General features: G+C 60.0%; 52 protein-coding genes. 4 read left to right on the top strand and 48 right to left on the bottom strand.

Going from position 1 to position 51,241, the window contains the following annotated elements:
* The 23 genes from OXU50_02010 to OXU50_01900 form a co-directional block, all read right to left on the bottom strand.
* Positions 1-1,160, bottom strand: a 1,160-nt coding sequence (locus OXU50_02010; GenBank protein MDD9868658.1) for a hypothetical protein, incomplete at its 3' end; no start/stop codon positions are given.
* Between the two features lie 20 nt (positions 1,161-1,180).
* A complete protein-coding gene (locus OXU50_02005; protein ID MDD9868657.1) occupies positions 1,181-2,083 on the bottom strand; it encodes a hypothetical protein in 903 nt (300 codons plus the stop codon).
* A 110-nt stretch (positions 2,084-2,193) separates the two neighbouring features.
* On the bottom strand, positions 2,194-3,066 hold the full coding sequence (locus OXU50_02000) for a hypothetical protein (GenBank protein ID MDD9868656.1): 873 nt from the start codon (positions 3,064-3,066) through the stop codon (positions 2,194-2,196).
* A gap of 13 nt (positions 3,067-3,079) precedes the next feature.
* Positions 3,080-3,946: a hypothetical protein gene (locus OXU50_01995; GenBank protein ID MDD9868655.1), complete on the bottom strand. Its 867-nt coding sequence runs from the start codon at positions 3,944-3,946 to the stop codon at positions 3,080-3,082.
* A 381-nt stretch (positions 3,947-4,327) separates the two neighbouring features.
* Positions 4,328-4,912 (bottom strand): hypothetical protein, encoded by a 585-nt coding sequence (locus OXU50_01990; protein ID MDD9868654.1) that lies wholly within the window; start codon positions 4,910-4,912, stop codon positions 4,328-4,330.
* Between the two features lie 181 nt (positions 4,913-5,093).
* Positions 5,094-5,435 (bottom strand): hypothetical protein, encoded by a 342-nt coding sequence (locus tag OXU50_01985; protein MDD9868653.1) that lies wholly within the window; start codon positions 5,433-5,435, stop codon positions 5,094-5,096.
* Positions 5,436-5,627: 192 nt separating this feature from the next.
* Positions 5,628-6,086, bottom strand: a complete 459-nt coding sequence (locus OXU50_01980; protein ID MDD9868652.1) for a hypothetical protein — start codon at positions 6,084-6,086, stop codon at positions 5,628-5,630.
* Positions 6,087-6,427: 341 nt separating this feature from the next.
* Entirely contained in the window at positions 6,428-6,832 is a 405-nt protein-coding gene (locus tag OXU50_01975; GenBank protein ID MDD9868651.1) for a rhodanese-like domain-containing protein, read from the bottom strand.
* Positions 6,833-6,881: 49 nt separating this feature from the next.
* The gene (gene gspN / locus OXU50_01970; GenBank protein ID MDD9868650.1) at positions 6,882-7,628 is read right to left on the bottom strand and encodes a type II secretion system protein N; all 747 of its coding nucleotides are present in this window, start codon (positions 7,626-7,628) and stop codon (positions 6,882-6,884) included.
* A 134-nt stretch (positions 7,629-7,762) separates the two neighbouring features.
* Positions 7,763-8,266: a type II secretion system protein GspM gene (gspM, locus tag OXU50_01965; GenBank protein MDD9868649.1), complete on the bottom strand. Its 504-nt coding sequence runs from the start codon at positions 8,264-8,266 to the stop codon at positions 7,763-7,765.
* A complete protein-coding gene (gspL, locus tag OXU50_01960) occupies positions 8,263-9,369 on the bottom strand; it encodes a type II secretion system protein GspL (GenBank protein ID MDD9868648.1) in 1,107 nt (368 codons plus the stop codon). The genes gspM and gspL overlap by 4 nt, the downstream gene beginning before the upstream one ends.
* A 77-nt stretch (positions 9,370-9,446) precedes the next feature.
* A complete protein-coding gene (gene gspK, locus OXU50_01955; GenBank protein MDD9868647.1) occupies positions 9,447-10,697 on the bottom strand; it encodes a type II secretion system minor pseudopilin GspK in 1,251 nt (416 codons plus the stop codon).
* The gene (gene gspJ / locus OXU50_01950; protein ID MDD9868646.1) at positions 10,694-11,362 is read right to left on the bottom strand and encodes a type II secretion system minor pseudopilin GspJ; all 669 of its coding nucleotides are present in this window, start codon (positions 11,360-11,362) and stop codon (positions 10,694-10,696) included. Before gspJ ends, gspK begins: the two co-directional genes overlap by 4 nt.
* On the bottom strand, positions 11,359-11,895 hold the full coding sequence (gspI, locus tag OXU50_01945) for a type II secretion system minor pseudopilin GspI (GenBank protein MDD9868645.1): 537 nt from the start codon (positions 11,893-11,895) through the stop codon (positions 11,359-11,361). Before gspI ends, gspJ begins: the two co-directional genes overlap by 4 nt.
* Positions 11,892-12,515: a prepilin-type N-terminal cleavage/methylation domain-containing protein gene (locus OXU50_01940; protein ID MDD9868644.1), complete on the bottom strand. Its 624-nt coding sequence runs from the start codon at positions 12,513-12,515 to the stop codon at positions 11,892-11,894. Before OXU50_01940 ends, gspI begins: the two co-directional genes overlap by 4 nt.
* The gene (gspG, locus tag OXU50_01935) at positions 12,508-12,915 is read right to left on the bottom strand and encodes a type II secretion system major pseudopilin GspG (protein MDD9868643.1); all 408 of its coding nucleotides are present in this window, start codon (positions 12,913-12,915) and stop codon (positions 12,508-12,510) included. The genes OXU50_01940 and gspG overlap by 8 nt, the downstream gene beginning before the upstream one ends.
* 5 nt (positions 12,916-12,920) lie before the next feature.
* A complete protein-coding gene (gspF, locus tag OXU50_01930; GenBank protein MDD9868642.1) occupies positions 12,921-14,120 on the bottom strand; it encodes a type II secretion system inner membrane protein GspF in 1,200 nt (399 codons plus the stop codon).
* A gap of 56 nt (positions 14,121-14,176) precedes the next feature.
* Positions 14,177-15,661 carry a type II secretion system ATPase GspE gene (gene gspE / locus OXU50_01925; protein ID MDD9868641.1) on the bottom strand — a complete coding sequence of 495 codons (1,485 nt, stop codon included), beginning with the start codon at positions 15,659-15,661 and terminating at the stop codon, positions 14,177-14,179.
* Positions 15,661-16,692 carry a general secretion pathway protein GspB gene (locus OXU50_01920; protein ID MDD9868640.1) on the bottom strand — a complete coding sequence of 344 codons (1,032 nt, stop codon included), beginning with the start codon at positions 16,690-16,692 and terminating at the stop codon, positions 15,661-15,663. Before OXU50_01920 ends, gspE begins: the two co-directional genes overlap by 1 nt.
* A 4-nt stretch (positions 16,693-16,696) precedes the next feature.
* A complete protein-coding gene (locus OXU50_01915; protein MDD9868639.1) occupies positions 16,697-18,577 on the bottom strand; it encodes an AAA family ATPase in 1,881 nt (626 codons plus the stop codon).
* A gap of 20 nt (positions 18,578-18,597) precedes the next feature.
* The gene (gene gspD / locus OXU50_01910; GenBank protein ID MDD9868638.1) at positions 18,598-20,694 is read right to left on the bottom strand and encodes a type II secretion system secretin GspD; all 2,097 of its coding nucleotides are present in this window, start codon (positions 20,692-20,694) and stop codon (positions 18,598-18,600) included.
* Positions 20,669-21,523 carry a hypothetical protein gene (locus tag OXU50_01905; protein ID MDD9868637.1) on the bottom strand — a complete coding sequence of 285 codons (855 nt, stop codon included), beginning with the start codon at positions 21,521-21,523 and terminating at the stop codon, positions 20,669-20,671. The genes gspD and OXU50_01905 overlap by 26 nt, the downstream gene beginning before the upstream one ends.
* Positions 21,524-21,532: 9 nt before the next feature.
* Positions 21,533-23,791, bottom strand: a complete 2,259-nt coding sequence (locus OXU50_01900; GenBank protein MDD9868636.1) for an O-antigen ligase family protein — start codon at positions 23,789-23,791, stop codon at positions 21,533-21,535.
* 59 nt (positions 23,792-23,850) lie between these two features.
* On the opposite strand from OXU50_01900, the gene OXU50_01895 reads away from it, so the two are divergent.
* Positions 23,851-24,990: an aspartyl protease family protein gene (locus OXU50_01895; GenBank protein MDD9868635.1), complete on the top strand. Its 1,140-nt coding sequence runs from the start codon at positions 23,851-23,853 to the stop codon at positions 24,988-24,990.
* 71 nt (positions 24,991-25,061) lie between these two features.
* Here the strand turns inward: OXU50_01895 and dinB are convergent, their stop codons facing one another.
* Positions 25,062-26,135, bottom strand: coding sequence for a DNA polymerase IV (gene dinB, locus OXU50_01890; protein ID MDD9868634.1), 1,074 nt, complete (start codon positions 26,133-26,135; stop codon positions 25,062-25,064).
* Positions 26,136-26,307: 172 nt separating this feature from the next.
* Here dinB and OXU50_01885 point away from each other — a divergent pair, with 172 nt between their 5' ends.
* Complete coding sequence (locus OXU50_01885) at positions 26,308-27,108, top strand: TatD family hydrolase (GenBank protein MDD9868633.1); 801 nt, start codon at positions 26,308-26,310, stop codon at positions 27,106-27,108.
* 25 nt (positions 27,109-27,133) lie between these two features.
* Positions 27,134-27,460 (top strand): BolA/IbaG family iron-sulfur metabolism protein, encoded by a 327-nt coding sequence (locus OXU50_01880; GenBank protein ID MDD9868632.1) that lies wholly within the window; start codon positions 27,134-27,136, stop codon positions 27,458-27,460.
* Positions 27,461-27,595: 135 nt separating this feature from the next.
* Here OXU50_01880 and OXU50_01875 read toward each other — a convergent pair whose 3' ends face one another.
* From OXU50_01875 to OXU50_01795, 17 genes are all read right to left on the bottom strand, one after another.
* The gene (locus tag OXU50_01875; protein MDD9868631.1) at positions 27,596-28,162 is read right to left on the bottom strand and encodes an NUDIX hydrolase; all 567 of its coding nucleotides are present in this window, start codon (positions 28,160-28,162) and stop codon (positions 27,596-27,598) included.
* Positions 28,159-28,710 carry a rhodanese-like domain-containing protein gene (locus OXU50_01870; GenBank protein MDD9868630.1) on the bottom strand — a complete coding sequence of 184 codons (552 nt, stop codon included), beginning with the start codon at positions 28,708-28,710 and terminating at the stop codon, positions 28,159-28,161. The genes OXU50_01875 and OXU50_01870 overlap by 4 nt, the downstream gene beginning before the upstream one ends.
* A 3-nt stretch (positions 28,711-28,713) precedes the next feature.
* On the bottom strand, positions 28,714-29,547 hold the full coding sequence (locus OXU50_01865; protein MDD9868629.1) for a sulfurtransferase: 834 nt from the start codon (positions 29,545-29,547) through the stop codon (positions 28,714-28,716).
* 71 nt (positions 29,548-29,618) lie between these two features.
* Entirely contained in the window at positions 29,619-29,780 is a 162-nt protein-coding gene (locus OXU50_01860) for a DUF539 domain-containing protein (protein ID MDD9868628.1), read from the bottom strand.
* 81 nt (positions 29,781-29,861) lie between these two features.
* Positions 29,862-30,914, bottom strand: a complete 1,053-nt coding sequence (locus tag OXU50_01855; GenBank protein ID MDD9868627.1) for an FAD:protein FMN transferase — start codon at positions 30,912-30,914, stop codon at positions 29,862-29,864.
* Positions 30,911-32,125, bottom strand: coding sequence for an NADH:ubiquinone reductase (Na(+)-transporting) subunit F (gene nqrF / locus OXU50_01850; protein MDD9868626.1), 1,215 nt, complete (start codon positions 32,123-32,125; stop codon positions 30,911-30,913). The genes OXU50_01855 and nqrF overlap by 4 nt, the downstream gene beginning before the upstream one ends.
* Positions 32,126-32,200: 75 nt before the next feature.
* Positions 32,201-32,698 carry a hypothetical protein gene (locus OXU50_01845; GenBank protein MDD9868625.1) on the bottom strand — a complete coding sequence of 166 codons (498 nt, stop codon included), beginning with the start codon at positions 32,696-32,698 and terminating at the stop codon, positions 32,201-32,203.
* Between the two features lie 182 nt (positions 32,699-32,880).
* Positions 32,881-33,381: a hypothetical protein gene (locus tag OXU50_01840; GenBank protein MDD9868624.1), complete on the bottom strand. Its 501-nt coding sequence runs from the start codon at positions 33,379-33,381 to the stop codon at positions 32,881-32,883.
* A gap of 183 nt (positions 33,382-33,564) precedes the next feature.
* A complete protein-coding gene (locus tag OXU50_01835) occupies positions 33,565-34,053 on the bottom strand; it encodes a hypothetical protein (protein ID MDD9868623.1) in 489 nt (162 codons plus the stop codon).
* Between the two features lie 238 nt (positions 34,054-34,291).
* Positions 34,292-34,414, bottom strand: coding sequence for a hypothetical protein (locus tag OXU50_01830; GenBank protein MDD9868622.1), 123 nt, complete (start codon positions 34,412-34,414; stop codon positions 34,292-34,294).
* A gap of 78 nt (positions 34,415-34,492) precedes the next feature.
* A complete protein-coding gene (locus tag OXU50_01825) occupies positions 34,493-34,816 on the bottom strand; it encodes a hypothetical protein (protein MDD9868621.1) in 324 nt (107 codons plus the stop codon).
* Positions 34,817-34,900: 84 nt separating this feature from the next.
* Positions 34,901-35,224, bottom strand: coding sequence for a hypothetical protein (locus tag OXU50_01820; GenBank protein ID MDD9868620.1), 324 nt, complete (start codon positions 35,222-35,224; stop codon positions 34,901-34,903).
* A gap of 186 nt (positions 35,225-35,410) precedes the next feature.
* Positions 35,411-36,019 (bottom strand): NADH:ubiquinone reductase (Na(+)-transporting) subunit E, encoded by a 609-nt coding sequence (gene nqrE, locus OXU50_01815; GenBank protein MDD9868619.1) that lies wholly within the window; start codon positions 36,017-36,019, stop codon positions 35,411-35,413.
* An 18-nt stretch (positions 36,020-36,037) separates the two neighbouring features.
* Positions 36,038-36,691 carry an NADH:ubiquinone reductase (Na(+)-transporting) subunit D gene (locus OXU50_01810; protein ID MDD9868618.1) on the bottom strand — a complete coding sequence of 218 codons (654 nt, stop codon included), beginning with the start codon at positions 36,689-36,691 and terminating at the stop codon, positions 36,038-36,040.
* A 25-nt stretch (positions 36,692-36,716) separates the two neighbouring features.
* Entirely contained in the window at positions 36,717-37,511 is a 795-nt protein-coding gene (locus OXU50_01805; protein ID MDD9868617.1) for a Na(+)-translocating NADH-quinone reductase subunit C, read from the bottom strand.
* Positions 37,501-38,709 (bottom strand): NADH:ubiquinone reductase (Na(+)-transporting) subunit B, encoded by a 1,209-nt coding sequence (locus OXU50_01800; GenBank protein ID MDD9868616.1) that lies wholly within the window; start codon positions 38,707-38,709, stop codon positions 37,501-37,503. The genes OXU50_01805 and OXU50_01800 overlap by 11 nt, the downstream gene beginning before the upstream one ends.
* On the bottom strand, positions 38,709-40,073 hold the full coding sequence (locus tag OXU50_01795) for a Na(+)-translocating NADH-quinone reductase subunit A (GenBank protein ID MDD9868615.1): 1,365 nt from the start codon (positions 40,071-40,073) through the stop codon (positions 38,709-38,711). Before OXU50_01795 ends, OXU50_01800 begins: the two co-directional genes overlap by 1 nt.
* 124 nt (positions 40,074-40,197) lie before the next feature.
* Between OXU50_01795 and hemL the strand changes: the two genes are divergently transcribed.
* Positions 40,198-41,478, top strand: a complete 1,281-nt coding sequence (gene hemL, locus OXU50_01790) for a glutamate-1-semialdehyde 2,1-aminomutase (GenBank protein MDD9868614.1) — start codon at positions 40,198-40,200, stop codon at positions 41,476-41,478.
* Positions 41,479-41,627: 149 nt separating this feature from the next.
* Here hemL and trxA read toward each other — a convergent pair whose 3' ends face one another.
* The 7 genes from trxA to OXU50_01755 form a co-directional block, all read right to left on the bottom strand.
* Positions 41,628-41,990 carry a thioredoxin gene (trxA, locus tag OXU50_01785; protein MDD9868613.1) on the bottom strand — a complete coding sequence of 121 codons (363 nt, stop codon included), beginning with the start codon at positions 41,988-41,990 and terminating at the stop codon, positions 41,628-41,630.
* A gap of 43 nt (positions 41,991-42,033) precedes the next feature.
* Positions 42,034-42,882, bottom strand: coding sequence for a site-specific DNA-methyltransferase (locus OXU50_01780; protein MDD9868612.1), 849 nt, complete (start codon positions 42,880-42,882; stop codon positions 42,034-42,036).
* Positions 42,883-43,209: 327 nt separating this feature from the next.
* Positions 43,210-45,132, bottom strand: a complete 1,923-nt coding sequence (locus OXU50_01775) for a hypothetical protein (GenBank protein MDD9868611.1) — start codon at positions 45,130-45,132, stop codon at positions 43,210-43,212.
* A 24-nt stretch (positions 45,133-45,156) separates the two neighbouring features.
* Positions 45,157-45,765 carry a hypothetical protein gene (locus tag OXU50_01770; protein MDD9868610.1) on the bottom strand — a complete coding sequence of 203 codons (609 nt, stop codon included), beginning with the start codon at positions 45,763-45,765 and terminating at the stop codon, positions 45,157-45,159.
* Between the two features lie 21 nt (positions 45,766-45,786).
* Positions 45,787-46,569 carry a phosphoadenosine phosphosulfate reductase family protein gene (locus tag OXU50_01765; GenBank protein ID MDD9868609.1) on the bottom strand — a complete coding sequence of 261 codons (783 nt, stop codon included), beginning with the start codon at positions 46,567-46,569 and terminating at the stop codon, positions 45,787-45,789.
* Positions 46,566-50,066, bottom strand: coding sequence for a hypothetical protein (locus tag OXU50_01760; GenBank protein ID MDD9868608.1), 3,501 nt, complete (start codon positions 50,064-50,066; stop codon positions 46,566-46,568). Before OXU50_01760 ends, OXU50_01765 begins: the two co-directional genes overlap by 4 nt.
* Positions 50,063-51,040: a DUF4007 family protein gene (locus OXU50_01755; GenBank protein MDD9868607.1), complete on the bottom strand. Its 978-nt coding sequence runs from the start codon at positions 51,038-51,040 to the stop codon at positions 50,063-50,065. Before OXU50_01755 ends, OXU50_01760 begins: the two co-directional genes overlap by 4 nt.
* Positions 51,041-51,241 lie beyond the last annotated feature (201 nt).

Below are 51,241 nucleotides of genomic sequence, written 5' to 3'. Positions count from 1 at the left end.
TTGTCAATGAGGGAAGCCGTGACAATCCGGGGCACATCCGGGTCAAACGCCGGAATGGTGGCCACATCCACAACCAGCCCCATCGGCATGCTGCTGCTGCTGCCGATTATCAGGCCATCAGATGCGGACGTGCGCCGGATAATAATGTCTTGGGTCTCGCTAAGGCCTGTCAACTCAAAAACCATCGTGCGGCTGCTGTTGATGAGGAAAGCGTTGTCGAGAGTGACACCCGCGACCGGATTGCCGCCATCATCCACTAACTCGAAGTGACCTGTCACCAGCGAGCTGCTCACAGGTTCAGTCAGCAGCACTTCCACCCGCTGGTTGTCAGAATACACAAGCTCTTCCAACACGGAAGGACTACCGTCCATTGCAAATTTCCAGAGGGTGTTTCCAGCAGCAGCCGGATAAGCAGTAGGCGCATCGTTCCTCCTAGTGGTGTAGAGACTGAACTGCTGCCAGGAATATCTGCTAAATCCACTCTTTGCCAATCGATTGCGATCCGGCACAACAGGACATGTCACAGTCACGAAGCGCTGTCCGAACTCGGCCGGGACATTGAGAAAGTTAAATTCTGCTCTTTCAGCCCGATCGTCGGACCAGTCAAGGGTGTCGGCCCTCTCGTCGCCGCTCATATATGCCTGTTCCCGGTCTAGGTCAAAGCCTGGCAGGTTATAATTAAAAAGGCGAATACGTCCTCTTTCAGGGTCCCTGACGGAGTCTTGATCGCATGCCTGTGGGAAAGCTGCTGGATCGTCACGCTCACCTGAGAAAAAAGCGCTGCTTCCATCATTCTCGTAGTGCAGACCATAAACGGCACCACTGACAGCCGCATTTTCCGAAAGCCACTTAGTGCCCTTCACCTCAACATCAAACCGCAGATGAGTTGCCGTCACACCAGGGGCAACCGGTGAGCCGCTGGCGTCAACGCGTTGCACATTGGTGAATCTCAGAACAAGTCCTTCACTTTCATTGGAATCACAAGTACCACATGTTTGTGGGTTAGGAGTGAAGTCGTTGGGAATATATTTGCTGCCGGAAACTTTATTGTACACCGGGGCACCCGAGGCGGCTTCTTGAGGGAAAGCCGAATTGCTCAGCAACAGAACCCCGGCTACAACCGGCGCAAACATCCAGACAGATATTGAATTCTTTCGCATGGTCGCAGTCGGATACAAAATTACCTGGGCACCGGTGAAAATAAGCCAAGATTGCCCAGTATGTAGTCTTGCAAATCATCTACCTGATTCACAAATCCGTCCATGTTGATATCGTACTCCGTATAAGCCCTTGGCCGCCCAAAATGACCCCTGATAACAGCAGCATCAGTTCTTTGCAAAACCGAACCATCTTGATTGACATCGCCGCTGGCCATCATGGCAAACCCCACCCCTCTTCGTCTGCTGAGATGGCCAACAAAATTTTTCTGAATGCCACGCCGGACCGTGCTCAAACTGCTGCTGAAATCATACACATAACGGTCGCCTGCGGTCGCAACGACAGCAACAGACGATATAATATCAACATGGTTGCGGTGGCGGACGACAACATACAAATTGTCGTTGAGTGTAACCTCGAACAAAAGGTCCGGACAATTATCGTTGGCCTCAAGCGACAACGTGCCACTTTCCGTCAGACAACTGTTGCGCCCCGCGGAATCAAGATTCCTATAGTCCGTGGCATCCACGACACGGCCGCTGCTCAGAAGCAAACCGGGTTTTCTGGCAATGACAGTGTCGCCGCCTGCCGATTCAACAGAAGAGCCTGAAGTCTCCCGCAACTCTACCAGTATCCAGTCCACAACACCGACTGGAATCGAGGGCAACTCGACCGATGTGCACAATTCAGTTGACTGCGGGCCTGCCCCCAAAAACCGGGAAGGGGGGGTAGTGCAATACGGGTCGCTCACCGGAAAGTCAGTCAAGCTGCTGAGGAACACCGTCATGGGGTGGCCCGGGCCTGTCTGCGCGCCTGCAACACCGCAAAACAAGTACAACAACAGGACGCACACGGCCTGCAACCGCAGACGGTTTGCGGAAACCATCTCCGATTTCTCAATGCTTGTGCGCCGATAGTTCATCATTTTTTCTGTATTTTACAGCCTGTCAGGGTGTGGATTATACGGCAAAATCTCCGGAAAAAGAATGCAGGTGATGCAATCCCTTGAAAATCCGCGTGAATCCATTTTTCCAGTCAAAACGGAATTCCGGAGCCCAGCCCAAGGTTGTTCAGAACAAAATTTGTGAAGTCCTCAATATGGACCGTGCCGTTCAGGTTGATATCAGCCACATGATACTCAATCATTCCTATGGCTGAATTGCTAATCACTGCGTAATCTACTCGTTGAGTGATAAATTCATTTCCGTCGAGATCGCCGGCAATCATCACGGCAACCGGCAGGAATCTGAAACCCTCACTATTACTCGGTGAACCATACCAGCGTTTCAGGATATCATTACGCGCACTACTCGCACTGGCACTGAAATCATACGCATAAACGCCAACACTGGCAACCGCACCGCCGGCGGTTATCGGCTGGGCCGATATGATGTCAAGATGGTTGCGGTGGCGAATAACGACATGAATATTCTTGTTCTCTGCGGGCGTCAGGCCATCAAACCAGATACCGGGGCAATGCTCATCACCCGCAAGCGGACTCTGAGAGCACTGGTCGGGGTTCACTGACGCGAGCCGGGCGTAATGCGCGGCCTCCACAATGCGTCCGTTGCTCAGCAGAAAACCGGGCTTTCTCGCAATAATTGTGTCGCGCCGCGCTGTCCTGACATCGCCCGAAGTCTCGCGCAACTCAATCAACACCCAATCCACAACACCGCGCCATGCGTCCGCTGTGCCGGTCGCAGGCGGGATTGCAGGCACGGTCACCTCGGTGCACAACTCAAGTGAAGCCGGATCACGCCCCAAATGCCGGCCAGTGCCGGGACTGCAATAGGGGTCTTCCAGCGGAAGGATGCTCAGGTGGTTGAGATAGGCCGTCATCACCTGCGGCGCGGCCACGCCGGGCAGCAGACAGAATAAAAATGCTGTCAGGCTTCGCAATCTGGTCATGGCGGAAGTCATATCAGGGAACCTGCGACACATGCCCTACGTGCTGAAAACCAAAACGATAATAGCCACACTCGCGCCGGGTTATGTACCCATCCAGATTGCAATCCCTGTCGGAATAAATCGGGTCGAAATTGTCCAGCACTGTGTAAAGCGCATCCCGCATCTCGGCCACTCCGTTGCCGTTTGCATCTCCGGAAAACATCGCGGCCACTTCGCCATCGCCCAGGCCCTGCCCGAGTTCGCCGCCAAACGCCTGCTCAACACTGGTGCTGAAGTCCCACGAATAAACATCGCCCTGCCGCGCGGCGGGGCGGGCGGACATGATGTCCAGATGGTTGCGGTGGCGGACGACGATATACATGCCGTCGGTCATGTCCACATTGTCAAACCACACCGCCGGGCAGCCGGGGCTGTTGGCGGCGACTTCCGCCGGGCAGTCGTCGGGGCTGGGCTGCGGGGTGCGCGTGGTGTAGCGGCGGGCGTCCACGATGCGGCCATTACTCAGGAGGAAGGCCGCCTTTCTGGCGACAATGGTGTCGGCGGTTGCCGTGTGGGCGTCGCCCTCGCTCCGGCGCAACTCGACCAGCACCCAGTCTATGATGCCGCGGTAGCCTCGCTGGCGGTCATAGTGCCAGAAGGTGCGGGGCACCGTTACGGCGGTGCACGGGGAGTAGCCTGCGGAGTTGCAGTAGGGGTCGGTTTTGGGGATGACGAACTTGTGGGCCAGCATCGCCATCATCCCGGGGATTTTCTGCACGGCGGTCGCGCTGGTGGCCGTGTCCGTCTGCGCGACGGCGGCGCCGGAAAGCGCGCACAGCAAACACGGCAGCAGCCATGCAGTGCGCCGCCCGTTGGCCGTTTCAACTCTTTGTGTATTCACTGAAAGTTCCCCTTTCACCCCCCGGGAATTGCGCCCGCAGGGTTGCATAGTTTGCCCTGCAAGGCGGCTGAATGCAAGCGGTATAAAAAACAGACGGTAAAACAAGGGGGTAGGGGAGCGGCGGGGCGGCGGCGGTGTGGAGCGCGGGGGGAGAATGGCCGGTATTGAACGAGGTGTTCGCGCAGAGAAACGGGCGGCGGCGGTGTGGAGCGCGGGGGGAGAATGGCCTTGATGCGCGTGGCGAAACACGGCGGCGGCGGCGCGCCGACAATGTGAAACACGGAGGAAATGGCGCGGGCGGGGCGTGTGTTTTGTCTTGTTGCGGCGCGAATTACCCGGATGAGAAATGCGCTTGTCCGGGTAATTCTGTGGTTAAGGGATTTATCCAGGCAGGGCCAGTGCGACAGTAACAGCCAGGGTGACAAGCCCGGTAATGTATATGCCCAAAATTCTGAAATATCTCATGATATCTGCCTTGAGGTCTCTGAGCTCTTCCCTTCTCTCTGTTCTTTGAGTATCGGAGTTTTTCTTAATTTCCGCCCTGAGGGCGTCGGAATTTTCCTTGATTTCCGCCCTGAGGGCATCGGAATTTTCCTTGATTTCCGCCCTGAGGGCGCCGGAATTTTCCTTGATTTCCGCCCTGAGGGCGTCGGAATTTTCCTTGATTTCCGCCCTGAGGGCGCCGGAATTTTCGTCAATCTTCGTCTTGAGATCTTTGACATCTGCCTTGACTTCCTCAACCTTTTCGTCGAGAACATCTATCTTGGTCTCGACAACCGTGAGTCTTTTGTCAAGGGCGTTTATGTCCTGACGAAGATTCTTCTCAAGGGCGCCGATGCCCTGCTGAAATTCGCCGCGGGTTACCGGGGCGTTCCAGTTTACCGGGCGCAGGTGGTCCGGCGCCGGCGGGGGCGGCGGCGGATTCTGCGGCGGTGGCGTCGGTTGCTTTACCATGGTTTTTTCCATCGTTCTTTCTCCTTTTCGGATTGAAAGAACGCATTACAATTCAATGTCAAGAGGAAAATGACCGCCAACCGGATGAACGGCGGCAACTGGCCGACGAATGGCATGTCGCCGCAAAAAAAGGCCGGGGCACACGGGTTTTCGCCGGCGCCCGGAGAAGTCAGAATGAAAAATTGCGCGGTTGTCATGGCCAGTATCTGAGCAGACCCAGCCCCACACTAACAGCCAGGGCAATGAACCAGAAAATGGATACACGCAAAACCCTTAACTGTTCCCTGATATCTTCCTTGATGTCCGCCCTGAGGGCATCGGAATTTTCCTTGATTTCTGCCCTGAGGGCGTCGGAAGTTGCCCTGATCTCCGCCCTGAGGTCTTTGTCAAGGGCGGCAAGGCCCTGCTGAAATTCGCCGCGGGTTACCGGGGCGTTCCAATCCACCGGACGCGGGTAGCCCGGCGCCGGCGGTGGCGGCGGCGGCGGCGGATTCTGCGGCGGTGGCGTTGGTTGCTTTACCATGGTTTTTTCCATCGTTCTTTCTCCTTTTCGGATTGAAAGAACGCATTACAATTCAATGTCAAGAGGAAAATGACCGCCAACCGGATGAACGGCGGCAACTGGCCGACGAATGGCATGTCGCCGCAAAAAAAGGCCGGGGCACACGGGTTTTCGCCGGCGCCCGGAGAAGTCAGAATGAAATGTTGCGCGGTTGTCATGGCCTGATTAAACGAAGAATTTGAGCACGGCCATGAACGTGGCAAGCCCGCTGACGCCCCCGATAATTAACCGGATCAGGAACCTGTGATTGGCTTCCATGCTTTCTCTAAGACTCTTGATGTCTGCCCGCTGCTCTGCCCTGAGAGCATCGGAGTTTTCCTTAATCTCCACCCTGATGGCCTTGACATCTGCCTTGACTTCCTCAACTTTTTCGTCGAGGACCTCTATCTTGGTCTCGACAACCGTGAGTCTCTTGTCAAGGGCATTTATGTCCCGACTAACTTTCTTGTCAAGAGCATTTATGTCTTGACGAAGATTCTTCTCAAGGGCGCCGATGCCCTGCTGAAATTCGCCGCGGGTTACCGGGGCGTTCCAGTTTACCGGGCGCAGGTGGTCCGGCGCCGGCGGGGGCGGCGGCGGATTCTGCGGCGGTGGCGTCGGTTGCTTTACCATGGTTTTTTCCATCGTTCTTTCTCCTTTTCGGATTGAAAGAACGCATTACAATTCAATGTCAAGAGGAAAATGACCGCCAACCGGATGAACGGCGGCAACTGGCCGACGAATGGCATGTCGCCGCAAAAAAAGGCCGGGGCGCGCGGGTTTTCGCCGGCGCCCGGAGAAGTCAGAATGAAAAATCGCGCGGTTGTCATGGCCTGATTATAAGCACACAAAAGCGCTCAAAACAGGCGGAAAACCGCGATTGAACAGCGAAAAATCGCTAAGGCTATGTTACTGAAATGAAATGTTTCCGACGAACGGTAGGCAACAACCGTCGCGAAAACAGGAATGCGGGGGTTGTTACGCCGTCAATCGGAGTCGGCGCGGTGTGCGGCCACCTCGCCGCCGGCGTGGCGCCAACCCTTGAAACCGCCGGCAAGATGACAGATGTTGTCGAAACCCATCTCCTTCAAACGCCACGCGGCAAGTGAAGAACGCCCGCCGCTCGCGCAAAACAAAACAAACTTCTTGTCCTGCGAAAACACCTTGTTGTGATACGGGCTGTCCGGGTCGGCCAGAAACTCCAGCATGCCGCGCGGCGCGTGCGCCGCCCCGGGAATGGTGCCGCCTTCGGTCAGTTCGTTGAGATCGCGCACATCAATAAACTGCACATCGTCCTTGCCGTGCAGTTGCCGCGCCTCGGCGACTTCAATCGTTTCAATGTTTTCAAGCGCCTCGGCAACCCAGTCGCCGAAGCCCTTTTTCAGTTTCAACATGTCAGTTTCACCATGGGGTCATTGTACTACGGTTTCAGCCGCCGATTCAAAACTTGCCGTCGCCGCTCAAACGGTAGCCGCCCTTGTCGTTGGCCTTGCCGCGCGACGACAGGTAATCGCGCACGAGGTCCTGGTCGGTTTCAAAGTCAAGTTGGTAGCGGTAACTGCGGTCGGCGGCCAGCGACGCCTCGCCGGCCAGTTGGAACATCTCGCCGCCGCCCCGCACCCGCGCGATGAAGCCGCCGTTTTCATCGGAGGCGATGTCGGCGCTGAAATTCCCGGCGTTGAACAAGTCCGTCGAAAGGTCTTCAATGGCGGCGCGGCCTTGCAGCGCCTGCGGCAGCAGCGCGCCGGGCGCGAAGCGCGCCGTGTCGATTACCAGCCGCACACTGGCGCTCAGCGGCAGCGTCACCACGCCAAGCGGCAGCGGCTGGCGGTCAAGTTTGGCCTCAACAACGCCGCCGGCCAGCGACACCGCGCGCGGCGGCGACCAACTCGCCACCGTCTCGGCGCGCAGCGGGCCGGCGTCGGCGTTCAAACACCATGCAAGCGGATTCGGAAAGCCGGGGCACCAGCGCCACGCGACATCGGCGCGCGCCGGAAAGCCGGGCGGCGGACTGAACGCAAGACCGGCGCGCCCCTCAACCAGATTGCCGCGCACCTGCTGAAGCCCGATAACGGGCGGCGCGCCGAAACGATCCACGGCAAAGCGCACCGGCATCGTCAGCACGAGGCACACGGCCAGCGTCAACGCCGCGAGCAACAGATAAAGAAAGCGTCTCACCCAGGCCATCGTTCAGCACTCAAACCATGGCGCTGCCATGCCGGGCGGCTCTTTGGCACATCCTACACAGGCCATGGTTCACCACCCAAACCATGCCGCGGCCAACAGACACCGACGAATTGCGACACACCCAAACGCATCATTCAACGCTCAAACCACGCCTTCGCCGACACCTGTCCCTTGTCGGCGGTTTCAATGTGCAGGCGCTGCAACAGGTGGCCGTCGTTGACGCGCCCCTCAATCCAGCGCATCACGGTCTTGCCGTCGGCGGGGGGAAAACTGACCTCAATCTGTTTCGTGCCTTCCTCCTGGTCAATCACGCCGAGTTTCGCCTTAAGCCCGTTTTTCTTCAGACTGTCGGCCAGAATGTCGCGCAGTTTTCCGGGCGGAATGCCGGCCAGGCGCGCGCCGCGCATCGAGGCCTGCATGCCGGTGATTTTCTGCGCCCGCTTTTGCAGCCACAGGTGGTCGCGCTCGGCGGCGGCAAACCGCTGCATCGCCTCGTCGTGGCGCGCGCGCAGCGGCTGGTACAGCAGCAGATGAATCAAAAACACCACAACGGCGGTCAGCAGGCCGGCAATCATCACCCGCTCGCGCATCGTGCGCTGCTCCCACAAGTTTGCCAGCGGCGCCAACGGGTTCGTCACAGCGGCTTCACCTGAAAGCGCACGCGCTTGCGGTCTTCCTGGTCGGGCAGGTCGTTGTGGGTGGCCTGCGCCCCGGGAAGTTTCTCGAACAGGCGCTTGAGTTGCTGCGGGTCGCCGGCGATACTGACTTCCAGCAAAATCTCCTGCTGCTTGAAGTCGAGCAAATCCACGCGGCAACTCTTGCAGTTTGACAGCGGCTGCTCCATCCGCGCGACCAAATCCCACACATTGCTGTCGCTTTTGGCGCGGTGTTCCTCCAGTTGTTTCAGGCGGCGTTCCACCTGCGCGCGCAGATCAATCAGTTCGCTGTCAATCGCGAGCGACTCGAACAGGCGCCCGGTGTTTTGTGCAAACTCGCCGGCGCGCGCGTCAAGCCAGCGCGTCTCGATGGTCAGCGCGCCGAGGTGGGCGCCGAACAGCACCAGCGCCAGCGCCGCGGCCCAGCGCCACGGGCGCACCCAGGTGGAGGCGGTGCTGCCGGGCGCGTAGTCGCCCTGCAACAGGTTGATGGCGGCGCCGACATCGGCGCTTGTCATGATCTGGTCAAGCGGGCCGGGCAGCGGGCGGGCGCGCTCGCGCCACGCGGCGGGCAGCGTCTCGGTGTCGGCGCTGTTGCAATACACATCAAAGCGGTCGGCGCGGCCATGCAACGACGCGAGCGACGCAATCCATTCAAGGCTGCCGGCCATGCCGGAGTGTTCGTCGGCGCGGTACAGGCAGCGCCCGTTTTCGTACCAGATGGTGCGGCGCTCCGGCTCCAGCGGCAGCGCGCAGACATCGGGCAATATCACGCGCGCCTCGACGCCGGCGTCGGCCAGCAGCGCCAGCCATTCGTCCATGCGGCGGCGCGCGACGGCGGCCACCGGAACGCCGTCGTCGTGCATCTCGCCCAGCGCGAAGTGCAGCATTTCAATGGATTCAATGAAGGCGTCCTCCAGCGCGTAGGGAACGGTCTGGCGCCACAACTTCTTGCGCCCCGGCGGCAATTTCGGGCGCTCGAAGACCAGCATCTCGGTCGGCACCCAGACCACGCCGCGCGCGGTGCGGACGCCGTCGGGGGCCGGCAGTTCAAGCAGTTTGGAATCCGGTGTGATTTTCCACATGATGGGCCTGGGTTCGGGCAAGGGTTCGGAAAAACCGTGCGGTTCAGAATACCACAATTCCGGCGGCGGGCGCCGTGTTATCCCTCGTCAAGGTCGTCTTCCTCGTCTTCGTCGTCGTCCTCGCCGGATTCGGCGGCGGGCGCGGAAGCGGCAAGGCAGCGCCCGCCGTCAAACACGGTGAGGTCGTCGTAGGGGTTGTCGCCGAAATGCCGCTGCAACACATACACGCGGTAGGGCGCGTCGGTGTTGTCGCGGTAGAGCAGGCTGTTGACCGTCAACTCGACATCGCCGAAACGCACCGCGACGACGAGGCCGAAAAAGCGGCTTTGTATCGTCAGGTATTCGTCCACCCAGTCGAGCAGGTGCTCCTGTTTGTCCTCGCGCGGGCGCAGCAGCGGCTTGAGCACGCCGGCAATCTCGTTTTGCGCGGTAACCGGCTCTTCCCGAAGGCGTGTTTTCAACTGGCGCGCGGTGTCGGGTTCCAGGTACGGCAGCGTCGCCAGCACCTCCTCGTCGGCGGTGTTGATGTTGATCTTGCTGCTCCTGCCGATGATGCGCACCGGCAGCGCGACAAACCGGCTCTGCAATGAGGACAGCGACGCCGGCGTCAGGTCCTCAAAGCCCTTCACCCAGTGCAGTTCGCGCGGCAGCACCGCCGGCGCGTTGGCGGCGTGGTAGCCGAACCGTTTCAGCGAATACTCGGCGTCCTCGGCGCCGTTGGCGCGGAAGGTGTCGTCGTCGTCGAGCCAGTCGAGCAGCGAATCCATCAGCGTGGCGACTTCCACATCGGTGTCGTCGTCGGGGGCGGTGTCGGCGAACGCCTCGAAGAACTTCCTGAAACGCCGCGCGTGCCACTGGCCGGGGTTGGCGGGGTTGCTTGCGTCGTGCCTTTTCTCGTCTTCGGGCGGCGCTTTCAGCCGCTCGACGGCGCGCAGGTTGTTCAGGTTCAGCAGGCCGTGCAGGTCGTAGATGCACGACGAGATCTCGACATCTTTCAGCGTTTCCAGCGGCGGCACGCCCGACGCGATGCTCCACGGCTTCGACCAGGGTTCGCCGTCGTCTTCGGCCTCTTCCTCCTCTTCGGCGCTTTCGGTTCTGGCGTAATAGTCCACCGCGGCGGCGCCGTCTTCAACGCGGTCTTCCTGCAGCGTCAGCAGCGCGCGCGACTCGACGGTCAGCGCCAGCAGGATGGCCTGTTCCTTTTTCAGGATGCGCGAGGTGCGCTGAATGTCGAGGTTCTGGCTGTAGAGCAGCCACGAGGCGGTGGCCGACACCGCGGCGACGACAATCATCACGCTCAGCAGCGCGACGCCGCGCGAGCGGTTCACTGGCGCTGCTCCAGCCACGGATACACATCCTGCAGGCCCGGAAAGCGGCGCACGAACGACACGGTTTCACCGGCGTCGCCCCTTTCCAGTTCCAGCGTGACCTCGACCGATTGCGGCAGCATCTCAAGCCGCGCGGCGGTGTTTTTGCCGTAGATGTCGCTGGTCCACTGCGGCTGGATGTCGAACAGGATGACATTGTCGAGCAGCAAACTCTCCACCGGCGCGCTGTCCTGCGCCCGGTCGAGCACCGGCCACGCCAGCCGGAACAGCCGGTTGTCGCTGTCGGTGCAGTAAGCGACGCGCTGAATGCCGGCGCGCAGCAGGCGCCCCGGCGGCAGGCCGGCGCGGGTGAAGACCGCCTCGCAGGTATAGACATCGGCGCCGCCCTCGACCAGCGGCGGTTCATCGTTGAAGGCGGGCAGGCGGTCGGAGCCGAAGGCCGGGCGCACCGGGCGGCGCACGACATTCATGAAGTCTTCCAGCATCAGCGTCATCACCAGTTGCACATCGCTCAGTTCGGTGGCGCTTTCCTCGACTTTCTCCTGCATCGTCATCGAGGTCTGCAAGCCCTGGAAGGTCATCGCCGATATCAGCGCGAAAATGGACATCGCAATCAGCACCTCAAGCAGCGTGAAGCCGCGGGCGCGGGTGCGCGGCGCCGTCATTGCCCGAAGATCGCCTGCAAGGTCGCCGACGGCGCCGCGCCGCGCCCGCGCGACGCGCCCGGCGAGTACACATCCACGACGACGATGGCAAGGCGTCTTGACGGCGAGTCGGCGTCGTCTTCGGTTGCGGTCTCGCGCCGTTCTTTCCTTTGCAGCGACCACTGCCAGGTGCGCCCGCCCTGGTCTTCGGAGCCTTCGGTTGTCAGCGAGGCCGCGCCGCCTTCGGCGGCGGCGCGTTGTTCGTTGTAGTGGTCGGTCATCACATTCCAGGCGGTGAGATGCCCCAGGTAGCGTTCGTGCAGCCGCACCTGGGTGTCGGAAAACACATTGAGCGCGTCGAGCGAGGCACCGAGCGCGATTGCCAGCACGGCGACGGCAATCAGCACTTCAATCAGCGTAAAGCCGGCGGCGCGGCGGCGGGCACGGCACGGCGTCTCAATCGGCGTAAAACCGGCGGCGCGGCGGCGGGTGCAACGCGGCGTCTCAATCAGCGTAAAGCCGCTGTCGCGGCGGCGGGTGCGGCGCGGTGTCACTGCAGTTCTTCCGCGGCGCGGTTGCCGATGGTGACGCGCCCGGTGGCGGTCCAGCCGAACATCGCCTGGCGTTCGCGGTCCACCAGAATATGCAGCAGGCCGCCGGGCTGCCACAGGCCGGTCGGCTGAAACCGCACCCACGGGTCGGCGGTGGCCTTGTCCGCTTCGTCCGCTTCCTGCGATTCGTCGTCGTCGGTGTCGTCGTATGTATCGGCGTCGGGCAGCGCGCCGTCGTCTTCGTCTCCGCCGAGCAGCGACAAATCCACACCCTCGTCCAGGCCCGACGACATCTGCAAACTCCAGTTGTTCGGAACCCGGATGTCGCCGAAACGGTCGGCCCGCGCCCACGCCGATTCTTTCAGATGCACCGCCACCAGCCTGCGCGCGCCGTCGTCCCAGCGCAGCCCGTAGGGCACGCCGGTCAGGACGGCCTCGGCGGAGAGGTTGTTCATCAGGCTGACGATGCGGCGGCCCGTCTCCTGCGCCTTGCCGCGCTCGCCGACCGAAACCGACAGCAGCGTCGCCGAAACGACGACCGCGATGATGACGGTTACAACAATGATCTCAATCAGCGTGAAACCGGATGAAGAAGCGCCCGCGCCGCGGACGGCTTTATCCATCCAGGTTCCAGTTGCCGACATCGCGGTCCAGCCCGGAGCCGCCCTCCAGCCCGTCCATGCCGTAACTGTAGATGTCAAAACGACCGTGCGAACCGGGGCTGCGGTACTGGTAGTCCCGGTTCCACGGATCCTTCGGCAGTTTGTCGAGGTAGTCTCCGGAAACGAGGTCTTGCAGGCCCGTCGGGTAGTCGAAGTGATCCAGGCGGTACATGTTGATGGCGTTGGTCAGCGTCCGCACATCCTGCTTGGCGCGAACCTGGCGCGCCAGGTCGGGGCGCTCCATGATGGAGGGCACCACCAGCGCCGCCAGAATGCCGAGAATGACGACGACGACCATGATCTCAATCAAGGTGAAGCCGCGTTGGCTGTTGTTTTTCGGGTTGTTGTTTTTCCGCTTCATGTTCATCACACCAGTTGGTTCATCTGGATAATCGGCACCAGCACCGCCATCACAATCAGCAGCACGATGCCGCCCATTATTATAACCAATAGCGGCTCGAACATTTTGAGGCCGGCGTCCACCAGCGTGCGTATCCTGTGGTCGTAGTAGTCGGCGACCTTGACCAGCATGTTGTCCAGCGTGCCGCTGGATTCGCCGCTGCTGACCATGTGAATCAGGAACGGCGGGAAGCGCTTGCCCTTCAGCAGGGCCTGGTGCAGGGCGTCGCCCTCGCGCACCCGCTCGGCGACATCGTGGAGGTTGCGGCGCAGCGCGAGGTTGCCGACGCGCTCGGCGGCGATGCGCAGCGATTCCATGATGGGCACGCCGCTGCCGAGCAGCACGCCGAGGCTGCGCGCCCAGCCGGCGATGTTGCCGACCACCAGCCAGTAGCCGAAGCGCGGCACCCGCAGCAGAAAACGGTGCCAGCGTTCGCGCGCGTCGGGGTTGCGAAGTATCAGCAGGAAAATCGTCAGGCCGCCGACAAAAAAGACGAGCAGGTAGATGCCGTAGTTTTGCAGCCACTCGCTGAGAGCGATGAGGCTCGCCGTCAGCGGCGGCAGTTCCTGGTTCATCTGCACGAAGACGCGGGTTACCTGCGGCACGACATTGACCAGCAGCAGGATGATGACGGCGGTCGCCACTGTCAGCATCAGCATCGGGTAGATCAGCGCCGTCATCAGCGACTGGCGTGCCTGCCCCGACTGCTCGACCTCGTCGGCGAGGCGTTCCAGCACCTGCGACAGGTGGCCGGTTTCCTCGCCCGCCGACACGGTGGCGATGTAGTCGGACGGAAACGCGGCGGGCGCGTTTTGCAGCGCGTAGGCGAGCGTGCGGCCTTCGGTCAGGTGGCTGCGTATCGCCGACACCAGCCGCTTGACCTGCACATTCTCGGCCTGCTCCGCCATCAGGCGCAGGCAGGCTTCAAGCGGCATGCCGGAACCGAGCAGCGTCGCCAACTGGCGCGTCATCAGCATCAGGTCGCCGCGCCCGAGGCGGCGGCGAAACTGAAACAGCGTGCGCGCGGCGCCGACCGACGAGACTTCTATCGGCGTCAGGCTCTGCTCGCGCAGTTGCTGGCGCAGGTGGCGTTCGGAGTCGGCCTCAAGCACGCCCTTGCGGGTTTTGCCGTCGCTGTCGTAGGCCAGATAGTTGTATGCCTGCATTTCAGGACAAGTATAGCAAGGCCGGCGCGGGCCGCGCGGCTTTTGTCAGCACTCCGTCAGTGCAGCGTAACGGCGAGGACTTCGTCGAGCGAAGTGTCGCCGGAGAAGGCGTATTGCAGGCCGAGGGTTCTGAGATTGGGCTGGGTCTTGCGGATGTGGCGCTCCATCGCCAGTTCGGTTTTACCGTCGTGCACCATCTGCCGCAGCGTGTCGTCCACCGTGACGAAATCAAACAGGCCAAAGCGCCCGCGGTAGCCGGTGTGGTGGCACGCCTCGCAGCCCTTGGGGCGATAGACCGACTTGCCCTTGAAGGTTTCCGGGTCCACATCCCAGAATTTGAGTTCATCAAGGTCGGGCTTGAACGGCTCGCGGCAGTCGGGGCACAGTTTTCTGACCAGGCGCTGCGCCAGCGCGCCCTGCAGCGTCGCCGTCAGCAGAAACGGCTCAACGCCCATGTCGCACAGCCGGGTCAGCGCGCCGAGCGCGGTGTTGGTGTGCAGCGTGGAAAGCACCAGGTGGCCGGTGAGACTGGCCTGCACGGCGATGTCGGCGGTCTCGCTGTCGCGGATTTCGCCGATCAGGACGACATCGGGGTCCTGGCGCAGAATCGCCCGCAGGCCGCGCGCAAAGGTCATGCCGGCCTTGGTGTTGACCTGCGTCTGGCTGATGCCCTCAAAGTCGTATTCTATCGGGTCCTCGATGGTCATGATGTTGCGCTCGCGGCGGTCCACTTCGGCAAGCGCCGCATACAGCGTTGTCGTCTTGCCGGAGCCGGTCGGGCCGGTTACGAGAACGATGCCGTGCGGGCGGTTGACCATGCTGTGGAAGCGCTTTTGCAGTTCCTGTTCCATGCCGAGTTGCGACAGTTGCATCTGCTCGGTCTGCTTGTCGAGTATCCGCAGCACCACGCGCTCGCCGTAACTTGAAGGCAGCGTCGAGACGCGCAAATCCACGCTGCGCCCGCCGAGGCGCACGGTGATTCTGCCGTCCTGCGGCAGGCGTTTCTCGGCGATATCAAGGCGCGCCAGCACCTTGACCCGCGACACCAGCAGCGGCGCCAGTTTCACCGACGAAGTGAGCATCGTGCGCAGCACGCCGTTCAGGCGAAAGCGGATGTGCAGTTCGCGTTCGTACGGCTCGATGTGGATGTCGGAGGATTTCTCGCGTATCGCCTCGAAGAAGATGGCGTTGAGCATCTTGATGACGGGCGCGTCGTCCTCGCTTTTGAGCAGGTCTTCCGGCTCCTCGAAAGCGGCGGCCACTTCGTCCATGCCCATCACATGGTCTTCCACATCGCTGACAAACGACAGGCCGCCGCTCTGGTTGGCGTAGGTTTTCTGCAGGCCCTGATCAAACTCGCCGCTTTCCAGCATGCGCAGCGAAAACTCGCGGTTGAACATGCGGCGCACTTCCTGCAGCGCGCTCATTGAAACATCGGAACGGCAGAACAGCATCAGCACGCCCTCGTCGCCCTCGCCGACATACAGGCCGTGCTTTTGCGCGAACCCGAACGGCAGCCGCGCCCCCCTCACTTCGGCCATTACTGGAAGATCCTCGCCTTGGCAATCAGGAAATGCAGGCCGCGGAAATCCAGGATGACGCCGTCGCCGGTAATCTCGCTGACCATCAAGTCCTCGTTGACATACTGCCCCTCGCGCAGCGCGGCGCCGTTGATGATGACCTTGTTGGCCTGCGGGCGCACATTTGAATACAGATGGCCGGTTACCGAGAAGGCCGGAATGCGACGGCGCGTGTCGGGCGGCAGGCTGTCAAAATCAACCGGCGCGGCGGGTGTCAGCAGCGCGGCGGACGGCGGCGCGGCGGGTGCGGCGGCAGGCGCAGCGGCGGGCGGCGGGGCGGCGGGCGTCAGCAAAGTTGCGGCAGGTGCTGTGGCGGCAGGCGCAGCAGCGGGCGGCGGGGCGGCGGTGCGCGGCGGATTCAGCGGCGACAGCGCGGCGGCGGGTGCTGCCATGGCGGGCTGCGGGGCGGCGGTGCGCGATGGTCTCAGCGACGACGGCGGGGCAGCGGGCGTTGCGACAGGTGCGGCGGCAGCGGGCGGTGCAACGGCACGCGGCGGGGCGGCGGCACGCGGCGGCTTCAGCGGCGCCAGCCCGGCGGCGGGCGGCGGCGGCGCGACATATCCAAGCGGTTCGGGAAACTTCGCGCGCCCGTCCTGTACTGCGGGCACATTGTCCAGCGGTGAGAATTCGTGCACTTGCACTGTTTTGTACACTGGCTTGTTCGGCGCGTTGTTCAGCCCGTTGTTCAATGCGTTGTGCGGCGCGGCGGCTTGACGGCGCGCATCACCGGATGAAGCCGGCATCCAGTCAGAAAACGGCATTGAAGACCATTGTTCATCCATCCACGCCAGCGTTCGCTGGCCGCCGGCGGACGGCAGAAACCACGCGCTGGCGGCCAGCAGCAGGCCGGTGATGACAACGGTCTTCATCAGCGTGCGCCTGCGGGCGGCGGGCGCGGGCACCGGTTCAACATGCGCCGACAGCAAATCCGGCAACTGCTCGCTTCGGCGCTTGTGCTCGACCTTTTTCAGCGCGGACAGAATATACGACATCGGTTTATCCCAACCTTGAGCGGCACGACAACACATCGTCGCGCAGAAGCGGCGCCTTGCCGGTCAGCGAATTAATCCGGATCAGCGTTTCCTTGCCGACCAGGCCGTCCACGAAAAGCCCGCAGTGGCGCTGGAAATTCCGGATGCGGTTTTCCAGCGCGGGCGAGTACACCGTTGAATGTTGCAGCAGCGAGCGGTCGCCGGTCAGCGTCGCCATCCGCTGCGCGACCCAGCGCACCGTGTCGTTCTTGTCGCCGGGGTAGAGCGTGTTCAGATAGCCCGCCGGGCGGCGCCACAGCAAGGTGTATTCGCCGGTCCACACCTCGTCCAGTTCGTGGCGCGCGACATCCACGCCGCCGCCGGCGACATGGAGCCGCACCAGGCCGCTCGCGGTAAAACCTTCCAGCACCGCGTAGAAGGGGTGGCCGTCGCGTCTTGCGACCATCTTCAGCAACGCCGGGCGGTTGGCGCGTTCAATGCTGCCGAGACTGCCGCGGCGGTGCCAGCAGTCCAGCCCGTGGCGCACCGCATACTCGCACGGTGATTCGGCCAACTCGCGCGGCAACTCAATGTTCCAGAAACCGAACAGTGTGTGGTACGGGGCGTTGTCCGGTGCGCCGCCCGGGGCGCGCCCGCCCACATCGTCACGCCAGTCGGCGGGCGGCGGCGGCGCGGAAGTCGGCGGCGTTGCACGCGGCAGCGTGCGCGGCGCGCCGGCGGACTGCTGCAACAGCAAGGTGTGGGCAACAGCGGGCACAACATCAAGCGCCGGCGGCGGCGTGACCTGCGTGACCGGCGGCGGCGCTTCGGCGAGTTGGGTTTCGTTGTCCAACCCGGCGCCCTGGATGGCATCTTTGATTGCGGCGCCCTGCGCGTGCGTCGGCGCGGCGTCGCCGGGCGGCGCGGAACGCAGGCCGCCGTAAAACCAGACGCTTGCGGCCAGCAGCGCAAGACCGGCGACGGCCACCCCCGCGCGCGCCGGTGCGCCCGCGACTGCGCCCGCAAGCGCACCCACCGGTGCGCCGATGGACACGCCGGCAAATGCGCGGCGGGCCGCATTGCGCGTTCCCTTGCCCGACACACCGCCCAGCACTTCGCGCGCCGCCTGTTCAAGAATGCGCGTATCCACCCGGTGCTTGTTTTCGGAAAAGCAGCCCAGCAGGGCGCGGTCGCAAATCAGGTTGATCAGGCGCGGAATGCCGCCGCTGCGTTTCGCAAGGCGCAGCAGCGCGCCGTCGCTGAACAGCGCCGAACTGCCGCCGACAATGTCGAGGCGGTGGGCGATGTAGGCGCGCACTTCGGCGGCGTTGAGCGAGGTCAGGTGAAAGCGCGCGGTGATGCGCTGGCGCAGTTGGCGCAGGCCGGGGCTGTCTATCTTGTCGAGCAGTTCGGGCTGGCCTATCAGGATGATTTGCAGCAGTTTGCTTTCGTCGGTTTCCAGGTTGGTCAGCAGGCGCAGTTGTTCCAGCAATGCCGGTTCAAGGTTTTGCGCCTCTTCAACGATGAGCACCGCGCGCTCGCCGCGCTCGTGCAGTTCCAGCAGATGGCGGTTCAGCGCATCCACCATGCGCTTGAGGCCGCAGCCCGCTTCGTAGGCAACGCCGAATTCGTCGCAGACGGATTCAATCAGGTCGCTCTCGGTCAGGCGCGGGTTCAGGACAACGGCCAGATGAACGCTGTCCGGAATCTGGCTGGCGAGGCAACGCCAAACAGTGGTCTTGCCGGTGCCGACTTCGCCGGTCAACAGAATAAAACCGCCGTTTTCCTGCAAGCCGTACTGCAGGTGCGCCAACGCCTCGCGGTGGCGCTCGCTCAAGTACAGAAATCGCGGGTTGGGCGAAATCGTAAACGGCGCTTCCGAGAAGTTGAAATAGGATTGATACATGACCGCTCCGCCGGCGGCGGTTACCGCGGGTTGTCGTCGTAACGACGGGTTCTGGACTTGCGCTTTTTGCGGGGCTTGCGCTTGCGTTCAGCCGGCTTTTCTTGTTCAAGAACCGGCAGCAGCATGGACCTTTCCTCTTCGACCAGAAGGCTGTCCACTGTTTTCAGGTTTTCCAGTTGGTCGAGGCGCAGTTGCACATAGCGGCTGACCGCCTCCTCATTGGCCTTGTCCGGCTCGCGGAAAATCGTCGGGCGGATGAACACCATCAGGTTGGTTTTGTCGCGGTTGCTTGCGCGGCCCTTGAAAAGATGGCCGAGCAACGGGATGTCGCCCAGAAACGGCACCTTGTTTTTGGTGTCGCTGCGCTGCTCCTCGATGAGGCCGCCGAGGATGACCACTTCCTTGTCATTGACGACGACATCGGTCTCAATCTCACGCCTGAAGACCGGGTCATCGGTGGTGTCCTGGTTGCCGGGAGAGTCCTCGACCCTCTTGACCGTCTGCTTGATTTCAAGGCGCACGACATCACCTTTCGTGATTTGCGGCGTGACTTCAAGCACCGTGTCCACATTGCGCCGTTCGACAGTGGCCCTGACAGTGCCGCCCTGGTCAATGACATTGCCGAAATCAAAAGACCGTTCACTGCCTATCGAGATGGTCGCCTGTTCATTGTTCAGCGTCATCACCGACGGCGTTGACAGAATGTTGGTGTTTTCATCGGTTCTGAGGGCCTGTATAAACAAGCCGATGCTGAGGTTGTCAACTCTGCCGCCCAGAAAAGTGCGCGCCTGCGGAGTGCCGATGAAATCAAACGCGGTGAAAAGACCCCTCAAATCGGCAACCGCGCCAGCGCCGCCGCCGGGAAAGGGAACGGGGGTGGCGTCGCCATCCCCGGTGACTCTCGCACCGCTCAACTGTGTCTGCACCCGCGCCGCCTTGGTCAGCGTAATCTCCGCGATAATCGCCTCAATAAACACCTGCGGGCGCGGCACATCCAGTTCCTTCACGACGCTTTCAATCGCCTGCACAATGTTGGAAGGGCCGCTGACTATCAGGACATTGGTCGCCGGGTCGGCCTGCACTGTGTAGCGCTTGTTGTCGTCGTCATCATCATCGTCGTCATCGTCATCATCGTCGTCGTCGTCGTCATCATCGTCATCATCCTTCTTGTCGTCGTCCTTCTTGGCCGTGGTGTCGCCCACATCGGCGCCCTCCTGCGCCAGGTCGAGGAATTGTTCGGTCAGCAGGCCCTTGAGGATTTCCTTCATCGCCTCGGCGTCGGCGTAGTTCAGGTGCAGCACCCGCACGACGCCGCGGCCGCTGTCGGCGGTGGACGGCTGCGTGTCCAGTTCGGCAATCAGCGTGCGCAGCGCGAGGCGCAGTTCGGGCGGGCCTATCAGCACAATCCGGTTGGTGCGGGGGTCGGCGACAATCTCCACCAGGTGCTTGGTCTGCTGGTTGCGCGCGCGCTGCACCAGATTGACGAGGTCCTTGGCCTTGCTCTCCTGCAAGTCAATGATTTCATAATCGCCGACGGTCTCGCGGTCGAGCGCGGCGATGATGGCCTTGACCCGCGCCAGGTTGGCCTCCAGTTCGGTGACGATGACGCTGTTGGTCTCCTTGTGCACCGTCACCTGCGCCTCGCCGGTCATCAGCGGGCGCACCATCGGCACGACGCCGGCGGCGTTCAGGTGGTTAATCTTCAGGATTTCGGTGGTCAGGCCCTCCGGCACATCAAGCGGCGAGAAACGCGCGGCGGCGTTGGCCGGCACGACGCGGGTCAGGCCGTTGCCGGCATCCACGGTGCGAAAGCCGTGCATGCCGAGCACCGTCAGCAGGATGTCATAGACGGCGTCGTCCGGCACCTCGGACGCCGCGACGATGGTCACCTTGCCCTTGACGCGCGGGTCCACCAGGAAGTTGCGCCCGGTGAGTTCGGACACGCTCTCGATAATCTGGCGAATATCCACATCGCGGAAATTAAGCGTGGCCGCCTCAATCACGGGCGGCTGCCACCACAGCGCGAGCGCCAGCAGCGCGGCGCCCGCCAGCCGGCGCCATGACGGCGCGGCGCGCGGGTGCGCGGGCGGCTTATCTGCCGAGTTCAAGCGTGACATTTTGCAGTGTTCCGTTTCGCACCAGTTCCAGGCGGACTTTGCCGCCCTGGAGCAGGGGCCTCCATGCGCCCGGATTCTTTCGGTAATGGTCAACATTCTTGCCGTTGACTCTGATGACGATGTCTCCGGGTATCAGGCCCATATTGTAAAGCATGCTTTCGTTTTCACTGCGGCGCGCGGAAATCTTCATGCCGCGCCCGTAGCGCGAGGTGTCGGTCGCCTCGAACTTGAGCATTTGCGCCAGTTGCAGCGGCTGTTCGCGTATCAATTTCTGGACATAGCCGCGGGAAATGCCGGTCGGGCCGGCGCCGACGATCATGCCGTCTTCCTGCTTCGCCTGGAACAGGTTGGTCTTTTTCATCGCGAGCACTTCCTCGCTCTCGCCGCGCAGCAGGATGACATGGCTTTGCGCGAGTTTGCCGAGGACGACGCCGTCGGTGATTTCATCGCCGACGCGGAAATTCTCCATCTTGCCGCGGTTGACCGAGATCATCGCGACCCCTTCGTCGCCGACGCCGAACACGCCCATCAACTGCGCGTTGATTTTTGCCGCCACCGCCTTCTTCTTCGGCGCCTCGCGCACGACAAACCAGTCCCACGAGGCCGCTTTCGGCGCGCGCGCCGCCGCCTTGCCGGCCTTCGGCGCGGCGATGTCGAGGGCGGCGGCGACGCGGTCGGGGTAATACAGTTTCCAGAACAGGCCCGACAGCGCGTAAAAGCAAAACGGCAGCAGCACGACCGCCGCCACAACGCCGAGGCCGCGGTTCAGGTTTTCGGCGGCGGCGCCGGACAGGCCCGAAGACAATCCACCCAGGGTAAGGTCGGCCATGCCACCCGCCTAGCCGCTCGGCTGCTTTGCGGGCGCCGGTTTTGCGGCGTCGGGCCGGAAACCGAGACTGGCGAGCACCTGGTCAATCTGTTGCAGTTTAAGCTGCCGCCGGCGCGCCTTCTTCTCGTCGCCGCCCTCTCTCGCGTCTTCCACGGCCTTTTCAAACATGTCTCTTGCCCGGCTCAACCTCTCAATCGCCCCTACCCTGTCTCCCACATGCGCCAGCATCATGCCGTGGGCCTTGAGCAAAGCTCTGGAGTGCGGCTGGAGGCTGTCCCACAGATTGAACACTTCCCTTGCCTGCGCATGCCTGCCCGAATACAGGTAGGACGCGCCCAGATTCTGCATAATCTCTATGCGCCAGGGGTAGTCGGTGCGCAATTTCTCGAAATGGTGGACGGCTTTCGAATAGTTTGACTGCTTGGCATAGTAAGTGGCCGGGAAAATATGCAGATAGGTGCGCATCGGGTTTCTTTCAAACGCCATTCTGCCGTACTTGTCCATTGCCTTGTACCTGCCGAGGCTCATCGAGGCCGACGCCACGCGGTAATAAGACTCCGACTTGTACCACTGATAGTGCATGAAAGACAAAAAGGCCACCGCCACGCCAACCACCGCAATAAAAGAAATCCTGTAAACCTGGGCCGGCATCCGCAGCGTGTACATGTCCCGGTCCTCGTCGTTCAAGGTGTTGGAGACGACGACAATCAGGGCCAGATAAAACAGGAACATCGCTATTGTCACAGGCTGCTGGAGAGGAAAACTGAAGGCGGCGTTGGCGCTGATACCCAGGATGCTGATGGCCGCCGCAATGCCGAACATGCGGTTGTCATCCGAAATTCCGCGGCTTGACGCAACGCGGCCTATCGTCCGCAAGATGATGAAGATCAACATCAGCATCATGATGGCGCCGACAAGGCCGAGTTCGCACAGAAATTCAACATAATCGTTGTGTGCATTGATGTGGTACAAGTTGGCGGTTAGCATATGGTCCACTTCAACTGCAATCTGATAGGCCGGGTAGTACACCATCCAGTTGCCGATGCCCGTTCCCAACAGCCAGTGATCCTTGAACATTGCAAGCGAGTTGAGCCACATGGTGTAGCGCTGATTCCGGCTGCCTTCGAACCCCCCCAGGGCGGCCTTCAGCGTCCCGGCAAATGATTCCGCCTTGGTCGTCCCCGCCGACGGATTGACTCTTGAATCAATGCCAAGAGTCCCGTCGCTGAGCATACCCGGATGCATGTTGACAAGCGCAAAGAGAAAGACAAACGAGGCGATAAACGCATAAGTCTTGTTGCGGTCCCAATGCGGTTTGTAGCCGTGCCTGAATTTGAAGTAAAGGAAAAATCCCGCCAGCAGCACCACTTCGGCGATGAAGGAAACCCACGAGGCGCGGGTGCGCCCGTAAAACAGGTAAGCGATGATGAAAGAACCGCTGAACGCGTACAGCCACGGCGCAATCTTGTGGCGGGTGTTCAGAAGAAAACACAACCCCAGCGGCGCCACCAGCACGAGGTATTCGCCCGCCATGTTCTTGTTGCCAAAGGTGGCCGCCGGTGCCTGGTGCTGCTGCACCCAGTCCACCGCCAGCAGGTACTGGCCCACTCCGAGCAGCGAAACGGCAAGACCGCCCAGATAGAAGCACAGCAGAACGGGGAAAAACGTGCGGCTGTCTCGAATCAGCAGCAGGGAAAGCACAAAGATGCAAAGCGCGGCGCCCCAGTCGAGGATTTTCACCCAGGCTTCGTAGAAATTGTGCGCCCACAGCAGCGAAAGCAGCATCCACAGATACAGCGCGAACACCACCCATATCATCGGAGTGCGCGGCATATAAAGCGCATTGTGCCCGCGCTGAAGATAGTGGAACAGATAAACCAGAATGAACGCCAGGCCGCCCACCTGCAGGTAACCGGCCATGTGGAGATCGGGATTGAAACCGTTGACCGTCTGACCGTAGGGCGCGACGATTGCAGTCAAACCAAAAAAGATCCCGAACGCCCAGCAATAGGGAATGCTGGCATCGTTCAGCAGCGCGCGGACATTGACGGCATGCGATGCCGTCCCGTTGTTTTGCCCATTGTTTTGCCCATTGTCTTGCGTGTTGTTTTGCGCCGGACGCGGGCGGCGGCCGGCGGCGGCCGATTCTTCAACCGGACGGCTTTCGTTCGGCGAGCCGCTGGATGCGGCCGCGACTGCGGCGGCAGCCGGTTTCTGCGGCCCTCTTTTGCGTCCTTTGCCGGACTTTCTCTTTGATTTTGATGCCATTGTCTGTCAGTGCAATGTTTGGCCTGAAAGGCCCATTATAAGCGATATATAATACAACAATGCCCCTGTTGAATATCACCTTCTGGCTGCTGGTCGGCTTCATTGCCGGCTGGTCGCTGCACGCCTTGCAGGGCGCGGGAAAAGAGCCTGTGGCGCAGCAGGCCCCGGCTGAAAAGCCCCCGGCGGCGGCCATCGCGGAAAATGGTGAAAATACCCCGGCGGCGGACGCCGACCCCTTCCGGACGCACCTGGCGCGCGGCGAGGTGCGCGAGGCGCTGCTGATTTACCGGGAAACCCGCCGCAAGACCCCCGCCCGGGCGGAAAAAATGCGCAAAACGCTGCTCGACCGGGCGCGGCAACTGATGGCGCGCAAAAAACCGGACGAGGCCGGGCAACTGCTCGCGCAATACCTTGAAGGCGACAGTTACGACCCCGATGCGCTGCTGCTGCGGGCGCGGCTCGACGCAAGCCGGGGCCGCTACGCAAGGGCGCTCGAAAACGCGCTTGATGCGAAAATCTACGACCGCGACAACACGCTCGCCGAAACGGCGGACCAGGTGATTGAACAAACCACCGAAACCTGGCGCCGCCGGCTGACCGCGAAAAAGCAATGGCGCAAACTGGGCGAACTCTACCACCTGCTGATTGAGAAAAACGGCGACCGGCCCGAGTACTATTACGCGCTCGCCGGCGCCCAGTACCGCTCAGGGCGCTACGACGAGGGGCTTGGCAACCTCAACCGGATACTGCACGACCCGGAATGGGGCGGCAAGGCGCGCAAACTCTCGCAACTGGTCGAGCAGTTGACGCGGCTCGGGGAAGGCGCCCCGATTGAAATGGCGCGCAGAGGCAACAACTTCCTGGTCAAGGTCAGCGTCAACGAGCGCACCGCCGACCTGGTGCTCGACACCGGCGCCTCCATCTCCATCCTGCGGCAGGAATTCGCCAAAGCCATCGGCCTGTCCACCAAAGGCGGCGAACAGGCCCGCTTCAACGCCGTCGGCAGCCAGGTGGATGTGACGATTGTTCCGACCAGAAGTTTCAGCGTCGGCGACATCACTTTCAACGACATGCCGGTCGGAATCGCCGAAATGCCGGAAACCTTCGCCGCAGACGGCCTCCTCGGCATGGACTTCCTCGGCAACTTCGAATTCTCAATCGACCAGGACAACGAAGTCCTGAACCTGAAGGCACCGTAAACCCGACGCTCAGGAACGGGTCAGCTTGATGGGGGCGCCGCTGTCAGAATCCAGTGACACCATCCTGCCCATCACACCGTCCCCGCCATTCCGGGAAGCGCCAGCGTCACCTGTCTCGGCGTGCCGGGCGCGCACAGGCCGGAAACCGTCACGCCAAGCAGCCGCACCGGGCGCGCGCCGGCCTCGGTTTTCTGCAGCAGCCCCGACAACAGGCGCAGCATCTCTTTGAGGCCGGTCAACGGATGGTCCAGCGTATGGCTGCGGGTAATCTGGGTGAAATCGGCGTACTTGACCTTGAGCGTGACCGTGCGCCCGCTCAGTTTGCGCGAGGCCAGAATACGCGCCACTTCGAGTGCGCGGTGTTTGACTTCATCCGCGATCTCGCCGGCGTCGCGCAGGTCGTTTTCAAAAGTGGTTTCAGAACCGACGGACTTGCGCGGACGCCCGGCAACCACCGCCCGGCAATCCACGCCGCGCGCCGCCTGATAATAATAATATCCCGCGCTGCCGAAGACACCGACCAGTTCATCCAGCGGGCGCCGTCTCAAGTCGGCGCCGGTGACAATGCCGAGTTTCTCCATCTTCGCGCGGGTGACCCTGCCGATGCCGTGGAACTTGCCCACCGGCAAACTCCCGGCAAACTGCCCGCTCCGCTGTGCCGGCACCACATAAAACCCGTCCGGCTTGTCCATGTCGGAGGCGATTTTGGCGAGGAATTTGTTGCAGGCAATGCCGGCTGAAACCGTGAGCCGCGTGGTCTCCAGCACGCGCCGCTTGATTTCGCGGGCAAGAGCGGAAGCGGCCTTGATGTCGGTCGCGCTTTCACTGACATCGAGATACGCCTCGTCAAGCGAGAGCATTTCGACAAGGCTGGTGTACTGCTCGAAGATTGCGCGGATTTGCGCCGACACCCGCCGATAGACCTCAAATCGCGGCTTGATAAAAACCGCGGCGGGACACAGCCGCGCCGCGCGCGCCGAAGACATCGCCGAGCGTATCCCGTAGCGACGCGCTTCGTAACTGCATGTCGCAACCACTCCGCGTTTGTCCGGCAAACCGCCGACGATGACGGGCCTGCCGGCATACTCGGGAAAATCGCGCTGCTCAACCGCGGCGAAAAACGCATCCATGTCAAAATGAATAATGCGCCTGTCGCCGGCATGTCCGGCGCCCGAAAACGGGAAGCCGCCGGCAAAATCCCGGCGGCCCCCCAAACCAAAGTCAGCGGGCCTGTTCACAAAGCCCACTGTAACATCAATTTCCGGGCGCAACCAACCGGGCATTGGACAGCGGTTTGATAATCAATAAGATTCCGATATGACGGCAAACAAACCCTTGATTGACATCTGCTTCAATTTCACGCATCGGGCGTTTCGGGAGGATGAGCGGGAGGTGTTGCGGCGGGCGGTGGATGGCGGGGTGGTGGCGATGGTTGTGCCCGGTTCCGGGGTGGCCGACAGTGCCGAAGCGCTGGCGTTGGCGAAGCGGTATCCGGAGTTGCTCTACGCCGGCGCCGGCGTGCATCCGCACCATGCGCGCGAGTGGGACGACGACGCCGGCGACGAACTGAGGCGGCTGGCGGCGGACGACAAGGTGGTCGCCATCGGCGAGACCGGGCTGGACTACTGCCGCGACTTCTCGCCGCGCGACCTGCAACGCGCCGTTTTTGAGCGGCAGATTCTTCTGGCGGCGGAAACCCGCCTGCCGCTGTTCATGCACCAGCGCGACGCCCACGACGACTTTCTCGCCGTGCTGGCGCCGCTTCGGGAGCGGGTCGGCAACGCCGTCGTGCATTGCTTCACCGGCGACCGGGCGATGCTGGCGGACTACCTCGACCTCGGCCTGTTCATCGGCGTCACCGGCTGGATTTGCGATGAGCGGCGCGGCCACGCGCTGCGCGACGCCGTCGCCCACATCCCCGACGACCGCCTGATGATAGAAACCGACGCGCCCTACCTGGCGCCGCGCACCCTGCGCCCGGCGCCGCGCGGACGCCGCAACGAACCCGCTTTCCTCGCGCACATCGCAAGGGAAATCGCCGCCTGCCGCAACACTTCGTTCGCGTCGCTGTGCCGGACGGTCACCGCCAACACCCGCCGCTTTTACGGCATTGACTGATATAATCAGACGAACGGAGTTGAACATGACCCATCCCGTGCAAACAACCATCGAGAACAAAATCGCAAGGCGCCTGAGCCCCGACTACTTCGAGGTCGTCAACGAAAGCGACCGCCACAATGTTCCGCCCGGCTCGGAATCCCACTTCAAAATCGTCGTGGTCTCAAGCCGCTTTGAGAACCGCCGGCTGATTGACAGACACCGCGCGCTCAACGAGTTGCTGGCCGAAGAACTGGCCGGCGGCGTCCACGCTTTGGCGCTGCACACGCTGACGCCGGAGGAATGGCGCCGGCGTCACGGCGAGATTCCGGCGTCGCCGCCGTGCCGCGGCGGCGACGGACGCGCCACCTGATTCAGTAACGCACAATCCGCAACGACACCTCCGCAGGCGCGGCAACGGCGCGCCGCCTGATTCAATAACAGACAGTCCGCAACAGCATTCCCGCAGGCGTGCCGGCGCCGCGCCGCGCCGGACGCGCCGCCTGATTCAGTAACGCACAATCCGCAGCTGCTCGCCGCCGTCGCGGTAGATGTCGCCTTCGTGCAGCCTGAAACGCCGCCGGCTGCGGTCGGCGAAATACAATTCCAGCGCCTCCCTGACCACCGTAAAGGCGATGGTGTCCCACGGAATGTCCGCCTCGCCGCAAAGACCGGCTTCCAGCGTTTCATGGCCGGGCTTGAAACGCCCCTCATCAAGGCTTCCGCGGTAGAGAATATAAACCTGGTCCGCATGCTTCAGGTTGTACATCGTGTGCAGGCTCAGGTCGCCGCTTCGGGCGCCCGCCTCCTCCCACGCCTCGCGCGCGGCGGCCTCGACAACCGACTCGCCGTTCTCCATGAACCCCGCCGGCACCGTCCACAAACCGGCGCGCGGCTCAATCGCGCGCTTGCACAGCAGGATTTTGTCCTCCCACTCAAGAATGCAGCCGGCGACAATCTTGGGATTCTCGTAGAAAATCGTGCCGCAATGCGCGCAAACCCTGCGCGGCGTCGTGTCTCCGGGGGGGATTTTTATGTTGAGGTCTGAAGATCCGCAGTGGCTGCAGAACTTCACGCCGAAGCGCTCCCGGATTCGGGCCGCTCTTCGGACTGCTTGTTCCACGGCATCTTCGACAGCAGAATGGAAAAGCCGCAGAAGTTGGTCACCGCCGCAAACATCAACCCGAGGCCGATGAAACCCGACAGCAGAAAAAAACCGGGGTGTGCCACGGCGCCCAGCACCACGCCCAGCAGCACCAGCAGCCCGGCGCCGAAACGGGTCTGGCGTTCCAGCGACCACATCTGCTTCGGGCCGATTTCAACCGGGTAGCCGCGCTCCATCCACGCCCTCATGCCGCCCTCGACGACCACCGGCGAATACCCGCCGAGCCGCTCGAGCATGCGGCAGAATTCACCGGCGCGCCCGCCGCCGCCGCACATCGCGTACACCTCGCGCTCCCTGTCGAGCAGCGGCGCGTAATGGTCGAAATGCGTAATCGGCGTGAACTGCGCCTGCGTAATCCTGGCCGAAAGATATTCCTGCGAAGACCGGACATCAACCAGCTGGACTTCGCCGCTGTCGTCCATGATCTTCTTCAATTCTTCAACGCTTATTTTTTTCATGTTTTATTCTCCTCTGGCGGTGGGTCTTTGCGGCGAGGCGATCCATTCGCTCCACGACCCCACATAGAGCCGCGAGCCGGGCAGGCCGGCAACCTCCATCGCCAGCAGATTGTGGCATGCGGTCACGCCCGAGCCGCAGGAATGTATCGTCACCGGTTTTTGCAGCGCCAGGTATTGCCGCCGCAGTTGTTCCGGCGGCAGAAAGCAGCCGTTGTCGCCGAGATTGCGCATCAGCGGATGATTGACCGAGTTCGGGATGTGGCCGCCGACGGAATCCACCGTCTCACGCTCGCCGGAGAAACGCTCCGGCGGGCGCGCGTCAATCACGACCGAATCGTCGTCGTCCATCCGGCGCGCGACCTCGTCGGTTGTCATCCACATCGCATCGTTGGCGGCGCCGCGAAAAACGGCCCGCGCCGGTTGCGGTATCTCGTCGGTCACCGGGCGCCCCTCCTCAAGCCACTTGCCGAAGCAGCCGTCGAGCAGCGCCGCGGCATCGTGCCCCAGCCAGCGCAGCGTCCACCAGATGCGCGCGGCGACGGAGCCGACGCCGTCGTCATACACAACCACCTGCGAATCCGGGCCGACGCCCCACGCCGACAAACGCTCGCACAATGCGCCGGGGTCGGGCAGCGGGTGGCGGCCATCGCCGGGGCCTGGCGGCGACGACCAGTCGGCGTCGAGGTCGGCGTAAATCGCGCCCGGGATGTGCTTCTTCAGGTAACCCTCGCGGCCCACTTTGGGGCGGGTCACATCAAAGCGGCAGTCAAACACGACCCACTTCGGATCGTCGAGGTGGCGCGCCAGTGTCTCCGTTGAAACCAGTGTCTTGTGCATACGGCGATTATATCACCGCGGCCCGGCCCGAAACCGCGGCGGCACGCAAACGGCGGCGCCGGGGCGGTGCTCTATGCGCTTTCCTTGCGCGCCGCGCAGCGCGGGCGGTCGCCGCAGGACGGGCAATTGAGACCGCCGCAACTGCCGCGGATGGGCCGGCCTTTGAAAATCACGCCCACCGCCATCGCCGCGACGACAATCAGCAGGACAAGAAAACTGGCGATGTAAATCATTCCCCGATTATACAAGACATGCAAGACATACAGTGCATACAAGGCATACCGGCATACAAGACACGCAGCCCATGCCGCCCGCTACTGCAACACCAGATGGCCTGAAAAAGCCTCGTTGAAAGTCTGCGAGAAACCGTCGCCGGCCTGCTCGATGAAGTACACCGCCAGCCCGTGCGCCTCGGCGATGGCCAGCGCCTCGTCCTTGCCGAGAACAAACAGCCCCGTCGCCCAGGCGTCGGCCTCCATCGCGGTGTCGGCGATGACGGTCATGGACGCGCCGCGGTACGGCGCCGGTTCGCCGGTGCGCGGGTCAATTCCGTGCGAGTAGCGCCTGCCGTCGAGTTCGATGAAATTGCGGTAATCGCCCGATGTCGCAATGCCGCGCCCCTTCAGTTCGACGATGTGCATCGTCTCGCGCCAGCCCGGCGTCGGCTTCTCGACGCCGACGCGCCACGGGCGCAGCAACTGGCTGACGCCGGACGCCCTGAGCTCGCCGCCGACCTCGGCCAGGTAGTTGTTCACGCCGTGCGCCGCCACCAGCGCGGCCACCCGGTCCACCGCGTAGCCCTTGGCGATGGCCGACAAATCCACCTGCAATGCGGGCACATCCTTGCGCAGCGCCGGCGGCTCAAGGCGCGCCGACAAATGCCGGTAACCGACGGTTTTCATCAGGTCGTCGAGCAGCATTCTGTCCGGAAATGTCCCCTCCTTTTGCGCCGCGCCGAAACCCCACAGGGCGACGATGGGCGCGACCGTCACATCAAAGGCGCCGCGCGTGTGGCCGCTGATTTCAAGCGCCTGCGCGACGATTTCAGCGAGCGCCGGCGACACCGGCTGCCACGCCGTGTCGCGCGAGCGGTTGAAACGGCTGATTTCGGAATCCTCGATGTAGGTGGACATGGCGGCGTTGAGGCCGTCGAACAACACGGCGATTTCCGCCGCCATGGCGTCGTATTCCGCCGCCGGAACCGCGTCAAACAGTTTCACCGACCAGGTCGTGCCCATGGTCTCGCCATGCAGCGCGTGCTCGGCGGGCGGCGGCGCGGCGTCGCAGCCCGCAAGCGCCAGCAAAGCGGCCAGCAAGAGGCCCGCCAGGGTGACCGGCGCGGCGGCGCGGCGCGGCGCCGGCGTCATCCGCCGAAATCGTCGAACAGGATGTTCTCTTCCTCGACGCCCAGTTCGTGAAGCATGCCAATCACGGCGGTGTTCATCATCGGCGGCCCGCAGATGTAGTATTCGCAATCCTCCGGCGCCGGGTGCGACTTCAGGTAGCGCTCGTAGAGCACCTGGTGGATAAAGCCGGTCAGCCCTTCCCAGTGATCTTCCGGCTGCGGGTCGGACAATGCGATGGTCCACTGAAAATTGTCGTGCTCGCGCTGCAAGTCGTCAAAATCCTCGACAAAGAACAACTCGCGGTAACTGCGCGCGCCGTACCAGAAACTGATGCGGCGCTTGCTGCGAATGCGCCGCAACTGGTCGAAGATGTGCGAACGCATCGGCGCCATGCCGGCGCCGCCGCCGATGAAGATCATCTCGTTGTCGGTGTCGCGCGCGAAAAAGTCGCCGAAAGGCCCGGAGATGGTCACCGCGTCGCCCGGCTTCAGGTTGAACAGGTATGAAGTCATCACGCCCGGCGGCAGGGCCGGGTCCGGCGGCGTCGCGATGCGGACATTCAGCATGATGACGCCTTTTTCATCGGGGTAGTTGGCCATTGAGTAGGCCCGCGTCACCGGCTCGGCGGCCGCCGACCGGTAGCGCCAGATATCAAACTGGTCCCAGACATCGCGGTAGTCCTCGCCGACATCAAAATCGGCGAAGCGGACCTTGTGCGGCGGGCACTCAATCTGCACATAGCCACCGGCGCGGAAATCCACCTCGTCCCCCTGCGGCAGTTCCAGCACCAGGTTCTTGATGAAGGTCGCGACATTGTCGTTGGAGCGCACCGTGCATTGCCACTGGCGGCAGCCGAACACTTCCGGCGGCACCTCGATTTCCATGTCGCGCTTGACCGTCAGTTGGCACGACAGCCGGTCGCCGTTGCGCGCCTCGCGCTTTGTGATGTGGGTGGTCTCGGTCGGCAGAATGGCGCCGCCGCCCGACAGCACGCGCACGCGGCACTGCGCGCAGGTGCCGCCGCCGCCGCAGGCCGACGAGATGAACAACTGGTTGTCGGCCAGCGCGGTCAGCAGTTTCAGGCCGACCGGAACCTCAAACTCGGTCTCGCTGTTAACGACAACCCGGGCGCAGCCCGACACCACCAGCCGCGCCTTGGCGACAAGGATGACGAAAACCAGCACCAGCACGATGCCGGTGAAAAACCCGACTCCCAGCGTGATTTCAAGCATGGGGGCAAGTGTACACAAAAAACCCGCGGGCGGCGGAAACCGCGCCGCGGGTTTGTCGGTGCGAAAGCGCCCCGGTCAGGGGGTGCCGCCGCTGCCGCCGCCGCTTGCGGCGATAGAGGCAACGGCGCCGAACAGCCCGGCATAGGCATCCGTCAGCGTGTTCAGGGCATTGACAGTGGCGTCAGCCTGCTCTGCCGTGAGGGTGCTCCTTTCGCTCTGCACATTGTCGAAGACAACGCCCCCCAGCAAACGGGAGAAGGTGGAGAGAATGCCCAGAGGGTCACTGCTGCTGCCGGTGCCGCCGGACACGCCGGAAATCTCCCGGTCCGACATCAGCGACATCGCCTCTTGCGACGGCAGCGTGATGTGCCAGCACTTTTCTTCGTTGCGGTGCACGACCACCTCGGCGTCCGCCGCCATTTCCTGGCCGCTGATCTTCGCAATCGCCGCTTTCGGGTCCTTGTCAAATGCGGCGCGAAAATCCGCATCCCCTATATACATCGCGGCCAGCATCGCAGAAATCGCCTCGGGCGTCATCTGCAGCGTTACCGCATTGGCTTGTTTTTGTTCCATTGATGGGTTCCTCCTTGGTAGTTGGGTTGATATTTAAGCCACCCTTACTTTATGCAAAAACCCGCGCCCCGGTCAATACTGACAAAGGTTTCTGAGCGGACGGCGCGGCGCGGCGCAGGCAAAGAAAAACCCGCGGGCGGCGGAAACCGCGCCGCGGGTTTGTCGGTGCGAAAGCGCCCCGGTCAGGGGGTGCCGCCGCTGCCGCCGCCGCTTGCGGCGATAGAGGCAACGGCGCCGAACAGCCCGGCATAGGCGTCTGTCAGTGTCGTCATCGCAGTGGTAACGGTGGCGGCATCCTCATCCGAGAGTGCGGTGCCTCCGGTGCCGGAACAGCAATCGCAAAGGCCCGACCCGACCAGCAGGGGGCCGACAATGCAATTGAAAAAGGTGGCGGGACCGGCCCTGGTGCCGCCGGACACGCCGGAAATATCCTGGTCCGACATCAGCGACATCGCCTCTTGCGACGGCAGCGTGATGTGCAGGCACTTGTCTTCGTTGCGGTGCACGACCACCTTGGCGGCGGGCGCCATTTTCTGGCCGGTAACCTTCGCAATCGCCGCTTTCGGGTCTTTGTCAAACGCGGCGCGAAAATCCGCATCCTTTGCATACATCGCGGACAGCATCGCAGACACCGCCTCGGGCGTCATTGCCAGCGTTACCGCATTGGCTTGTTGTTGTTCCATGATTGGATTCCTCCTTATGGTTGGATTGATATTGTAAGCCGCGGCTACTTTGGCGGAAACCCGCGCCCCCGTCAATACTGACAAAGGTTTCTGAGCGGACGGCGCGGCGCGGCGCAGGCAAAGAAAAACCCGCGGGCGGCGTAAGCCGCACCGCGGGTTTTGTCTGCGGCTGGAACAGCCGGTTCAGCCGTCGTTGCCGCCGGCAGTCCCGGCCTGAACAGCCGCTGCGGCAGTTGCGACCGCCATGCCGGCAGCGGCAATACCCATCGGGCCGGGAACACCACCGACCACGGTGGCGGCAAGAGCGGCGGCGGGGGGTATGCCCTGGCAAGCGGCGGCGCAAATAGCGGGCGTAGCCGCAACCAGCGACAGCGCCGCTGTCAAACCGCCCATGCCGCCGGCGACATTCGCGATGTCCTCGTCGTCCAGCGCACCTGCGGTTTCCTGCGCCGGAAGCGTCAGATGCCAGCGCTTGTCTTCATTGCGGTGAACCACGATTTCCAGGTCGGACGGCAGTTCCTGGCCGCTCATTTTGGCCAGCGCCGCTTTCGGGTCTTTGTCAAACGCGGCGCGGAATTCCGCATCCACGGCGTAACGAACGGCCAGCACCGCGGATGTCGCCTCGGGCGTCATCGGCAGTTGAACCGCGTTGGCTTGTTCTTGTTGTTCCATGAGTGAACTCCTTGAATCTGTGTTTTGTTGTGTTGTCTCAATTTGCATTGTCCGGGCGGTATTGCCCCGATGGGTTTCAATATACAAGGCGCCGTGCCGCTGTCAATACTGACAAAGGTTTCTGAACGGACGGCGGCGCGGCGCAGGCAAAGAAAAACCCGCGGACGGCGTGAGCCGCACCGCGGGTTTGTCTTTGTCCGGCAGCCGGGTTGCCCGGCTTGCGAACTGTCGGACTTGCTCAGAAAGGCTGGTTCGGGTCAATGCCGCGTTCGCGGCACCACGCCTCGCCGTACACATCGCCGCAGGTGTGCCATGATTGCAACTGGATGTGCCGTCCCCGGCCTCCAGCCACTTTTTCCATGTCAGCGTCCTTTATCGCGGCGTTGGCGCCGGCATCGGCCTTCGCGGCACCGCCTTTCGACCGGTCCTGTGACACGAATCAGCCCCAGCAAATGCCGTAGCCGTAGCCGCGCGGATGCTCGTGAAAGCCCCCGGACACCACTTCCATGTCCTTGTCGCCCAGTGTGGCGATGTGCTCCTTCGACGGCAGCGCGATGTGCCAGCATTTCTCGTCGTTCTGGTGCACCTCGACCTTCATGTCGGACGGCACTTCACGGCCCGCAATCTTCGCAATCGCGGCCTTCGGATCTTTGTCGAAGTCGGCGCGAAACTGCGCGTCCTTCAGGTACCGAATGGCCAGATCCGCGGACGCCGTCTCCAGCGTCATCGGCAGCGTGACCGTGTTGTCTTCCTGTTTTGCCATGTTAACACCCCCTGTGTGTGTTGTTATGTTCCGAAGTCGGCGCCCATTTGCGCCCCGCCTTGCGGCCTGTCCCCCGACACGCAATCAGCCCCAGCAAAGGCCGTGGCCGTAGCCTTGCCGATGCCTGCTAAAGCCTCCGGACACCACTTCCATGTCCTTGTCGCCCAGTGTGGCGATGTGCTCCTTCGACGGCAGCGCGATGTGCCAGCATTTCTCGTCGTTCTGGTGCACCTCGACCTTCATGTCGGACGGCACTTCACGGCCCGCAATCTTCGCAATCGCGGCCTTCGGATCTTTGTCGAAGTCGGCGCGAAACTGCGCGTCCTTCAGGTACCGAATGGCCAGATCCGCGGACGCCGTCTCCAGCGTCATCGGCAGCGTGACCGTGTTGTCTTCCTGTTTTGCCATGTTAAACACCCCCTGTTGTTGTATTGCTGTTATGTCCCGAAGTTGACGCTCATTATACCCAATGCCGGCGCCCCGTTTCAAGCATGACAAAGGTTTCTGAACGGGTGCGCGGGCCGGGCAAAGAAAAACCCGCGGGCGGTGAAAACCGCGCCGCGCAAGGGTTTCAGGCGGCGTGCGGCGGCGCGCTCAGAACAGGATGCCGGAAAACGCCATGAAGCCGAGCGACATCAAACCGACCGTGATGAAGGTGATGCCCAGGCCCTGAAGCCCGGCGGGAACATCGCTGTATTTGAGTTTCTCGCGGATGCCGGCAAGCGCCAGAATGGCGATGGCCCAGCCGAATCCGCTGCCGAAGCCGTACACCACGCTCTCGGCGAAGTCGTAGTTGCGCTCGACCATGAACAGCGAACCGCCGAGAATCGCGCAGTTGACGGTAATCAGCGGCAGAAAAATGCCGAGCGCGTTGTAGAGCGCCGGGAAAAACCGGTCGAGCAGCATCTCGAGTATCTGCACGACCGCGGCGATGACGCCGATGTAACTGATGAAGCCGAGAAAGGACAAATCCATCGCCCCCAGGCCGGCCCACGCCAGCGCGCCCTTCTTCAGCAGAAACTGGTAAATCAGGTTGTTGATCGGCACCGTCAGCGCCTGGACGACGGTGACGGCGATGCCGAGGCCGATGGCGTTCTCCATCTTCTTGGAGATGGCGAGGAAGGTGCACATGCCGAGAAAGAAGGCGAGCGCCAGGTTCTCGACAAAAACCGACTGAACCAGCAGTTGCAGGTAAATTTCCATCGCGTGCGTCGGCGGGCGTCAGGCGGCCTGCGCCTGAATGCGAAACTCCGGCTGCTCGACCTGCTGCGGCTTGCACGAGCGAATCACCCAGATCATCAGGCCGATGATGAAAAACGCGCTCGGCGGCAGCAGCATCAGGCCGTTGGGCTGGTACCAGCCGCCCTCGGAAACCAGTTGCAGCACCGGGTAGCCGAGCAGCGTGCCCGAACCGAACAACTCGCGCGCGGTGCCGACCACCACCAGCACAAAACTGTAGCCGAGGCCGTTGCCGAGGCCGTCGAAGAAACTCGGCGCCGGCGGATTTTTCATCGCGTAGGCCTCGGCGCGCCCGAGCACGATGCAGTTGGTGATGATCAGGCCGACGAAGACCGACAGCGTCTTGCTGATTTCATACACATACGCCTTCAGTATCTGGTCCACCAGGATGACCAGCGAGGCGATGATGGTCATTTGCACGATGATGCGCACATTGGTCGGCACATGGTGGCGGATCATGCTGATGGAGACATTGGACAGCGCCAGCACCGAGGTCAGCGCAAGACACATAATCAGCGACGCCGCCAGCGTCGTCGTGACGGCCAGCGCCGAGCAGATGCCGAGAATCTGCAGGGTGATCGGGTTGTCGTCCACCAGCGGATCAATCAGCACCTTTTTGTTTTCACGCCATGCCATTGTTTTTTTCCTGTTGTCTCCCTTGTCAGCCGCGGCCCGGCTCCGCGCCGGCCTGTTGCGGCCAGTTTTTGACCAGAAATCTCCGGTAGCCGCGCTCGCCGAACCAGAAACGAATCATGTTGCCGACGCCGTGGCTGGTGATGGTCGCGCCCGACAGGCCGTCCACCTTGTAGCGGGCGCGGCTGTCGGCGGCGCCGACCCGGCCCTTGACGACATCAAGCACCGGCGCGCCGACGCCGCTTTCATAAACGCGCTTGCCGCGCCACAGCGCGCGCCACGCCAGGTCGTCCACGCGCCCGCCGAGACCGGGGGTCTCGCCGTGCCGGTAGAATTGTAGCCCATAAACGGTGTTGGCGTCGGCCTCAAGCGCGATAAAGCCGTAGAGGGTGGACCACAGGCCGTAGCCGTACAGCGGCAGCACAATCTTGTCCAGTTGGTCGCCGCGTTTCAGCAGGTATATCTTGGCAAACCGCGGCAGGCGCTGGATGCGCGCGATGTCGTCGCCGGCCGCCAGCGCGGTGCTCAACTTCGGGTCGCGCGCGGAATTCACCATGTCAAAGCCCGCAATCTCCGGCTCGCCGACATATTCGCCGCTCGCCAACTCGACGATGCGCGCCTCGACGACGGCGCCGGCCTCGGCGTCGCCGTCGTCGGAACGCGGCAGGCCCGCGACCTGCCGGATGCTGGCGTTGAGTTCGGCCAGCCGGTTCTGCTCCTGCAGGGGCCGCAGCATCACCGCCGCCGTCGAGACGACGACCGAACACAGCACGCACAGCGTGAAGATGACAATCAGCGTCTTTGATACCGAATCATTGGCCATAGCGTTTCATCCGTTTGCGGGCGTTGGCGCGCACGACGAAGTAGTCTATCGTCGGCGCGAAGATGTTGGCGAACAGGATGGCGAGCATCACGCCTTCCGGGAAGGCCGGGTTGACGGCCCGTATCAGCACCGTCATGAAACCGATCAGAAAGCCGAATATCCAGCGCCCGGCGTCGGTGGCCGCCGCCGACACCGGGTCGGTCGCCATGAACACCATGCCGAAGGCGAAGCCGCCGAGCACCAGGTGCCAGTGCCACGGCATCGAGTACATCGGGCCGGCGTCCAGCCAGTTGAACAGCAGCGAAGTGGCCACCATGCCGAAGAACACGCCGAGAATGATGCGCCACGACGCGATGCGCGTGTACACCAGAAACACCGCGCCGATCAGGCAGCCGAGCGCCGAAGTCTCGCCGAGCGAGCCGGGAATGACGCCGATGAACGCCTGCCACCAGGTGTAGCCCTCGCGCGCGACGCCCTCCATGCCGGCGGCTGCGGCGGCGGCGAGCGGCGTCGCGCCGCTGTAACCGTCCACCGCGACCCACACCTCGTCGCCGCTCATGAACGCGGGGTAGGCGAAGAACAGGAAGGCGCGCCCGGTCAGCGCCGGGTTCAGAAAGTTCTTGCCGGTGCCGCCGAACACCTCCTTGCCGATGACGACGCCGAATGAAATGCCGAGCGCCACCATCCACAGCGGAATGTCGGGCGGCAGCGACAGCGTGTAGAGAATGGAGGTGACGAAAAAGCCCTCGTTGACATCGTGCCCGCGCACCGTCGCAAACAGCACCTCCCACAGGCCGCCGGCAATCAGCGTGACCAGGTAGAGCGGCAGAAAATGCACAAAGCCGAGCCACAGGCACGCCCACACGCTGGCCGGGTCGTGGGAGACGCCGAGGCTCGCCGTCAGCGCGCCGCGCCAGCCGGGCAGTGCCGCCAGCCCCATGCCGGACAGCGCGGCGTTCGCCTGGTAGCCGGTGTTGAACCACGACACCAGCACGCACGGCACGGTCGCGACGACGACATAACTCATGACGCGCTTGATATCCAGCCCGTCGCGGATGTGCGGCGCGCACGCGGTGGTCTTCGGCGTCCAGTAGAGGAACGAATCCACCATCTCGTAGATGGGGTAGAAGCGCTGCCAGCGCCCGCCCGCCTCGAACAGCGGCGCCTTGGCCTTCATCAACCGCCGCAGCCCCGCCATCAGCCTTCCTTCTCGATTTTGTCGAGGTTGGCGCGCAGCATCGGCCCGAATTCGTGCTTGCCGGGGCACACGAATGAGCACAGCGCCAGGTCTTCCTCATCAAGTTCCAGGCAGCCGAGTTGCTGGGCGCCGTCGGTGTCCATCACCACCAGCGCCTTCAGCAGTTGCGTCGCCAGCAGGTCGTACGGCAGCACCCGCTCATACAGGCCGATGGGCACAATCGCGCGCGGGCTGCCGTTTTGCATGCAACTGAACGAGAACCGCCGGTTTTTTCTTCTTCTCATCCACGCCGGCAGGAACGCGCGGCTGGCCGAGAACAGCCGCAGGCCCGGGCGTATCCACGCCAGAAACGGGTTTTCGCTGCGCTCGAACAGCGCCGTCACCTGCAACCCGAAGCGGCCCAGAAAGGCCGACCAGCCTTCGGCCTTGTAGCCGGACAGCGGCGAGCCGACGATGAGGCGCACATCGCCCGCGCCGGTGCGAATCATGCCGCGGCACAGTTCCGCGACCGACGCGCCGAGGCGCGTGCGCAGCAGGCGCGGACGCTCGGCGGCAGGCCCGCCGAACGCGATGATGCGCCCGGTCGGATAGATGCCGGTCAGAAAGAACTCGCCGATGGCAATGACATCCTGGTAATGAATCGTCCACACCACCTTGTCGCCGTGGACCGGGTCGAGGTGGTGGATGTGGGTGCCGGCGAGGCCGGCGGGGTGCGGGCCGGCGAACTCGACGCGGTGAAACTGCGGGTCTTCGCGCACCGTTGTGATGGCCGACGACTCGGCGACGCAGACATAGACCGGGCCGTCGGTGAGTTTCGCAATCAGGTGCAGGCCGAGGTCAAAGTGTTCGGAGGCGGCGGCCACCACCGCCTGCGGGTCGGCGGCGAGCGGCGAGGTGTCTATCGCGGTGACAAAAATCGAGTGCGGCACGCCGTCCGGCGCCGGCGTCTTGCTGTACGGGCGCGTTCTGAACGCCGGCCACAGGCCGCCGTTCAGCAGGCGTTCGGCGATGCGTTCGCGCTCCAGTTCCATCGCGCGCGCCGCGTCGTACGGCCCGAACTTGTGGCTGCCGACGCCGTCCAGTTCAATGACGATGGATTGCAGCACGCGCCGCGCGCCGCGGTTGATCTCGACGACGGTGCCGGCGCCCGGCGAGGCGTAGTGAATCTCGGGGTGCGCCTTGTTGACGAACAGCGGCTGGCCGAGGATCACCTTGTCGCCGACTTCGGTCTTCATGCGCGGCACAAGGCCGTGGTATTCGTTGGCCATCAGCGCGACCCGCGACACCGGCGGCGCATCCTCGACGCGCTGCGCCGGCTCGCCCGGAACCGGGATATTGAGGCCCTTCTTCAGGCGTATCAGCATGACAACATATCCAACGGGCGGCGCACGGCCCCGCAATTCCACCCCCGACGCATAAGATTGCTATTATACACCGGGCGCGGCAACCGGACCCGGTCATTGAACCATTGCCGCGGCCACGCAAACCATGGGCATTTCACGGCAACTCCACCGACGGGCGTGTCTTTCGATACCCGGCGGCGTCAATTCGCCGGTGCGGGCTTTCAGGGCGGTCGGCGGCCATCCGCCGTTCATCGAGAGCGCCGCCGGCGCGCGCCTGTTCGACGCCGACGGGCGCGGCTACATTGATTATGTCGGCTCGTGGGGGCCAATGATACTCGGCCACGCCCGCGCCGAAGTGGTGGACGCGGTGCGCGAAGCGGCGGCGAAAGGGCTGAGTTTCGGCGCGCCGACCGAAGCGGAAACCCTGCTGGCGGAAAAAATCCGCGAGGCGATGCCGTCCATCGGCAAACTGCGTCTGGTCAATTCCGGCACCGAGGCGACGATGAGCGCCGTGCGCCTGGCGCGCGGCTTCACGGGCCGCGACCGCGTCGTCAAATTCGACGGCTGCTACCACGGCCATGCGGACGCGCTGCTGGTCGGCGCCGGGTCGGGCGCGCTGACATCGGGCGTGCCGGACTCCGCCGGCGTGCCTGCGGCGTTTGCCGAACAGACGACGGTGCTGCGCTACAACGACGCGGCGCAGGTGCGCGAGGTCTTTGCGCGGGCGGGCGCCGAAATCGCCTGCGTGATGGTCGAGCCGGTGGCGGGCAACATGAACTTCGTTCCCGGCGACCGCGACTTCCTGAAAACGCTGCGCGAATGCTGCCACACGCACGGCGCGCTGCTGATCTTCGACGAGGTCATGAGCGGCTTTCGCGTCGCGCCCGGCGGCGCGCAGGCGCTGTACCGGATTACGCCGGACCTGACGACGCTCGGCAAGGTCATCGGCGGCGGCCTGCCGGTCGGCGCCTTCGGCGGGCGCGTCGACATCATGGAGCAACTGGCGCCGGAAGGCCCGGTTTACCAGGCCGGCACGCTGTCCGGCAACCCGATTGCGATGGCGGCGGGCCTGAAAACGCTGGAATTGCTGCTGCAACCCGGCGTCTTCGACTCCATCGCCGCCAGAACAACGCAACTGGTGGAAGGACTGCGCGAGTGCGCGGCGCGCGCCGGCGCGCCGTTTTACTGCGACAGCCTCGGCGCGATGTTCGGCCTGTTTTTCACGCACGACGCGCCGGTGACTTCGTTCGCGCAGGTCAAACAATGCGACACCGACCGCTTCGCGCGCTTCTTCACGCGAATGCTGGAACGCGGGATTTATCTGGCGCCGTCCGCCTTTGAGGCCGGTTTCGTGTCCGCCGCGCATTCGGAGGACGACATCGCCGAAACGCTGACCGCCGCAAGCGCGGCGTTTCAGGAGGGGTGAGGCGGGCGAGGCCGTTGCCGGGTTTTGCGGCGGCGGCTATGCGGCGTTGGCGGATTGACGGCGTCGGTGTGAATGCGGCGCTGTGGCGTGTGCGCGTCTGGCGGGCTTGACAGCGCCGGTGTACGAATGCGTTGGCGGCGGGGCGGGCGCTATTCCGCCTGCTTTCTGATTTCCTCGCGCACTTCGTCCATGTCCAGCGCTTTGGCCTTGGCGACGAGGTCTTCGAGTTGCGCCGCGGACAAGGCGCCCGGCTGGGAAAACATCAGCACGCGGTCGCGAAACAGCATCAAGGTCGGAATCGAGCGAATCTGGTAGGCGGCGGCGATGTCCTGTTCCTTCTCGGTATCCACCTTGCCGAACACAATGTCCGGATGGTTGTTTGAAACCATCTCAAAAACCGGCGCAAAAGACTTGCACGGCCCGCACCAGTCCGCCCAGAAGTCAAGCAACAAAATGCCGTCCGCTTCCAGCGCCTGCTGAAAGTTCTTGGCGGTGATTTCGATTGTGGACATGGCGGTTTTCCGGCTGAAAGGGCAGTGTATCAGTACCGGGGGGTTATGGCGATGCCGCTTTCCGGGAAACGGGCTGGCCGGCGGGAAACAGGCCCGCACTCGGGTTTTGCATCAAAACGTCCTTGATTCTCGGAATTGCCAACTCATCAAGATACTCCTGACTATCGTCAATTCCGACAAATTCGCGGCCATTTCTCAGCGCAACCACGCCTGTTGTAGCACTGCCGCAAAACGGATCCAGCACAATATCCCCTTCCTTGCTGCACGCCAGAATAATCCTCTCCAGAAGGGCCTCCGGCTTTTGAGTCGGATGCTTTCCGTGCCTTTTCTCCCTGTTTTTGGGCGTTCCAATCACCCAGACACTTTCCATCTCTTTGCCCGGCTTCTTGATGAAGTCATCAGCCCAATCCTTGCTTTTGATTAATTCGTAATCGAAATAATATCTCGCTTTTTCATCCTTGCTTACCCAGAGCAAAGTCTCATGGCTCGCCGTGAACATGCGGCAAGAAAGATTCGGAGCGGCATTCGGCTTAAACCAGCAAATATTGTTTATCAAATGCCAGTCCTGCTTTTGCAGAGCAAAGCCGCAGGCATAAATAGAATGATATGTTCCGGAAATCCACAGCGAGCCATGCGGTTTCAGGACGCGCCGGCAGGCGTTTATCCACGCATCGTGAAACGCAAAATCATCCTCTATGCCTTTGCTCTTGTCCCATCCGCCTTTGTTCACACTCACACGTTTCCCCGCATGACAGGTGAAACCGTCATTTGACAGGTTGTAGGGCGGGTCGGAAAAAATAAGGTCAATGCACTCATCGGGAAGTTGCTCCAATGTTTCAATGACATTTCCCTTGTACAGTCTTACCGCTTTTGATGAAAAACAGGCTTTCATTTTTGCACTCGCTTGGTTCAATTGTCGCTTTTTGAGTTGAATCACACTTGATGTGTGAAAGGACAATCTAGCGACCCTAACTAGCAGGCTCTTCGTATATTTCACCGCATTCCCTGCAATAGAGATTAAATTCTCCATTCACAGGTTCAGACCGGACGAAAGACGCCTTACCATGCTCATCAGCACGGTAAAGATCATACCAGTTCGGGATGGTGCAAAACTCACCATGCCCGCATGACTTGCAGTGACCAAGTTTATGCTTCATACGGTTTGCCTGTCAGACGATGATGCTATTCTCAGAGATTATCATAACTAATCAAAGGCACATTAGTATTCGCCATCTTCTTGGGGTTCAGGCAAAGAAAAGTGTTTCTTAACCTCTCCCAATTTTCTCTCAGCCCTTTTCCGTACTTCTTCCTCTAACTCATCTTTAGTGAACGATTTGTCCTCGTTTCTCCATTCAGCACGAACCACTTTCCTATAACTCTTTGTAAGAGTCGACTCCAAATTGTCAAGATACTCACCCCAATCACCAACCTTGTTTTCATCAAGAGAAAGTACAACCAGCGCAACCAATGCCCCTAAAGCAGCTTCAGCCTGTCCAAGGCGATAATTAACAATGCTTCTATTCTGGTCAAGAATAATATGTTCCAAACATCTCTGCACTCCTGAAAGTTTCCTTTCAACCTTGTCCTTGTCAGGATCATAGGCAAACAATTTAGAGAGGTTTTTCTCATGCCACGCTTTATTCAAGATATCAACAAACCATTTTGAATAGTCAACAAAGGGGACAGCCCCTGTTTTATCCTGATATTTCTCGTAAAGGCTCCCGTAGGCAAACATAATGCCTCTCATCCCAATGAGGTGGAGCAACATGGGCGGCAGCAGACCCTTCGCATCCTCTATCTCTTTCTGGATTTCTCCAATTTTTTCTATGATTTTATCCCTGAGCTGGACATCTTCACCCCAAGCAGAGGTAGGCCCAAATCTAATCCAGTCAAAAGCATTTTTCCCTATATCAGAATCATCGCAATATTTGTGTTCTATTTCGCGTAATTTCTGAATGTATGTTTTGTATGGTTCAAACTTCTCAAACACTGTAACAACTCCAGGCAAAACATACTTGCGAACTCTCTCCCGGATGGCCTTTGTTTGCTCCTCTGTCAAAGAATATTGTCTTCCTTGCTTCCGCTTTCTAGACCCTCGTCTTCCCCTGCGGCCTGAACCTGCCTTTTCTGCGAGAACAGCAGACAAATCAGTGTCATCAGGCTCTATGTTAAGCATAGAGATTTGTTCATATGAGAAATTTTCGCCCAGTATGTAGTGGCCAAGCCAGTCTCTGACTTCCACCACAGATTGGAGCGCAACAAATGATGACCTCTCTTTTTCCTCACCACTTTCCTGTCCACGCCAATCATAAAAAAGAAGCGGAACCTTCTCTGGATTGAGTCCCCCTTCTTTAACAACATTCTCATGGCTATACTCCAGTATTTCCTGTGTGCAAATTTCATTGACACATTGATCATCCAACAAAATTTGTCGTGCCTCATTAGGCGGCTTCGCTTCTTTATTGATATAAATAAAAATATTTCTCACCACCTCAAGCATCTTACCCTTAATTTGGGCCTCATCAGGAACAACAGCCAGAATAACAACAGGAATTAACCAGTTTTTGATTGTGTCACTTCTCCGAGAATCATCATAGATACGCTTTAATGCGGACAATCGGTGTTGTCCATCAACAGCAACTATTCTGGTGCTATCACTATTCCATTCAAGTTCTGCATATCTGCCAATATCAGGCTTAGAGTCTTCATCACGGTACTTAAACCTGAAGTATCCTTTTCCTTCTGCAAAACGATTAAAACCGTCTGCATCCCCCTCATCCTCCTCAGAGAACTCTACATCTAATAACTCTTTTTTAATTTGAAAGCCTCCGGCCTCATCTGAGCTCGGAAGCAATGTCAGAGTGATGGGATTAAAGAATTTAACTTTATTCCCATCCATAAAATAGGGTATAAGGCTATTAGTAACCCGTTCTTCATCAACCTCCCTTTGGAAAAGATCTCGGACGCCCCATCTCTCACTTCCCGGGATTTCGTTGATAAGATGGACTACTTTTTTCAATCGTTCCGGACTTATATTTCCTTGAAGGTATATGATTTGCTTACCGTCTCCGGCGCCAAACTCACCATAAACGCCTCTAAGGCGCTGGTCATAAGTTTCTTGCATTTTCCCTGGAAGAGTCATTGATATTTAACCTCATGTTTAAGTTTATTTTTTGCTGAATGGCGGAACAGACATTCTAAGCAACAAAAATTCCAAAAGATCGCGATCTTTTTCAGGAAGCTTGTTTGGAACACAGGCAAAAACCAGGTCCTCTACACGCAAAGAAACGTCAAGCTCATCAAAGAAATCACAAACCCGATTGTGAAAAGAGCTGCTTGCCAAATGGTTCTCATATCTACCTCTTAAGTTTTGGCTTTGGCCTATATAAAGAGGGGGAGAAAATACGCTTAGCTCCAACAGAGCATCACGGAAAAGACGAGATTGATCTTTATCCGCGATAATTTCCCTCCATCGTGCTTCACGTTGTCTATTATGAGGCACCAACGCCTTAGTGTCCACGCTTATATTTATATTCATAATTTTCCAGTTCAAATTGGCCTGTGCTTGGAAAGAATTACTCTCCGTTTCAGCCTCGTACCAATGTGTCTTGTTGACAAATTGTAACTGGTCTTGCATGGAATCCCCGTCTTTATCAAAAAGAATATAGAGAGGCAAATACCACGCATAGATTCCCTGTTCGGCTGGAATTTGATTCTTCGTTTTATGGGTATAAAAACGAAGCTTTTTATGTAGTTTATCAAAAACTGAAGCCATTGTCGTATCATGAATTCACTTTCACAAACTACAAATCAGGCAGGCTTCATCATCATCTTCATCTGCTTCTTTCAGAAGTTCCTGCCAAGACTTGGTCTTGTCTTTTGAAGAATTGATTTCGGGCATGCTGCCTGCTTCTTGTGCGCGTTTCAGCAATTCGTCCAATGTCATCCCCTCAACCCATGTGTATTTTGAGTGGTTGATGTTCTCAAGTTTCTCAAACTGTTTGGCTTTTTCAAACAAGTCCGGATGTTGCTGGGCGAGGCCAAGCCATTCCGACCTGCGCTGGAAAAAACAGAAATAGCATCCGGAACGACTTCTCCATTTGTAGTACTCCGGGATGCCGACAGAGTTTTCAAGTATCTGGAATATGTCTTTACGCACAAGGCCGTCCTCTATGAACGGATAAACCGGCTTGATGTTTTCCTTGTGCGATATGTATCCCAGCCTGTTTTCATCAGCGCGGATGCCGATGTAACTGACAGCCGGGTCATCACCGATGAATTCCTCAAACGGCTTGATTTTCATCTCCCGCGTGCACCATCTTTGCCGGGGTGAAGGCAAAAAGTTCCCGTGCTTTTTCAGGTGGTGAATAAAGTCCCTGCCACTGTTAAGCCGAACAATCTCTTTGGCGAGATAATCTTCCAGCCGATCCAGAAAGTCATAAACTTCCGGCAATTCGGCGCCGGTGTCACAGAAAAAGTATTCTACTTCGGGTGCTTTGCCATGGTCGTGCAAGTAAATCGCAAGTGCCGCGCTATCCTTGCCGCCGGAAAGCCCCAATACATGGCGAGTTTCCGTCACAACGCTACCTCATCGTTCATGTCCGGGACGTCTTTGGCAGTACTTTGGGCATCGCCCTTTTCTTTTTTGCCATCTGACTTGTAAGACTCCAGAAACTCTTTTGTCAAGGTCGCCAAAACTGAAAGTTGTATATCTTTGTCGTCTCTCTCTCGCAGTTCGCTCATGACCTTGTCTTTTATCTGGTTCACTATCTCCAACGATTCATTGTCAATCGCAACAATCTCTTCTCTCGCAACCTCACCTGAAGAAATTGCTTTCAACAGAATGAACTTGTAGTTTTTCTCGCCGTCCGAATGGCTGTCTGCATACAATCTTATTTTTTCCAAATCCTTGATATGCTCCGAGTATTCAAGGAGTTTGTACTCAAACAAATTGCGGTCAGTGTCATCCCACTTGCGGGGCGGCTTTCCCTTTGCAAGAAAAGTCAATATCCCCTTGAGCCATGCGTCCTCGTCAATATCCTCGTTATTGATTCTGATAAGCAATCCCTTTGCCCCGTGAACATCAATCGTGTATCGGTCCAACGCAACCAGCCGTCCGACAAGCTTCGCCCGCAATTTGGCGGTGTCGGTCTCATGTGGCAGCCCAAACGTCTCACAGATGATTTTTTTCTGTTCCTCAAGCATCACAGGATAGGCGGATTTCAACTCACGCAACGCGCGTGTCAAGGTATCTATGAAATCCTTGCCTTCTTTTGTGCCCCGGATGGAAGAGCCGTATCCGCAAGCCTTCGGCAACGCCTCATAAAGCAAATCTTTCGGAGACTTTGCATAGGCAAACGCCTTCCTGACCTCTTTTGCGGTTTTGGAAACTTTGCCGGTTTTCGATGTGTATTCGGGCAAGCCATCAAAAAAGCCAACCAGGGGTTTTGTCAAATCAATCAGTGTGTATGTTTTCTTTGTCCCTTTCAACAAACTTGCATAGTGCTTGAACAAAGACGCGCGTATGCCTTCTATCCGGAAACGCTGCACTGAAAATGAATCAGGCTTTCTGGCATAGCGCTCCACAAGTTCTTCAGTCAAGTAAGGCGTGTACTTGCCGTCCTCGTACAGAGCAACCTCATGCTGGTTAACCAAGTAGCATGCAAAATAAAGCGCAGGCAAAACCCCTGCTTTCAACCCATATGGCGGGGCTGACAATTCCGCATCCAGTTCCTGAAAGCACATGGGCTGTTTCTCTGACTGCTCCAAAAAGGACTCCAGCCGTCGCCACACCGGGAGAAAATTACATGAATCCGCTTTGTCCGGTTCAGACAACTGCCATTGCCCTTTTATCTGTCTATGCAGTCCGGACGCCTTGAGCATTGCCCTGTAAATCGCCTTCTCCGGCGGAAATTTCTCCAAGCCCAAATCTTCCCTATCCTGACCGCTGAACAGTGCCAGCAGCAACTGTTTGCGGGCGGCGTTCCCTTGCCCCGAAAGATTGGACCGGTTGATAATCTCATTCTTGATAATCGGCGTAGCATGGTAAATGGTGTCCATTGCCCCGGACAATTCCTGCTGCAAAGAATACTTGTCTTTGATATCGAGTTTTTCGCCCCTCCAAAACCACGAACTTTCATTTGCCCGACTCAATATGTCGCCAATGGCGTTGCGCTCTTCAATCAACGCAACCGCATACCTGTCTTTCAACTCTCTGGAGGCAATCGGGTCGGAGTGCAATGTCGGCGACTCTTTCTGTATCTTCTCCAACGCCAATGATTCAGCCACTTTCTCGCGCAACTGCTCACCTTGGGCGCATTCAACAATGATGTCCGCATCGGAATAATAAGGCTTTATTTTTTGCCTGAAACGCTCCTTGTCCTCTCTCACTCCGGCAGACAGGTAGAAAACAATTCGGGGAACATCGCACTCAGACCCGGCCTGACGATAAGAGACGGCATCCACAAAAACCGGCAAATAATAGCGCAATGCGCCTTTTTCTATGGTGTGCTTTCTCGCAACAATCGGCGGCATAGCATGGCGATAATTTAATTTCTCGGCCAGCGGGAACCGGCCAAATTTTTCCTTTGCGTTTCCGACCTCACCCTCTATGTCAAAATCACTCCCCTGCCAAACACGGAACTCATCGCTGTACTTGCGGTAAGTGATAACAGACTTGTCGCGCAGCCTTTTGATGGACTGATCAACCGCCCCTTTCTTTGGCAGACACAAGCGCAAAACCTCTTTAGACGCCCTGAACTCGCCCTGGCTTCCAATCACATTAAGCAGCCCGATGGTTTTCAGAACCCGGATGTCGTCCGCCTGTGCATCACCCAGGCGATCAAGGGCCGTTGTAACTTCCACCCACCGCCGCTGTATAAGGTGGTCATGCGACGAATACACCCTGTTCAACATGAAATAGTCGTAGATGTCCGAAGGGTAAATCCATTCACCCACTTTGTTCAAAGACTTCAGGCTGTCCTGAAAGCCGTGTTTTTCCCTGCTGCCCAGATAACTGAACAGGGTTCTTTCATTTTGGGCGACCTTCTGACACAGCACCGACAAAATGAGCAATGAAACCGGGTGCAACGGATAGCAGCCCTGAAACACGGCGTCGGCTTCTTTTGCGTTCAGGCCGTCAGGAAGCGAATGAGATTGTGACAAATCCTTTCTGATGGCTTGGGCAAGACTCTTGATGCTGGCGCGCTCGCCGCCGGTAAATTGATTGTCCAGTGCCGCTTGCACAATGCGAAGCGTCTGTTGAACCGGCTCGACAAACGAGGCCGTTTCATACCGCCCCCTGACCTTTTCCCATTCATTCTGCAACACCCTGCCCCGCCCTTTTGCATACTGCTCAAAGGACTGGTGCAGCATCACCAAAATAGAAAGCGTGCCGACGCTCTTGTTAACCGTTTTTTCGGCAAGTGTCTGCAACAGATGAATATCATTCGCGTCATGGTGACGCACTTCGTATTCAAGGAACTTGCCGAGTTCATCAATAATGATGGTGAGTCCGCCACCGCCTTTATTGTGAACAGCCTGCTGCAAATTGACCACCGCATCCATCACTTCGCTTATTTTGATTTTCTTCTTGCGGGCAAGGCCGGACAATTCCTCCAGCACATTGGGCCTTTTGCCTCTTGCGCCCTCCCAATACTCTCTAGCGGCATGTTCAAGGCTATGGGCCAGCCTGTTTGCAAGCGGCTCCGGGCTTCCCGTCAGCAAAACCATGCAGTGCCCGGATTTGCCCGCTGCCCTCTTGAGGGCGGCGGCAAGTTTCCCGTCGGATTGCGCGAGTTTCTTAATGGCTTCCCGATGTTCGTTTCCTTGAAAAGCGCGAAGCAGGCAGGACAAAAACACCGCAAAAGACGATTTCCCCGTGCCATAGGGACTAACCAGGCACCATGCCTTGGGCGAACCGGGCTTCTTGTGCGTTTCGTGAAAATGCCGAAGTAATTGAAGCGCGTTGTCGGTAACAATGTAAGACCGTATGCCCTCTGTGGAAACAATGTCCCTTTCCAGATTGACAGAGCGGGTGTACAGCGTGTTAACCGATACTTTTTCTTGCATGTTCATGCCGCCTTCCTGCCTCTTGTCCCGGAGTAATAATCCTCCAGATAACTCATTGAATCCGCTTTTTCCTGCAAAAGATAAATCTGCCGCAAACCCGCGGTTTCCCTGATGTCCCAGTCCCCGGGAAATTGTCTGGTCAATCTTTCCAATTTGCCGAGCAGCGCATCCTCTGTCAGCCGAAAAACCGAAGCCAAAGAGGGCAATGCCACACCGGGATAAACCAGTTCCTCTATCGGAAACATCCTGGCGGATGTGTGTTGAAACAACTGCGCCAACGCAAACCCGAGAATATGCACAGGCAAATTCTCGCGGTTCTGAGGCTGCGAAAGATAGGCCGCGTTCATTTCAACGTTGTCAATCAACTCCAGCAACGCAAGCGGAGAATCCAGCGCGTCTTCATCCGCGTGGCGGCCTTTGCTTTTTTTGGCGGGGGCATACATCCGCAAAAGAACTGAAATATCTTTCTTGATAGACGATTCGGCGGTTCTCGCCGTAATCTTCTCCTCCGCAAAATCCTGCAACGCTCTGGTCAGTCTCTCGCCGTCAAATTCGTAATTGTGATAATGATTGAAAAACCAGTAGAAACTCGTTGCATTGCGGGCATTGGAGGCAATAAGCCAGTGCACCAGCCAGATAGTTGCTTCATCCTCCAGATAGGGGTCAAAGCCCGTTTTTTCATCAAAAACACGCTTGCCGACAGGGGTGGGAGCCATCCCCCTCGTCGCTTTCCCAATCAACTGCGCCGCTTCCATCCAGTAGTAGATGGAATGCACCATGTTCTTGCCCACTCCAAGGGCGACTGTTGCGTCATCCGATGAAAAAACGGACGGGTCGCGCGCAAAGGCGTGAAAGCCCTTGGACAGCCAACTGAATCGCAAAGCAAAAGTCTCGTGTCTTCCGAAGGAGACTTTTTGCTTATCGAATACTTTGAGTGCGAGGTCCAAATTCACAGGAAGCACTGAATGCTCTCGTTCCATACCGAGAACATAAAGGAATTGGAAGGTGTTGGACAGACAATCCCGACGAACGGTATTGTTTGTCCGACGAACAGCATTTGAGAGGGAATCTCATGGCTCCGGGGGACTACTATACTACACACTCCCTCATCCCGCATCCGCCCCCGCGCCCCCTTCCCCCAGCCGCTCCTCCAGCAACCCATGCACCCCCCCAAAGTCCCC

It is taken from the genome of Gammaproteobacteria bacterium (genome assembly GCA_028817225.1).
In the GTDB taxonomy this organism is placed as follows: domain Bacteria; phylum Pseudomonadota; class Gammaproteobacteria; order Poriferisulfidales; family Oxydemutatoraceae; genus Oxydemutator.
The sequence above is the reverse complement of the archived record's forward strand: the minus strand, read 5'-3'. Positions and strand labels throughout refer to the sequence as shown.

Bases quoted from the DNA above. Each gene is read 5' to 3' on its own strand.
- gspD (MDD9868638.1), bottom strand. From the start codon at position 20,694: ATGTCACGCTTGAACTCGGCAGATAAGCCGCCCGCGCACCCGCGCGCC.
- OXU50_01990 (MDD9868654.1), bottom strand. From the start codon at position 4,912: ATGGAAAAAACCATGGTAAAGCAACCGACGCCACCGCCGCAGAATCCG.
- OXU50_01920 (MDD9868640.1), bottom strand. From the start codon at position 16,692: ATGTCGTATATTCTGTCCGCGCTGAAAAAGGTCGAGCACAAGCGCCGA.
- OXU50_01855 (MDD9868627.1), bottom strand. From the start codon at position 30,914: ATGACGCCGGCGCCGCGCCGCGCCGCCGCGCCGGTCACCCTGGCGGGC.
- OXU50_01895 (MDD9868635.1), top strand. From the start codon at position 23,851: ATGCCCCTGTTGAATATCACCTTCTGGCTGCTGGTCGGCTTCATTGCC.
- OXU50_01905 (MDD9868637.1), bottom strand. From the start codon at position 21,523: ATGGCCGACCTTACCCTGGGTGGATTGTCTTCGGGCCTGTCCGGCGCC.
- OXU50_01885 (MDD9868633.1), top strand. From the start codon at position 26,308: ATGACGGCAAACAAACCCTTGATTGACATCTGCTTCAATTTCACGCAT.
- OXU50_01940 (MDD9868644.1), bottom strand. From the start codon at position 12,515: ATGGATAAAGCCGTCCGCGGCGCGGGCGCTTCTTCATCCGGTTTCACG.
- OXU50_01800 (MDD9868616.1), bottom strand. From the start codon at position 38,709: ATGGCGGGGCTGCGGCGGTTGATGAAGGCCAAGGCGCCGCTGTTCGAG.
- OXU50_01760 (MDD9868608.1), bottom strand. From the start codon at position 50,066: ATGAACATGCAAGAAAAAGTATCGGTTAACACGCTGTACACCCGCTCT.
- OXU50_01810 (MDD9868618.1), bottom strand. From the start codon at position 36,691: ATGGCATGGCGTGAAAACAAAAAGGTGCTGATTGATCCGCTGGTGGAC.
- OXU50_02005 (MDD9868657.1), bottom strand. From the start codon at position 2,083: ATGATGAACTATCGGCGCACAAGCATTGAGAAATCGGAGATGGTTTCC.
- OXU50_01845 (MDD9868625.1), bottom strand. From the start codon at position 32,698: ATGGAACAAAAACAAGCCAATGCGGTAACGCTGCAGATGACGCCCGAG.
- OXU50_01880 (MDD9868632.1), top strand. From the start codon at position 27,134: ATGACCCATCCCGTGCAAACAACCATCGAGAACAAAATCGCAAGGCGC.
- gspE (MDD9868641.1), bottom strand. From the start codon at position 15,661: ATGGCCGAAGTGAGGGGGGCGCGGCTGCCGTTCGGGTTCGCGCAAAAG.
- OXU50_01825 (MDD9868621.1), bottom strand. From the start codon at position 34,816: ATGGCAAAACAGGAAGACAACACGGTCACGCTGCCGATGACGCTGGAG.
- OXU50_01775 (MDD9868611.1), bottom strand. From the start codon at position 45,132: ATGACTCTTCCAGGGAAAATGCAAGAAACTTATGACCAGCGCCTTAGA.
- OXU50_01900 (MDD9868636.1), bottom strand. From the start codon at position 23,791: ATGGCATCAAAATCAAAGAGAAAGTCCGGCAAAGGACGCAAAAGAGGG.
- OXU50_01865 (MDD9868629.1), bottom strand. From the start codon at position 29,547: ATGCACAAGACACTGGTTTCAACGGAGACACTGGCGCGCCACCTCGAC.
- OXU50_01805 (MDD9868617.1), bottom strand. From the start codon at position 37,511: ATGGCCAATGATTCGGTATCAAAGACGCTGATTGTCATCTTCACGCTG.
- gspN (MDD9868650.1), bottom strand. From the start codon at position 7,628: ATGGCCTGGGTGAGACGCTTTCTTTATCTGTTGCTCGCGGCGTTGACG.
- OXU50_02000 (MDD9868656.1), bottom strand. From the start codon at position 3,066: ATGACCAGATTGCGAAGCCTGACAGCATTTTTATTCTGTCTGCTGCCC.
- OXU50_01835 (MDD9868623.1), bottom strand. From the start codon at position 34,053: ATGGAACAACAAGAACAAGCCAACGCGGTTCAACTGCCGATGACGCCC.
- gspG (MDD9868643.1), bottom strand. From the start codon at position 12,915: ATGAAGCGGAAAAACAACAACCCGAAAAACAACAGCCAACGCGGCTTC.
- OXU50_01780 (MDD9868612.1), bottom strand. From the start codon at position 42,882: ATGAAAGCCTGTTTTTCATCAAAAGCGGTAAGACTGTACAAGGGAAAT.
- OXU50_01915 (MDD9868639.1), bottom strand. From the start codon at position 18,577: ATGTATCAATCCTATTTCAACTTCTCGGAAGCGCCGTTTACGATTTCG.
- gspF (MDD9868642.1), bottom strand. From the start codon at position 14,120: ATGCAGGCATACAACTATCTGGCCTACGACAGCGACGGCAAAACCCGC.
- hemL (MDD9868614.1), top strand. From the start codon at position 40,198: ATGGGCATTTCACGGCAACTCCACCGACGGGCGTGTCTTTCGATACCC.
- OXU50_01870 (MDD9868630.1), bottom strand. From the start codon at position 28,710: ATGAAAAAAATAAGCGTTGAAGAATTGAAGAAGATCATGGACGACAGC.
- trxA (MDD9868613.1), bottom strand. From the start codon at position 41,990: ATGTCCACAATCGAAATCACCGCCAAGAACTTTCAGCAGGCGCTGGAA.
- OXU50_01830 (MDD9868622.1), bottom strand. From the start codon at position 34,414: ATGGAAAAAGTGGCTGGAGGCCGGGGACGGCACATCCAGTTGCAATCA.
- OXU50_01795 (MDD9868615.1), bottom strand. From the start codon at position 40,073: ATGCTGATACGCCTGAAGAAGGGCCTCAATATCCCGGTTCCGGGCGAG.
- nqrF (MDD9868626.1), bottom strand. From the start codon at position 32,125: ATGCTTGAAATCACGCTGGGAGTCGGGTTTTTCACCGGCATCGTGCTG.
- OXU50_01860 (MDD9868628.1), bottom strand. From the start codon at position 29,780: ATGATTTACATCGCCAGTTTTCTTGTCCTGCTGATTGTCGTCGCGGCG.
- OXU50_01755 (MDD9868607.1), bottom strand. From the start codon at position 51,040: ATGGAACGAGAGCATTCAGTGCTTCCTGTGAATTTGGACCTCGCACTC.
- OXU50_01985 (MDD9868653.1), bottom strand. From the start codon at position 5,435: ATGGAAAAAACCATGGTAAAGCAACCAACGCCACCGCCGCAGAATCCG.
- OXU50_01980 (MDD9868652.1), bottom strand. From the start codon at position 6,086: ATGGAAAAAACCATGGTAAAGCAACCGACGCCACCGCCGCAGAATCCG.
- OXU50_01820 (MDD9868620.1), bottom strand. From the start codon at position 35,224: ATGGCAAAACAGGAAGACAACACGGTCACGCTGCCGATGACGCTGGAG.
- nqrE (MDD9868619.1), bottom strand. From the start codon at position 36,019: ATGGAAATTTACCTGCAACTGCTGGTTCAGTCGGTTTTTGTCGAGAAC.
- OXU50_01770 (MDD9868610.1), bottom strand. From the start codon at position 45,765: ATGGCTTCAGTTTTTGATAAACTACATAAAAAGCTTCGTTTTTATACC.
- gspL (MDD9868648.1), bottom strand. From the start codon at position 9,369: ATGTGGAAAATCACACCGGATTCCAAACTGCTTGAACTGCCGGCCCCC.
- gspJ (MDD9868646.1), bottom strand. From the start codon at position 11,362: ATGACGGCGCCGCGCACCCGCGCCCGCGGCTTCACGCTGCTTGAGGTG.
- OXU50_01840 (MDD9868624.1), bottom strand. From the start codon at position 33,381: ATGGAACAACAACAAGCCAATGCGGTAACGCTGGCAATGACGCCCGAG.